At 37.9% G+C, this 49,951-nt stretch carries 45 protein-coding genes and 2 pseudogenes; 6 read left to right on the plus strand and 41 right to left on the minus strand.

Going from position 1 to position 49,951, the window contains the following annotated elements; genetic code table 11:
• Positions 1 to 108 precede the first annotated feature (108 nt).
• The 15 genes and pseudogenes from H9631_RS15605 to rpoN form a co-directional block, all read right to left on the minus strand.
• Positions 109 to 1,089 carry an MBL fold metallo-hydrolase gene (locus H9631_RS15605; protein WP_318246821.1) on the minus strand — a complete coding sequence of 327 codons (981 nt, stop codon included), beginning with the start codon at positions 1,087 to 1,089 and terminating at the stop codon, positions 109 to 111.
• 11 nt (positions 1,090 to 1,100) lie between these two features.
• Positions 1,101 to 1,802 (minus strand): annotated as a pseudogene (locus H9631_RS15610) (enoyl-CoA hydratase/isomerase family protein); the annotation flags it as partial.
• 68 nt (positions 1,803 to 1,870) lie between these two features.
• Positions 1,871 to 2,749 (minus strand): PaaX family transcriptional regulator, encoded by an 879-nt coding sequence (locus H9631_RS15615; protein WP_191814407.1) that lies wholly within the window; start codon positions 2,747 to 2,749, stop codon positions 1,871 to 1,873.
• 289 nt (positions 2,750 to 3,038) lie between these two features.
• Positions 3,039 to 3,185: a PaaD-like zinc ribbon domain-containing protein gene (locus H9631_RS22980; protein WP_449727657.1), complete on the minus strand. Its 147-nt coding sequence runs from the start codon at positions 3,183 to 3,185 to the stop codon at positions 3,039 to 3,041.
• A gap of 391 nt (positions 3,186 to 3,576) precedes the next feature.
• On the minus strand, positions 3,577 to 4,044 hold the full coding sequence (smpB, locus tag H9631_RS15620) for an SsrA-binding protein SmpB (protein ID WP_191814409.1): 468 nt from the start codon (positions 4,042 to 4,044) through the stop codon (positions 3,577 to 3,579).
• A gap of 84 nt (positions 4,045 to 4,128) precedes the next feature.
• Entirely contained in the window at positions 4,129 to 6,462 is a 2,334-nt protein-coding gene (gene rnr / locus H9631_RS15625; RefSeq protein ID WP_191814411.1) for a ribonuclease R, read from the minus strand.
• 17 nt (positions 6,463 to 6,479) lie between these two features.
• Entirely contained in the window at positions 6,480 to 7,226 is a 747-nt protein-coding gene (locus H9631_RS15630; protein ID WP_191814413.1) for an alpha/beta hydrolase, read from the minus strand.
• A 230-nt stretch (positions 7,227 to 7,456) separates the two neighbouring features.
• Positions 7,457 to 7,690, minus strand: coding sequence for a preprotein translocase subunit SecG (gene secG, locus H9631_RS15635; RefSeq protein ID WP_120115949.1), 234 nt, complete (start codon positions 7,688 to 7,690; stop codon positions 7,457 to 7,459).
• Between the two features lie 78 nt (positions 7,691 to 7,768).
• Entirely contained in the window at positions 7,769 to 9,058 is a 1,290-nt protein-coding gene (gene eno / locus H9631_RS15640) for a phosphopyruvate hydratase (protein ID WP_191814415.1), read from the minus strand.
• Between the two features lie 448 nt (positions 9,059 to 9,506).
• Positions 9,507 to 11,039: a 2,3-bisphosphoglycerate-independent phosphoglycerate mutase gene (gene gpmI, locus H9631_RS15645; RefSeq protein ID WP_191814417.1), complete on the minus strand. Its 1,533-nt coding sequence runs from the start codon at positions 11,037 to 11,039 to the stop codon at positions 9,507 to 9,509.
• Positions 11,032 to 11,793, minus strand: a complete 762-nt coding sequence (tpiA, locus tag H9631_RS15650) for a triose-phosphate isomerase (RefSeq protein ID WP_191814419.1) — start codon at positions 11,791 to 11,793, stop codon at positions 11,032 to 11,034. The genes gpmI and tpiA overlap by 8 nt, the downstream gene beginning before the upstream one ends.
• Positions 11,794 to 11,830: 37 nt before the next feature.
• Positions 11,831 to 13,015, minus strand: a complete 1,185-nt coding sequence (locus H9631_RS15655) for a phosphoglycerate kinase (protein ID WP_191814421.1) — start codon at positions 13,013 to 13,015, stop codon at positions 11,831 to 11,833.
• A gap of 125 nt (positions 13,016 to 13,140) precedes the next feature.
• Positions 13,141 to 14,148 (minus strand): type I glyceraldehyde-3-phosphate dehydrogenase, encoded by a 1,008-nt coding sequence (gene gap, locus H9631_RS15660; protein ID WP_191814423.1) that lies wholly within the window; start codon positions 14,146 to 14,148, stop codon positions 13,141 to 13,143.
• Positions 14,149 to 14,678: 530 nt separating this feature from the next.
• Positions 14,679 to 14,933 carry a glutaredoxin family protein gene (locus tag H9631_RS15665; RefSeq protein WP_191814425.1) on the minus strand — a complete coding sequence of 85 codons (255 nt, stop codon included), beginning with the start codon at positions 14,931 to 14,933 and terminating at the stop codon, positions 14,679 to 14,681.
• 15 nt (positions 14,934 to 14,948) lie between these two features.
• Positions 14,949 to 16,289 (minus strand): RNA polymerase factor sigma-54, encoded by a 1,341-nt coding sequence (rpoN, locus tag H9631_RS15670; RefSeq protein ID WP_191814428.1) that lies wholly within the window; start codon positions 16,287 to 16,289, stop codon positions 14,949 to 14,951.
• Positions 16,290 to 16,885: 596 nt separating this feature from the next.
• Between rpoN and H9631_RS15675 the strand changes: the two genes are divergently transcribed.
• Positions 16,886 to 17,203: a CotD family spore coat protein gene (locus H9631_RS15675; RefSeq protein ID WP_225221094.1), complete on the plus strand. Its 318-nt coding sequence runs from the start codon at positions 16,886 to 16,888 to the stop codon at positions 17,201 to 17,203.
• Positions 17,204 to 17,552: 349 nt separating this feature from the next.
• Here H9631_RS15675 and H9631_RS15680 read toward each other — a convergent pair whose 3' ends face one another.
• Positions 17,553 to 17,699: a hypothetical protein gene (locus H9631_RS15680; RefSeq protein WP_191814432.1), complete on the minus strand. Its 147-nt coding sequence runs from the start codon at positions 17,697 to 17,699 to the stop codon at positions 17,553 to 17,555.
• Positions 17,700 to 18,435: 736 nt separating this feature from the next.
• On the opposite strand from H9631_RS15680, the gene H9631_RS15685 reads away from it, so the two are divergent.
• A complete protein-coding gene (locus tag H9631_RS15685; RefSeq protein ID WP_191814434.1) occupies positions 18,436 to 18,789 on the plus strand; it encodes a helix-turn-helix domain-containing protein in 354 nt (117 codons plus the stop codon).
• A gap of 47 nt (positions 18,790 to 18,836) precedes the next feature.
• On the plus strand, positions 18,837 to 19,337 hold the full coding sequence (locus H9631_RS15690; RefSeq protein ID WP_191814436.1) for a DUF5067 domain-containing protein: 501 nt from the start codon (positions 18,837 to 18,839) through the stop codon (positions 19,335 to 19,337).
• A gap of 283 nt (positions 19,338 to 19,620) precedes the next feature.
• Here H9631_RS15690 and H9631_RS22905 read toward each other — a convergent pair whose 3' ends face one another.
• From H9631_RS22905 to H9631_RS15760, 14 genes are all read right to left on the minus strand, one after another.
• Complete coding sequence (locus H9631_RS22905) at positions 19,621 to 19,734, minus strand: transposase family protein (RefSeq protein ID WP_191814438.1); 114 nt, start codon at positions 19,732 to 19,734, stop codon at positions 19,621 to 19,623.
• A 499-nt stretch (positions 19,735 to 20,233) separates the two neighbouring features.
• Entirely contained in the window at positions 20,234 to 21,151 is a 918-nt protein-coding gene (locus H9631_RS22425) for a DUF3597 family protein (protein WP_225221087.1), read from the minus strand.
• Positions 21,152 to 21,193: 42 nt separating this feature from the next.
• Entirely contained in the window at positions 21,194 to 21,415 is a 222-nt protein-coding gene (locus tag H9631_RS15705) for a phage holin (protein ID WP_191814440.1), read from the minus strand.
• The gene (locus tag H9631_RS15710; protein ID WP_191814442.1) at positions 21,408 to 21,695 is read right to left on the minus strand and encodes a hypothetical protein; all 288 of its coding nucleotides are present in this window, start codon (positions 21,693 to 21,695) and stop codon (positions 21,408 to 21,410) included. The genes H9631_RS15705 and H9631_RS15710 overlap by 8 nt, the downstream gene beginning before the upstream one ends.
• Before the next feature lie 482 nt (positions 21,696 to 22,177).
• Entirely contained in the window at positions 22,178 to 22,600 is a 423-nt protein-coding gene (locus H9631_RS15715; protein WP_225221088.1) for a hypothetical protein, read from the minus strand.
• Positions 22,597 to 27,099 (minus strand): phage tail spike protein, encoded by a 4,503-nt coding sequence (locus tag H9631_RS15720; RefSeq protein WP_191814443.1) that lies wholly within the window; start codon positions 27,097 to 27,099, stop codon positions 22,597 to 22,599. The genes H9631_RS15715 and H9631_RS15720 overlap by 4 nt, the downstream gene beginning before the upstream one ends.
• 238 nt (positions 27,100 to 27,337) lie before the next feature.
• The gene (locus tag H9631_RS15725) at positions 27,338 to 28,123 is read right to left on the minus strand and encodes a distal tail protein Dit (RefSeq protein WP_191814444.1); all 786 of its coding nucleotides are present in this window, start codon (positions 28,121 to 28,123) and stop codon (positions 27,338 to 27,340) included.
• Between the two features lie 10 nt (positions 28,124 to 28,133).
• Positions 28,134 to 29,987: a phage tail protein gene (locus H9631_RS15730; RefSeq protein ID WP_191814446.1), complete on the minus strand. Its 1,854-nt coding sequence runs from the start codon at positions 29,985 to 29,987 to the stop codon at positions 28,134 to 28,136.
• Entirely contained in the window at positions 29,987 to 30,241 is a 255-nt protein-coding gene (locus tag H9631_RS15735) for a hypothetical protein (protein WP_191814448.1), read from the minus strand. Before H9631_RS15735 ends, H9631_RS15730 begins: the two co-directional genes overlap by 1 nt.
• Before the next feature lie 110 nt (positions 30,242 to 30,351).
• Complete coding sequence (locus tag H9631_RS15740) at positions 30,352 to 30,717, minus strand: tail assembly chaperone (RefSeq protein ID WP_225221089.1); 366 nt, start codon at positions 30,715 to 30,717, stop codon at positions 30,352 to 30,354.
• Positions 30,718 to 30,773: 56 nt separating this feature from the next.
• Positions 30,774 to 31,289: a phage major tail protein, TP901-1 family gene (locus tag H9631_RS15745; protein WP_191814451.1), complete on the minus strand. Its 516-nt coding sequence runs from the start codon at positions 31,287 to 31,289 to the stop codon at positions 30,774 to 30,776.
• Positions 31,290 to 31,767: 478 nt separating this feature from the next.
• Positions 31,768 to 32,256 carry a sigma factor-like helix-turn-helix DNA-binding protein gene (locus H9631_RS15750; RefSeq protein WP_191814452.1) on the minus strand — a complete coding sequence of 163 codons (489 nt, stop codon included), beginning with the start codon at positions 32,254 to 32,256 and terminating at the stop codon, positions 31,768 to 31,770.
• Positions 32,257 to 32,445: 189 nt separating this feature from the next.
• Positions 32,446 to 33,285 (minus strand): ATP-binding protein, encoded by an 840-nt coding sequence (locus H9631_RS15755; protein WP_191814454.1) that lies wholly within the window; start codon positions 33,283 to 33,285, stop codon positions 32,446 to 32,448.
• The gene (locus H9631_RS15760) at positions 33,230 to 34,003 is read right to left on the minus strand and encodes a phage replisome organizer N-terminal domain-containing protein (RefSeq protein WP_191814456.1); all 774 of its coding nucleotides are present in this window, start codon (positions 34,001 to 34,003) and stop codon (positions 33,230 to 33,232) included. Before H9631_RS15760 ends, H9631_RS15755 begins: the two co-directional genes overlap by 56 nt.
• Positions 34,004 to 34,531: 528 nt before the next feature.
• On the opposite strand from H9631_RS15760, the gene H9631_RS15765 reads away from it, so the two are divergent.
• From H9631_RS15765 to H9631_RS15775, 3 genes are all read left to right on the plus strand, one after another.
• Entirely contained in the window at positions 34,532 to 34,891 is a 360-nt protein-coding gene (locus tag H9631_RS15765) for a helix-turn-helix domain-containing protein (RefSeq protein ID WP_191814458.1), read from the plus strand.
• 1 nt (position 34,892) lies between these two features.
• On the plus strand, positions 34,893 to 35,351 hold the full coding sequence (locus H9631_RS15770; RefSeq protein ID WP_191814460.1) for an ImmA/IrrE family metallo-endopeptidase: 459 nt from the start codon (positions 34,893 to 34,895) through the stop codon (positions 35,349 to 35,351).
• A gap of 408 nt (positions 35,352 to 35,759) precedes the next feature.
• On the plus strand, positions 35,760 to 36,158 hold the full coding sequence (locus tag H9631_RS15775; RefSeq protein WP_404801750.1) for a tyrosine-type recombinase/integrase: 399 nt from the start codon (positions 35,760 to 35,762) through the stop codon (positions 36,156 to 36,158).
• Positions 36,159 to 36,439: 281 nt separating this feature from the next.
• On the opposite strand, the gene H9631_RS15780 is transcribed toward H9631_RS15775, so the two are convergent.
• The 11 genes and pseudogenes from H9631_RS15780 to H9631_RS15830 form a co-directional block, all read right to left on the minus strand.
• Positions 36,440 to 37,045: an Ig domain-containing protein gene (locus H9631_RS15780; protein ID WP_191814462.1), complete on the minus strand. Its 606-nt coding sequence runs from the start codon at positions 37,043 to 37,045 to the stop codon at positions 36,440 to 36,442.
• A 343-nt stretch (positions 37,046 to 37,388) separates the two neighbouring features.
• On the minus strand, positions 37,389 to 38,192 hold the full coding sequence (locus tag H9631_RS15785) for an FxLYD domain-containing protein (RefSeq protein WP_191814464.1): 804 nt from the start codon (positions 38,190 to 38,192) through the stop codon (positions 37,389 to 37,391).
• A gap of 84 nt (positions 38,193 to 38,276) precedes the next feature.
• Positions 38,277 to 38,528 (minus strand): hypothetical protein, encoded by a 252-nt coding sequence (locus H9631_RS15790; protein ID WP_191814466.1) that lies wholly within the window; start codon positions 38,526 to 38,528, stop codon positions 38,277 to 38,279.
• A 229-nt stretch (positions 38,529 to 38,757) separates the two neighbouring features.
• Complete coding sequence (locus tag H9631_RS22730) at positions 38,758 to 45,186, minus strand: phage tail tape measure protein (RefSeq protein WP_191814468.1); 6,429 nt, start codon at positions 45,184 to 45,186, stop codon at positions 38,758 to 38,760.
• 162 nt (positions 45,187 to 45,348) lie between these two features.
• Positions 45,349 to 45,678 (minus strand): hypothetical protein, encoded by a 330-nt coding sequence (locus tag H9631_RS15800; protein ID WP_191814470.1) that lies wholly within the window; start codon positions 45,676 to 45,678, stop codon positions 45,349 to 45,351.
• On the minus strand, positions 45,675 to 45,974 hold the full coding sequence (locus H9631_RS15805; RefSeq protein ID WP_191814472.1) for a phage head-tail connector protein: 300 nt from the start codon (positions 45,972 to 45,974) through the stop codon (positions 45,675 to 45,677). Before H9631_RS15805 ends, H9631_RS15800 begins: the two co-directional genes overlap by 4 nt.
• An 18-nt stretch (positions 45,975 to 45,992) precedes the next feature.
• A complete protein-coding gene (locus tag H9631_RS15810) occupies positions 45,993 to 46,160 on the minus strand; it encodes a hypothetical protein (RefSeq protein ID WP_191814474.1) in 168 nt (55 codons plus the stop codon).
• A gap of 73 nt (positions 46,161 to 46,233) precedes the next feature.
• On the minus strand, positions 46,234 to 47,046 hold the full coding sequence (locus H9631_RS15815; RefSeq protein WP_191814476.1) for a hypothetical protein: 813 nt from the start codon (positions 47,044 to 47,046) through the stop codon (positions 46,234 to 46,236).
• Between the two features lie 110 nt (positions 47,047 to 47,156).
• A complete protein-coding gene (locus H9631_RS15820) occupies positions 47,157 to 47,810 on the minus strand; it encodes a DUF4355 domain-containing protein (protein WP_191814478.1) in 654 nt (217 codons plus the stop codon).
• A gap of 147 nt (positions 47,811 to 47,957) precedes the next feature.
• Positions 47,958 to 48,731 (minus strand): minor capsid protein, encoded by a 774-nt coding sequence (locus H9631_RS15825; protein ID WP_191814480.1) that lies wholly within the window; start codon positions 48,729 to 48,731, stop codon positions 47,958 to 47,960.
• Positions 48,728 to 49,864 (minus strand): annotated as a pseudogene (locus H9631_RS15830) (phage portal protein); the annotation flags it as partial. The pseudogene H9631_RS15830 and the gene H9631_RS15825, both read right to left, overlap by 4 nt.
• Positions 49,865 to 49,951 lie beyond the last annotated feature (87 nt).

The following is a 49,951-nucleotide window of genomic DNA, read 5'->3' on the forward strand; positions in this document are numbered from 1 at the left end:
CCTCCTTCAGTTGATACATTGATCATACTAAGAGGGGCTGCATAAAAATATGCGTTGTTTGATTGGGGGCTTACTGTCATCAGCACCAAAAAAAACACATAACAAAAGTTATGCGTTTACAAATTGATTGGCATGATACTGTATTATTTTATCTTCAGATTTTATCAGCTTTCCGCATTTATGAAGGTATTCCAAATGCGCAAGAGTTTCGGCAAGTGCAAATCTCCATTGATGGGAATTTAACTCCCTGTGTTTAAACACTTCAACCGCTGTTTCATAGGCAGTCTTTCCATCCTTTGTCAGTTGAAACATTTCATTCAATCTTTCCTCATGATGAAAATTGATTTCCTTAATCCGTGCTGACAGGTCGTTGATTATTTTTCCGTGGGCAGGAAGTGCCATTTGCACCTCTAATGAACTTATTTTTTTTAAGGATTGTAAATAATCCTCAAGAGGATTTTGACTGCCGTATGGCCATAAACCGATATTAGGTGTGATTTTATCTAGTACATGATCTGCCGCCAAAAGTAGCTGTTTTTTAGGCTGGTAAAAACAAACCATGCCATCGCTATGTCCGGGAGTTGAAATAACATCCCAATCTTCTCCACTCAATCGCACTCTTCCATCTTCAAGGATAGTGAATTCCGGTAAGGGTAGGACATGATCTCCCATTTTTATAAATTGCCGCTCTACCTGCTCTGCAAGATTACGAGGCATCCCATGTTCAACACAAGCATCCGCAAACCCCTCGACCATCAATTTTGACTCCCTAAAAGCCCGGTGAAACGATTGAATGTCTATCCTACTCATATAGACAGATGCACCTGTCTGTGTCTGCATCCATCCTGCTAATCCCGAATGGTCTGGGTGATAATGGGTTAAATAAATAGAATGGATAGAGGTGGTTTTGATAGAAAGCTTAGAAAACACCATCTCCCATACTTTAATAGCTTCCGGATAATTGAACCCTGTATCAACAACAGCCCAACCGTCCTCATCCTTAAAAAGATAGCAGTAGACATACTTCATCGGAAAAGGAATAGGTATTGCTATCCTATAGATCTGATCTTCTATTTGTTGAATATACACATTTTTGCCTCCTATGCGTTTATCCAGATCGGTTCTCTCTTTTCTATAAAAGAGCTCAGACCTTCTTGGGCATCTTTAGAAGGAATCAAATCTCGAAAGTAAACTTGTTCCACTTTACCAATCGCCTCGGCAAAATGAACAGACAAAGCTTCTCTGATTGTCTTTCTCGTTAAAGAAAGAGCCAAAGCGCTCTTGCTTTTCAACTTTTGTAGAAGTTCTGAAAGAGCCCCTTCCAATTCATAAGAGGGAACTACTCGATTCACAAATCCCCATTCAAATGCTTTTTGAACATCGATCGTTTCACCGGTTAACAATAACTCCATCGTCCGGTTCAGTCCGGTGATCCAAGGAAATGCCACAACAGAAACTGGGGGAAATAGCCCTAAATTGATTTCAGGCTGTCCAAATTCTGCTTTTTCGGTTGCATACACAATATCACAGAAAGTTGCCAGCTCACATCCGCCACCCAACGCAGGTCCCTCCACCACTGCAACCGTTGGACAAGGGATTTCAATCAGAAGATGGAACATCTTATGAAAAGCATGAAGCATAGGTTCAGCTTTGTCACCCATATGATCTTCCACAGATGCCCCTGCAGAGAATGCTTTACCTTCCGCACGAATGACTAATGCATGCAAACCTTTTGCCTCCCGAATATTTAATAGAGCATCGGAGATTCCAATCATCATTTGAATATTTAAAATATTTATAGGTGGCCGTTTTAAGCAATTTTATCTGTCACATGGAATGTAATAAAACTCATCTTATTTCTGCCTCCTATCTATTCAATGCTACCTATGAATGGATCAATTGCACGATTGCGGTCAAAAACTGGATTTGTATCCGGAGCCTGCTCAAAATTAGACTCAAAATATCTGATAGCCGGAATGGCGATCAACTGATGTATATTAAAAAACAACTCTCTCGCTTTAAATCCGATCCAGTCTTTTGGGAGTAAATCTACCGGAAAATTCGGATCAAAAAATAGGAACTTTCGATATTCATGGACAACCTCAGTCCGGATGATAAAACATTGCTCATCCGTTAATGAGTTGTGCCAAGCGGATTCCTTAATCTTCTCATACTTTTCATCATACTTATTCATGAATTCTAGATGTTTACTTTCAATCTTTTTCATATCCCACCCTTTATTAATAATCTCTTGATTATCGTGTGAGACAAATGAACTTGAAGTAAACAGGATTCCATAATCATTTAAATGATGTTCATTGACCATTTCCATCACTTGCTTTTCAAGAGGATTCGGAGTTGCCCATACACTATTCGATATTGGTCCAAACCCTAACCACATCAATTCTTTGCGCAATTGATTCCTTACTTCTCTCATTTCCTCTGGAACAGAATAAGTATAGATGCGCCAAAAACCATCCCAATTATTGCTCGGTGTCGTGTAGACTCTTGAAACACCGTCTAGCATACTCCTTTTTCCTTTATTCGTTAATGAATAATAGCTTTTATTCCCAATTTTCCTTGATTGAAAAAATCCCTGCTGCACCATCCGCAAGGTTGCCCCTCTACAAGATGATTCAGAAAGACCGAAATGTGACATGAGCCGTATCATACTGCCGATCCAAATTTCTCCTCCATAATGTTGGATGTATTCGCCAAAAAGTGTAAACATTAGTCCCCTGGGCTTCATCTTTTCACCATCTTATTTCATATTTTTTCACTTCCTTAATTATAACATTTTAAATTAATCAAATTCTCCTTGGGGTATTTTGCGCCCAAATCTTATCGAGCTAAGCTCTGTGGCATCCACCAGAGGCCTTAACTTTATTGAGCCGGGGTTTGAACCCTCTTACAAAAGTAGGAGATTTCTGATGAAAAACAATACTGAAACTCTACTGCTACTACCGTTACATTTTCCTTTTTGACTTCTGGTTGCACTGTCATCCTTTCTTCCTTTCTGTAAAGCTGCATTATTATGTTCAATCTGCCTTTTGCCATCTAATAAACTCAAAGACACTGCGACAATTGTTGCAGTAATATTGGGATACGAGCTGCGCTGTGCCAAAGGACGCCATCCTACTTACATCTTCTGACTCGCAAAAAGAACAACGTGGACTGACAGACATTTTTTGACTGATCCATTTCAATTGTAAGATCCTCCATTCTTTTTATATTACCTTTATTTCACGAACGTATTATAAACATAATATTATTGTTTATATATTTATTTGTCAATATTTTTATTTTTCCATTTATTCACGATGTACTAGTGGATTGAAAAAAGAGGTCGCTCGATAATTTCATTTTTCGCACGATAAATCGAAAAATCGCACAATAATCTCGATTTTCGCACAATAAACCAGAAAATCGCACATTTCTTGGGTTTCGAAAGTAAATGTGTGTCTGTTTTCGAAAAAAAATGGAATACAGCTTAAAATTTCAAATAAAAAAACATTCCCATATATGTTTGAGAATGTTTTTTCATCAGGGGGTATCTTGATATTCGATTCAGTTGGATTACATTTTTTGGCGATCACGAAATGCTCTTTCGATATCACGTTTTGCTTCTTTCCTTTTTAAATCTTCACGTTTATCGTATTGCTTTTTCCCTTTTCCGAGACCAATCAGCATTTTTGCAAATCCGTTTTTCAAATAGATTTTTAGCGGTACAAGCGTATATCCTGATTCCTTCGTTTCGCCAATGAGCTTATTAATTTGTTTTCGGTGCAACAGCAATTTTCTTGTCCGGATTGGATCATGATTATATCGGTTGCCGTGTTCATACGGACTAATGTGCATATTGTGGATAAAAACTTCTCCGTTTTGGATACGGGCAAACGAATCCTTCAAATTGACTCTTCCCGCACGAATCGATTTGATTTCCGTTCCCTGTAAAACAATTCCAGCTTCATATGTATCCTCAATAAAATAATCATGGTTCGCCTTTCTGTTTTGCGCGACCAGCTTTCCTTCTTGCTTCGCCATTTGTACTTCCCCCCTTGTCACTCTTCATGATTAATCATTATAACATGTGAAAGAAAAAAAGGTTAGAAGCGTCATCTTCTAACCTTATCGCCTTTTTCCGCGCTTTCCGTTTCTTACATTTGCGGGTTTATTGTCGTAGGACTTTTTCTTTCGCGGCTTCCTGGTCGTCCATTCCTCATCATCGCTATTTCCCTGAGGTCCTTTTTGCTTTTTCCCGCCGCTGTCCTTCAATTTGACGATTTTCTTTTGATTAGTATCATCTGCACGATTTTTTCTACCCTTCATGCCGGCAATCTCAAAATCAATGGAGTGCTCGTCTTTGTTGACATTGATTACGCGGACTGTGACTTCATCACCGATTCGATACACATTCCCGGTCCGCTCACCAATTAAGGCAAATTGGCGTTCATCATAATGATAGTAATCATCCGTCATATAGCTGACATGGACAAGGCCCTCTATTGTATTCGGAAGTTCAATAAAGAGACCGAAGTTGGTCGCAGAACTGATGATTCCATCAAATTCTTCTCCAATCTTGTCTTCCATATACTCCGCCTTTTTCAGTTCGTCCGTATCCCTTTCAGCATCCACGGCACGGCGTTCCCTTTGGGATGTATGCTGAGCAATCTCATCAAGCTTTGCATTCCATTTTTCACGGGTCTGTGGATCCACTTTCCCTTCAAACAAATATTCTCTGATCAATCTATGGACAATGAGGTCCGGATAACGCCTGATCGGTGAAGTGAAATGTGTATAATATTTTGTTGATAAACCGAAATGCCCAATGCTTTCCGGAAAATATTTTGCTTGTTGCATTGAACGAAGCATGACAGTAGAAACGACTAGCTCTTCTGGCTTGCCGTGAACAGATTCCAAGATTTCCTGAAGCGCCCGCGGATGAACTGTATTAGCCGCCCCTCTTACAATGAGATTGAAATTCGTGATAAATTCGAAGAACCTCTGGAGCTTCTCCTCTTTGGGGTCTTCATGAATACGGTATAGGAACGGTACTTCCATCCAATGGAAATGTTCAGCAACCGTTTCATTCGCAGCCAACATGAATTCCTCAATAATTCTCTCACCAATCGATCTCTCGCGTATAATAACATCCACTGGCTTGCCATCTTCTTCTACGATTACTTTCGCTTCTTTAAAATCAAAATCAATAGCCCCGCGTTTCATCCGCTTTTTCTGAAGAATCCCTTGCAGTTCTTCCATCAATTCAAACATTGGAACGAGCGGCTCATATTTTTTTCTTAAAACCTGATCTTTATCGAGCAAAATTTTATTTACGTCCGAGTAGGTCATCCTTTCAGTCGTCTTAATAACGGACGGAAAAATTTCATGACTGACGACTTCACCGCGGGCACTCAATTCCATTTCACACGATAATGTAAAACGATCCACCTTGGGGTTAAGGGAACAAATTCCATTCGACAGTCTGTGAGGGATCATAGGAATCACCCGATCCACCAAATAGACGCTTGTCCCCCGATCAAAAGCTTCCCGGTCAATCGGTGATCCTTCTGTCACATAATGACTTACATCGGCAATATGGACTCCAAGCTTATAATTACCATTTTCCAATTTAGAAACTGTTACCGCATCATCTAGATCCTTAGCATCCGCACCATCAATTGTCACAATCGTTTCAGCACGCAGATCACGGCGGTCCCCAATATCATTTTCATCGATCGCTTCCGGCACATTATTAGCCTGTTCCATCACTTCATCAGGAAAAGCAAGCGGCAAATCATGCTTATAGATAATAGATAAAATATCCACACCCGGATCATTTTTATGCCCAAGTATTTGAACGACTTCACCCTCTGCATTTTTACGGTTCTCAGGATATGTGGTAATCTTAGCGATCACTTTATGTCCATCAACCGCTCCCATGCTGGCATTTTTCGGGATAAAAATATCATCTACTATTTTTTTATCATCTGGAATGACAAAACCAAAATATTTGCTTTCGCTATAGGTGCCAACGACCTGAACAGTGCTGCGCTCCAAAATCCTAATAACCGCTCCTTCTCGTCTTGCTCCCCCAGTTAATGGTGAAACCCTTACGAGAACCTTGTCTCCATTCATAGCTCCGTTGATTTCATGCGGCGGGATAAAAATATCATCCATTCCTGGCTCATCCGGCAAAAGGAAAGCAAAGCCTTTCGCATTCCCGGACAGAGATCCCCTAACAAGGTTCATTTTTTCCGGTACACCGTACCGATTGCTTCTTGTCCGGACAATCAGCCCTTTTTCCTCCATCATTACAAGCGCTTTGACAAAGTCCTTAAAGTTTTCTGACCCTTCAATTTTGAACTCTTCTTCTAGCTCTTTAACAGTAAGCGGCTTATACACTTCATCCTTCATATATGTTAAAATTTGATCGGTATAGCGCTGAATGTTTTCGTCCATTTTACTCCTCCTCTCTCCTATACTGTCCAATCAAGTCGTTCCAAAAAGTGCAGGATATCCTCATGGAGTTGTTCCTTTTCCTCTCCCAATGTGATGACATGACCGGAATGCTCGTACCACTTCAAATCCTTTTCAATGGATTCTGCTTGATTGTAAATAATATTGGCACTGTCCGGATTAATCATATGATCATGCCTTGCCTGCACAACAAAAAGCGGAGCATAAATCATATCCACTTGATCACAGACATCCGCAATCAGCTGTTGTAATGCTTTTAAAGTGTTCATCGGTGTTTTTTCAAATTCATGCATTTCCATATCTATCTGCTCTTTAGACTTTCCTTCGAACTGTTTAAATTCTCTTGCATAGTTCAGTATTCCCCGGTACATGACTTCCTCGCTTTTTATGTACATTGGTGCACACATTGGAACAATTCCTTTTACAGGAACAGTGTAGCCTAATTTAAGGGAAAATACTCCGCCTAGAGATAATCCTGCAACAGCAATTTCCTCATATCCCTGATTTTTTAGAAACTCATATCCATCCATGACATCTTTCCACCAGTCGCTCGGCCCAGTATGGACTAGCTCTTCAGGTGGAACCCCGTGCCCTTTATATTGCGGAGCATGGCATGTATACCCATTCTTTTCCAAAAATCTCCCCAATATCCTGACATCGGCTGTATTTCCTGTAAAACCGTGAAGCAATAGCACAGCTCTTTTTCCTGATCTAAAAATGAAAGGTTCAGGAGCTTTGATTCTCATCCCATCGATCTCCTTTTTGTCCATGCCTCTATAATCTGTTTACCCTATTCTAAGCAAACTATGTCCATCAATCCAATGATAAACACTGAGTAAACAAAGAATAAAAAACTGTTCATTTACATTCGAGCAGAAGATACTGAAGTTATGTGCTTATTTTCATTTTAAGTTCTAGCAGCTTTCAAAAAAAAAATAAAAAACCCGGCCCTCACGAACCAGGTTCTACATCCATATTAAACTTCAAAATAGGCGACAGCCAAAGTAAGAATAAAAAACAGTACGGATAAAATAATAGTGATTCGGTTCAGGACAAGGTCCATTCCGCGGGCTTTCTGCTTTCCGAAAAGCTGCTCCGCCCCACCGGAAATTGCTCCTGAAAGACCGGCGCTTTTTCCAGATTGCAATAAAACAATAATAATTAAAGCGATCGACACAATAATCAACAACGTAATAGCTAACGTATGCACTGAGTGACACACCTCCATGCCCTAACAATAATTTAAATGTAGCATAAACAGCCCCCCTGGACAAGAGGGGCTGAATAATTATTTCACATTATAAAAAGCATTCAATCCAGGATAGATAGCTGTATCTCCTAATGTATCTTCAATGCGAAGAAGCTGGTTGTACTTCGCCACACGGTCTGTTCTGGACGGAGCACCTGTTTTGATCTGACCAGCATTCGTAGCTACTGCGATATCAGCAATTGTGCTGTCTTCCGTCTCACCGGAACGGTGAGAGATAACCGCAGTATAGCCCGCACGCTTAGCCATTTCAATGGCATCAAAGGTTTCTGTCAAAGTACCGATTTGGTTTACTTTGATTAAAATGGAGTTGCCGACCCCCTGCTCGATTCCTTGAGCAAGCTTTTCAGTATTTGTAACAAAAAGGTCGTCACCTACAAGCTGAACTTTGGAACCGATCCGCTCAGTCAGCAATTTGTGGCCTTCCCAGTCATTTTCATCCAACCCATCTTCAATAGAAATAATTGGATACTTATTAACAAGCTCTTCGTACCAGTCAACCATTTCTTCAGATGTTCTCACTACACCTTCGCCGCTTAAATGGTACTTTCCATCTTCTTTCTTATAAAGCTCAGAAGAAGCGACATCCATTGCAAGTTTGATTTCTTCTCCAGGTTTATAGCCTGCCTTTTCAATCGCTGCCATCAAAGTTTCCAAAGCTTCTTCGTTGGATTTCAAGTTCGGTGCAAAGCCCCCCTCATCACCAACAGCCGTATTCAAGCCTTTTTCCTTCAATACTGCTTTCAAGTTATGGAAAATTTCCGCACCAATGCGAAGCGCTTCTTTAAAGCTTGGTGCTCCGACAGGCATAACCATGAACTCTTGGATATCCACATTATTATCAGCATGCTCTCCGCCATTTAAGATGTTCATCATTGGGACCGGAAGCTGTTTTGAATTGAATCCACCCAAGTATTGATAAAGCTCAAGACCAAGCAAATCAGCCGCCGCACGGGCAGTAGCCATGGAAATACCAAGGATAGCATTTGCACCAAGCTTTCCTTTATTACTAGTGCCGTCAAGCTCAATCATCGCTTTGTCAATGCCAACTTGGTCAGTGACGTCCATACCAATGATTTCTTCTGCGATCACTTCGTTTACATGCTCAACAGCTTTTTCCACACCTTTGCCAAGGTAACGGCTTGAATCCCCATCTCTCAGTTCTACTGCTTCATATTCTCCAGTAGATGCACCGCTCGGTACAAGTGCGCGACCAAATCCTCCTGATTCAGTGATAACCTCTACTTCCACTGTTGGATTTCCACGGGAATCCAGTACTTCTCTTGCATACACATTAGCTATGAATGGCATCGAAATCTCTCCTTGTTATTAAAATGATTTTGCTATAATCAAATGCGCTTTGACGTATTTACGCCCAGATTTTATCGAACTTCGCTCGATAAATATCCTCTGAAAATTCGTAGCATCCGCAAAGGCTTTAACTTTATTCAGCTGGGGTTTGAACCCCACTGAATGGAATACCAATAGGCTTTTAACTCACCACTTACAGAAGTGGGAGACTACTGCTGAATGAAGTTAAACTTAAATGGACAAAATCTGGTGCCCTGAGCCTGCGACGTACAAGGACGTACGAGTGCAAGCGAGGCGACAGGACGTCGCATTCTGAGCCTCCCACTACAGGACACGTCTTTTTACTGCCCACCAAGCTCCATAGAACTCAGAAGCAAATACTTTAAGACGACTTACGTCTCTATATGCGCTAGTATGCTTTTTCCCCATACACGAGTGCTTCATCTTTTTAATCAATCAAGCTAGTACCAGTCATTTCATCCGGCTTTTTAACATTAAGCAAATCGAGCATCGTTGGAGCAAGATCCGCAAGGATACCGCCGTCACGCAAATGAATTTCTTGCTTTGTCACAATCACAGGAACGGGATTTGTCGTATGAGCTGTCATTGGCGAGCCTTCAAGCGTAATTACCTCATCAGAGTTTCCATGATCCGCTGTGATAATAGCTGTACCGCCTTTTTGCAAAATCAAGTCCACTATCCGTCCAAGGCACTCATCCACTGCTTCGATGGCATCGATTGTCGGCTGAAGCATACCAGAATGTCCAACCATATCAGGGTTTGCAAAGTTCAAAATGATGGCATCAAAGCGGTCACCTTCAATCTCAGCACATAGAGCATCTGTTACTTCATATGCACTCATTTCTGGCTTCAAATCATAGGTTGCCACTTTGGGAGAATCAATTAGAATCCGCTTTTCCCCTGGAAATTCATCCTCTTTACCACCGCTCATGAAAAAGGTGACATGCGGATACTTCTCTGTTTCGGCAATCCGGAGCTGAGTTAAATCAGCATTGGAAATTACTTCGCCAATGGTCTTATCCAAATTAACAGTTTTAAATGCAACATATCCTTTGACCGTTTCAGAAAAATGCGTCATGCAAACAAAGTGTAAGTCCTTCGGTCTGTCTTCTCCGCGATCGAATCCGTGAAATTCCTCATTTGTAAAAACATTGGAAATCTGAATAGCACGATCCGGACGGAAATTATAAAAGATGACGGAGTCTCCACTTTCGATCGTAGCATTCGCTTTTCCATCTTCGTCTGTGATGATTGAAGGAATCATGAATTCATCATAGATTTCATGAGCATATGAGTCTTCGATCATTTCCAGAGGGTCGGAATATTGTGGTCCTTCTCCAAACGCCATTGCCCGATAAGCTTTCTCCACACGGTCCCAGCGTTTATCTCGGTCCATAGAATAGAATCTTCCAGATACAGTAGCAAATTTGCCGACTCCGAATTCAGCCATTTTTTCCTTAGCTGCTTTAATATATATTTCAGCCGTTTTCGGCCCAACATCGCGGCCGTCCAAAATGGCATGAACGTATACTTCTTTCACATCTTGATCAGCAGCAAGCTTCAGAAGGGCATACATATGCTCAATATGACTATGCACACCACCATCAGAAAGCAACCCCATCAAATGAAGCTTTTTCCCGTTCTCTTTTACATTCTTCACAGCCTCTAAAAATGTTTCGTTCTTTTCAAACTCACCGTCTCGGATTGCTAAATTCACCCTTGTCAAACTTTGGTAAACAATCCTTCCCGCACCGATGTTCAAATGTCCGACTTCAGAATTTCCCATCTGGCCTTCCGGAAGACCGACCGCTTCGCCACATGCAGTAAGCTCTGTATGCGGGTAAGTATTCCAGTAACGGTCAAAATTAGGCTTTTTCGCCTGAGCCACAGCATTTCCCTTTGTTTCTTCACGAAGGCCGAAGCCATCTAGGATAATCAAAGCTGTAGGTGATTTACTCATTGATGGACGCCTCCAGTAATGACAGGAACGAATTTGGATCCAGACTTGCCCCTCCGACAAGCGCTCCGTCAATATTTGACTGGATCATAAAATCACGAATATTATCCGGTTTTACACTACCACCATATTGAATGCGAACAGAATCAGCAGCCGCTTTTGAAAAATTGTTTTCTATCACTTGACGGATATGGCCACATACTTCATCCGCCCCTTCAGCTGTCGATGATTTTCCTGTTCCAATCGCCCAGATAGGTTCATAAGCAATGACAAGCTGCTTTACCTGCTCCTCTGTAAGCCCTTGAAGCGCCTTTGTAACCTGGCTTCCGACATGCTCACGCGTTTCTCCTTTTTCCCACTGTCCAAGGGATTCCCCAACGCAAACAATCGGAATCAACCCATATTGAAAAGCAGAAAGCACTTTTTTATTCACGGATTCATCCGTCTCATTATACAGTTCACGTCGCTCGGAATGGCCCAAAATCACATAAGAAACACCGATCCCTTTTAATGCGACCGGACTGACTTCACCGGTATAGGCGCCTTGTTCTTCAAAATGCATCGTTTGTGCGCCGACTTTCACATCATATTCTTCAACTTCCTTCACTAGGCGGTCAAGAAACAGAAAAGGGGCACAAATGATTGTATCAACCTGGTCCTGCGATGGAACGAATCCTTTTAACTTTTCGGTAAAATCCACCGCTTCTTCTATTGTTTTATGCATTTTCCAATTGCCCGCAATGATCGGTTTTCTCAAGTTGTTTCATCCTTTCAATCTGTACAGGTGAATGTTCTTATTCTTCATCGAGCGCCGCAATTCCCGGCAGATCTTTACCCTCCATAAATTCGAGGGAAGCTCCGCCACCTGTGGAAATATGATCCATTTGCTCAGAGAGTGAAAAATGCTCTACCGCTCTGGCAGAATCTCCTCCGCCGATAATAGAATATGTATTGTCAGCTTCAGCCAACGCTTCGGCTACAGCTTTCGTTCCTTGGGCAAATGGATCCATTTCAAATACGCCCATTGGCCCGTTCCAGATAACGAGCTTGGATTCTCGGATAACACGGCTATATAACTCTGACGTTTTCGGCCCAATATCTAGTGCAAGCCAGCCATCCGGGATGCTTTCTATGTCAACAACTTTATAATTCGCATTCTCAGAAAAAGCATCTGCTACGACTGCATCAATCGGCAAAAGAAATTTTACACCTTTACTCTCTGCTTTTTCCATGAAGTTTTTGGCAAGCTCAATTTTATCTTCTTCTAATAAGGAATCGCCGATCTCATAGCCCTGGGCTTTAACAAATGTGAATGCGAGTCCGCCACCAATAATTAAATTATCCACTTTATCAAGTAAATTATCAATAACACCAATCTTATCTTTTACTTTGGCACCGCCAATAATTGCTGTAAAAGGTCTCGCAGGGCTGGAAAGTGCATTTCCTAGCACCTCAAGCTCTTTTTCAATCAAAAACCCGGCAGCAGACGGCAAATGCTTTGCCACACCTTCTGTTGAGACATGTGCGCGATGCGCAGTACCAAAGGCATCATTCACATACAGATCAGCAAGCTCTGCAAAGGCTTTTGCCAACTCTTCATCGTTCTTTTCCTCACCAGGATGGAATCGTACATTTTCCAGAAGAAGAATGTCGCCTTCCTGCAGATCAGAAACTTGTTCTTTCACGTCTTCTCCAATGACTTCTTCGGAGTAACGGACATCCCTGCCCAGCAGTTCCGCTAGCTTTTTAGCAACAGGAGCTAATCTGAGCTCTTCCACTACTTGACCTTTTGGTCTTCCCATATGGCTGGCTAAAATAATAATTGCTCCATTGTCAGCCAAATGGCAGATGGTCGGCAGTGCCGCCTTAATTCTTGTATCATCAGCAATAGTTCCGTCATTCATTGGAACATTGAAATCCACTCGACAAAAAACTTTTTTCCCTTTTACATCCAGATCCCTAATTGATTTTTTCTTCACTGGGTAAGCCTCCTCCTAAACGCAGAAAATAAGAGAGTGGGTTTCTTTTCCCGCTCCCTCCTCTACACCCCTCTATATTATAGATGCCAAGAGGCGAATATCCAATACCAAATCTGATTTTTTGACTAGATTCCTCTTTTTTTGATGTAAACAGCCAAATCAACAAGCCGATGCGAATACCCTGTCTCATTGTCATACCAAGACAGAACCTTGACCAAATTATCTTCCAAAACCATTGTAGATAGTGCGTCAATTATGGAAGAATGCGGGTCCCCATTATAGTCTCGGGAAACAAGCGGCTTGTCACAGTATCCCAAAATGCCCTTCAGATTTCCTTCTGATGCTAACTTTAAGGCTTGGTTCACCTCATCGCTCGTTACATACTTTTCCAGTTCAACAACAAGATCCACAACTGAAACATTTGGAGTTGGAACACGCATCGCCATCCCATTCAATTTTCCCTTTAATTCCGGAAGAACCAGGGAAACGGCTTTAGCTGCACCTGTTGTTGTCGGTATAATTGATTCAGCTGCCGCTCGTGCCCTGCGGTAATCTTTGTGAGGCAAATCAAGAATTTGCTGGTCATTTGTATAAGAATGGACTGTTGTCATCATCCCGCGACGGATGCCGAAGCTCTCGTTCAACACTTTGGCAAACGGAGCAAGACAATTCGTTGTGCAGGAGGCATTTGAAATAATATGATCTTTGGACGGATTGTAGTTTTTCTCATTTACACCCATTACAATCGTAATATCCTCATCCTTTGCCGGAGCCGATACAATCACTTTCTTGGCCCCTGCCTCCAAATGCTTGACTGCCTTATTTCTTTCGGTAAAACGTCCGGTAGATTCGATCACGATATCGACTCCAAGTTCTTCCCAAGGAATGAGGGACGGGTCCCTTTCGGCGAATACCTTCAGTTCCTGTTCACCAACCATGATTTTATCTTCTTCCGCAACAACTTCTTCTCCAAGGCTTCCATGCACAGAATCATATGCGAGAAGGTGTGCGAGCATCTTTGCGTCCGTCAAATCATTCACTGCTACGATGTCCACTTCAGAGTGCTTCATTGCAGAACGAAAAACATTTCTTCCAATTCTTCCAAATCCATTGATTCCAATCTTGACAGACATGCTTTTGTCCCCCTTTAAAAAATCATCTATACCTCAATACAACAGCTTGTTATGTCTGAGGTGATTTTTTCAAATCCAAATTCCCTTATTAATCACAAGGACTTCAAGCTTATTTTCCACGGCTGACTCAATAATATCCGAATAGCCTTGTCTTATCTTATTCCTATCTGCTCCATAAGTATGCTGGGTCTAACCACTTCATTAAGATTGCATTAAGAAAAGCACGAGTTAAATTTTGGTGATGAAGCTCCTCAGTCATCACAGCAAAGCTGCTAATTTCATTACATTGTGAAAAAGCTGCCTTGAATATATTTCATATACTGTTCCGTAGAATCACTTTCTTCCTATATAAATTTCCGCGTAACTTGCCCTTGCTTAGGGGAGTATTTAACAGACTCAGATCGTGATGTCCTGTCGCTTCGCTTGCACTTGTACTTCCTGTACGTCGTAGCAGACACCTGAAATTTCAAACAAAATATTTCCCATCTAAATTTACGCATAGAAAAAGACACCTGTCGGTCAAGGTCGAGTCAGGTGTCTTTTCGATTCGTATAATCTTTGAGTTTGTCTTCTAAATCCAGCAAATCAATACGCCCATACTGAACGATCTCACCGCTAATTTCCACAACAGGAATCATCAGTCCAAACCTTTCAGTCAGCTCATCACTGTCATCAATATCTTTTTCAATGATTTTAAAAGGGTAATCTTCTTGGAGTAATTGTAAAAGCAGTTTCCCTTCATTACAAAGCTCACATTTGTTTCTCGTATAGTACAGTACTTCCATATGCCTCTCCATTTCCTACTCATACCGTTTACGTTTTGTTGATGATGGAATGCGCAACTGTTCCCGATATTTGGCAACCGTCCTCCTTGATAAGGTAAGGCCTTTATCTTTCAGCATGTTCGCTATCGCCTGATCGGACAATGGCTTGCTCTTGTCCTCTTTATCGATAAGCCCTTTGATCAAGGTTTTCGCCTGGCCCGCTGAGGCCTGTTCTCCGTCGCTAGCCGCATTTACCTGTAGTGCTTGGGAAAAGAATTTTTTAAGTTCATGCATGCCGCTAGGCGTTTGAATATATTTTCCCCTAATCGCCCGGCTCACAGTCGATTCATGCACTTCTATTTTTTCAGCAACATCCTTCAATGTCAACGGTTTAAGGTAGCGGGGACCTTTTAGGAAAAAGTCCTGTTGTTCTTCAATAATCGCCATGCCGACTTTCATCAGCGTCTGCTTTCTCTGTTCGATGCTGCGCATGATCCAGCGAAAATCCTGACGCTTGTCATTCAAGTATTGTTTCACCTTATCATCCGCGATGCTGGACATCTCGTTATAATAATCAGCCTGATAACGAATAGCCGGCAAATGTCTTTCAAATAATTGCAATTCTAATTTCCCATCAATGATCTCCAAAATTAAATCCGGAATAACATATTGAGGCCTCTCGTAATCAAAGTGAGTACCAGGGCGCGGATCAAGCGTCGTAATAAAATCAGCCGCCTGCTGAATTTCCTTCAAGCTGACATTTAGATTTTCAGATAAAACCTTCCACTTTTTCTCCGCGAATTCATTGAAATATTCAGTCAATAACTTGATAGCCAATTCAGGTGCATCACTTCTTCTCTCCACCTGCAATACAAGGCATTCCTGCAACGATCTCGCCGCTACCCCTGCAGGCTCAAGACTTTGGACAAGCTGCAAAATTTCTTCTGCTTCGTCGATCGAAGTCCCGCATATCGCAGCAGCTTCTTCAATCGTTATCGTCAAATATCCATTTGGATCTAAATTATATATGAATTGTTCCACCAGTTTTTCTTGAAAATCAGACAGCGCTTTCATCACCAGCTGAGAAAATAAATGATCTGCAAGCCCTTCAGTTTGCTCAGCGATTTGCTCAAGCCATTTTTTTTGATCATTTTCAGGATTGGTGACTTTTCTCTTCCTCACTCTGTCGTAGCGGGGATCTATAGATCGAACGATCGGTGACTCAAGTTGGATAAGCGGATTATCCATTTCTTTCGTTTCAAGAAAAGCTGTCAATTCATGGGCGGTGTACTGCAATATAGTAATCGCCTGTTGCAGCTCCTGCGTCATCGTCAGATTCAATGTTTGCTTTTGCAACAAAGCCGGTTCCAGTTTCATCGCTCTCTCCCCCTCCTGCTATTCTACTATATTATCATAAAACCGTACATATTTTTTAAGAATTTGTGACAGATATCCTCCCTCAGCCATCCTTTTTCTTCTTTTACTGAGCAAAACACACAAAAAACAGTTTATGCGAAAAAATATAGTGCCTATTTTGTCACTTTCTGGGTAGTTGTCCATTCGCTGGACGGTTGTCCTACATACTATTTACTATACGGACCTGAAAGCACAAGTGCCCGTTTTAGCGACGTACAAATATATGGAATGATGAAAGCGAAGGAATTCATGGAGCTTTGTAGCGAGCTGAACGAGAATTTTTCGAATAAGCCATAAAGCGGATTAGGAATTGCTTAACCTTTCATAGGGCTTTAGCCCAATTCCTACAAAAGAATGTAAAGTCTGTTAATTACTGGGCATCAAAGCTAGACATAGCAGGAGTTCCTTCAAATACCATCCCTAAAAAACTGATATGATCTTGATTATTAAAAAAGGAGGATTTTGTCATGAGAAACTACAAATCTTGTGGATGCTACAAAAAATGCACATGTGGATACCCACAGGCGAAGCCTGCACAACAATTACCCGACAAAACAATGCCTGCTCAGACCAGTCCTACGAAACAGCTGAATGAGTATGTGGGCCAGGATGTCTATATTCCGATGGTACACCCTTCCCATACAACACAGGTAAACCACACAACTTATAAATACATGCATTCTTACCCGCACACACAATCAGTGGTAAACTCCGTTTCAGAGAAACATTATTGTGTATGCCCGTCTAAAGTAAGTCCATCTAACGTAGGTCCATCTAATGTAGGTCCATCTAATGTAAGCCCCGCCAACGTTGGCCCGTCCAATGTAAGTCCATATAGCCAGAAATGGGGAAACAAACCTAAACGTTACTGGTAAATTGAATGCGTAAAGGCAGGACCAGCTGCTTTTACGCTTATTTACTTTTTAAATTAAAATTCCAGAAAATGGACCTTAGGACGCATTGTTTTTAACATTTTTTTGCATTAAAATGGAAAATAAGGTTGATTATCGACCTTATACCCCCTTTTATAATACAAAAGAAGCCCTTTCAAACGAAGGGTTTTCTTATTTCATCCCGGAAAAACCGGTTTTTTTAAAAAAATAAAAAACACCTCCATTGAGATGTTTACAATAATTCCTCATAATATATATAAATGCGTCATCAAAAGCAAAAAGATTATCCCTGATCGAAAGACCATATTTTCACCTTTCCATCTGTTATGATTTAATGCATGTAATACATATATTCGTAGTCAAACTCTTCTTCGGTTATTTCATAAAACTGATCCTCATCGAACTCGAAACTGTCCTCGTAGTAATCAGGATTCTGCTTGAATTTTCCATAAAAAAAACCAAAGAGTGTTTTTAACACTTTTCCACCTCCATTTATTTGTTACATATAACTTAACATCCGCTTGTTAATGGTGTGTTAAGGCAGTGTAAAGTTTCTGTTTAAGTAGTGGAATTTTATGGGGTTTCTCCGATTGAAACAGAGATATCATATAATAATAGAAGAAAGTGGAACAGGCCTTGCTCACTCAGTAAGAGCGGAGATACCTAAATACAGTGATTACTAGGGGCAATAGTATCAGTAGGTTTTGAAGCATGAACCCTCGTCTTAACAGCAAGAAATTTTGTGCGTTTGGGGGACAAGCCAAATTTACCCGCCGAAAGGAGCGTATTGATGAAGCATGCCTACTTCTCCCCCCTTAATAACCTTTGTAATTTTCCCGAAAAATCAACTACTTCTTTATTGCCTTTTAAAAGAAATTGCCCTTAATCAAATAATTAATCCTCATCTTGACATATCACCACAGGCCTAAATAAACTCTTTATCATTTTTTCGATTTACAAATTCTTTTCAGCCAAAAGATCTGCAACCTCACAGGAGTCTCAGCTGATAATTTACCACGGCCAACTTCTAGAAGATAATAACGCTTTGTACTCTCACACCCTAGTTTTTTGCCGTTTCGGCAACATTTTCATAGTATATTACATTAGGTTTTTAACAAAATTAACACTATTATTACCTTTTTGGCAAAAATATTTCATTACCATTTTGGTAAATGTTAGAATGATAACAAATATATAAAGGGGAAGAAAAAGAAATGGGTAGATTGGGGAATCGGATTAAATTATTAAGAGAGAAAAATGATTACTCTCAAAAGACAGTAGCTGACGCTATTGGCATTTCAAATGTTCAACTTTCCCGTTACGAATCAGGTGATAGAAAACCTGATCCTGAAACCATTTCTTTATTAGCTGATTTTTTAAATGTAACTACAGACTATTTGTTGGGACGTTCTGGCAATCCCAACGGTGACAATAGAAATGAAGAGGATTATCAAAAAATCATCATTGATCCTGAATTAAAGCGTTGGCATAGAGAATTACCTAAAACTCCTGAAAAAGATTTGAGGAAACTTCGTAAGTTATGGGAGATTATGATGAATGATGAGTAGCACTTAGGTGTTAATCATAAATAATAATACATAAGGAGAGAAATATTTTGAAGAAATACTTGTTTATTCTGTTGGCCTTTGGCCTTGCGGTTGGACTAGCCGCTTGCGATGAAGGGGGATCTTCATCAAGCAGCAGTGGAAAAGAAAAAGAAAGCGCTGAGAAGAAGGAAAAGAAAGAAGATAAAAAGTATGGACTCGGCGAAACAGCTGAAGTTGGCGATGTAAAGGTGACAATAACTAAGGTGTCTTTGACTGACGAAAGAAATGAATTTGAAGAATCAGAACCTAACAAAGTAGTTAAAATTGAATACGAAATGGAAAATAACAGAGATGAAGAAATACCTGTAGGAGCTGATTTCCAAGTTTATGACAGCTCTGGTAACCAAGTTGAGTTATATGCGTTGGACAACACACTGGGAAGCCTGAAACCAGGCAAAAAGCTTCAAGGTGTTGAGCATTATGGAATTGAAGACGGACCAATTGAAGTCTATTTCAAACCTATGTTCTCCCTTGATAAAGATGCGATATTCGAATTAGATGTAGAATAATAATAGCCTTTTTTAGGCTCTCAGCTTGTAGAGAAAGTAGTTTTTTCTCTACAAGTTTTTTTATTTCATACATAAGAAATTTCAGCTCTATGTCAAATGTTGAGGTGAGGTGAGGTGAAATCTCATTCTTCCCACATGACTTCCATTTTTTTATACTTATGTAGAAACAGTCTTTTCGCCCTTGATCAAAGGAAATATCTAAAACCAATGGCGGTCCTCTTCTTAACTTTTCTCAGATTATTAATCTCCCCCCTAAAAAGCATTTCAGTAATCAAATAAAAAGCTACCGGCGCTTTTTGTAGAAGAGGTATGTCAACCGTCCAAACCACTTTAAATGTTTAATCTTTTGAGCCCGGTAATCGTGAATTTTCCTGATTTCTCCCTGCAACATGGACATTTGTGGACCCTCACATCCATTTTTATATGAAGCTCCATGCGGTCTTCCACTTTTGTGATCAATACATCTTCAAGCCGGGGATTTTTATGTCGAATTTTGTGGTAACTAGTATAGAAAAATGATAACTTTAATGAAGATACCAGTAAATTCGCAAAAATAATGCATCCAATTGTCCTGCAAAGGTAAACCATTAACAGCAATCGTAGCATGATTGTGTCTTAATACATTACTTTTTTTACAGGAATAATTAGGAGTCATATTACAACAATTGCTTATTCGTGGGATTTCTTTGAAGTATAAGTAAACCAAAAAGGACTGACCCATTAGTTGAGCAAAACAACCCCACCCTCGGATAAACGTAGAGCGCCTCCGGTGAGGTATGGGGTAGTTTCCAGAAGCGAAATTATCCTAATACCCGTTATTGTTCTGATAAATGAAAGCCCCCGAATAAGCGTGCATTTATGGGTACTTTTTAATTTTTATACTTCGTATTTTTCTTTTATCCCCTTAATCTTTTAATTAACTGTATATTCTGTACAGACGTACCTTTATAATCTTTAATCCCGTGCTTGATAGCAAGATTTTTTCGGTTAGCAAAAGATGAATCAACACCAATCTCCTTGAGGTAGTCGACAATGCTGGTCGTCTGTTGATCGTTTTTTGGTTTTGTTGCACCTATCGAAGATTGCCCTGCCATTATTTTTTTCAGCAATTCAAGGTTTTGTTTTGCCGTGCCCTTGTAATCACGGATCCCGTATTGTTTGGAAAGTGTAGTCCGGTTGGCAAAACTGGAATCTTCCCCGATACTATTGAGGTAGTCGACAATGCTAGTTCCTGTGTAGGTGTCGATTGCTTTCCCCTGTACAGGCTTTGTCTCCTTATTTATCCCTCCTTCACTTTCCACATCTTTTTTAAATTGCTCTTTCGTAATTCCAAATTGAGCCAAATATCCATATGGATCTGTGTGGGTCGTGCCACCAAGAGTACGCCTGATCCAATCATGAGACTTGATTCCTCTTGTTGTTGCTGTTCCCTCATCTAATCGTTTAGGTATACCTATTTGATCAGCCAGATATCTCAAGAGCCAAATATAAGCTGCATAATCTTTTTTGAATGTTTCCTGGTCCACCGTGCGGGCCAGTTCCACATGAGCGTAACTATAAAGGTTAGCTTTCGGTCCTGCACCATACTGCATTCTGCCTACGGGAGCAATTTGTACGATGCGTCCTCCACCACCTACCCAATGGGAAGTAAAGGCATTGCGCCAATTTCTGGTCATAAAATTGATTTCAGCCTCAAGAGAGTTTGGTCCTGCGTTGTTTGGATTCCCCGATTCATGAGCCACAATAAATCGAATCGCTGTCAGTGGAACATCTGGTAAACCTGGAATAATTCTTTTTTCAATTTTATAAGCCATTTATACCCTCTTCTTTTTTATTTTTACAAGAGCAAGCAAGACTCAGTTAAGCCCGGCTTGCTCCAATTGTTTTTTCTGCTTCTGTCCTTTTTTGCTGAGATAATTATTTTTCCAAGCTGCCCAAATGAACCAGGCACAGGATAATATAGCCACCAAGTCATTGACAAATTCGTCAGGGATAGTTTGGTAGCCTACGAGATTCAGTACTGCGTTAATAACAGCAGCTATCAAGACGGCAAACCTTCTAACACTTGTTTTATCCAATTTGTTTACCTCCTTCAAGATAATCAATTCGTTTATGAGTCTGTTTTAATGATTCTTCAACCCTTGTAACGCGCTCTGCAATATGAGCTATGTTCCTTTCATTTCCTTTAAGGTCAATTCTGATAGAATCAACTCCCTGGACAATAGCATCAAGTTTTGTGCGAACAACTGCTGATTCTGTGGCGTCTGTTCGGGTATCCTTGTCACGATTTCGGATAAACGTTAGATAGGCTACTATAAAGCCGCCTGTAGTACAGATAATTCCGATTATTACGTCCATTCCCTCTCTCCTTTTAACTACTGTTCAAAAACAATGCCTCCAACGTCTCCACTCCTAAACTTTATATATTTTTTTGAGATGGAAGAAAACTATGGCCAAACTAAGCATAGATGAAACAAATTGACTTTATTGCAAAAACTAATTTTCTTTACAAATCTATTTTAGCGATACAACCTCTTTGAAGTTTCTACTCTAGCTGGAACATATGCCTCCTTGCATGAAAGGTGACAACTGAAATAACAGTTCCTCAAAAAGTAGAAAGCCCTACACTGTAGGACTCTCTCCATTCAAAATTCTATCCACTAAATTCTAACGAACAGTAAATTCAATCGACTGTTCATCAAAAAACGATTAGAACTCTACTCCTTCAGTATTGCACAGCCATTTAAGTTACTGGAATAATTGTCGAGCTTTTTAAGTAAAATACACTTACGAACATTTTCCACATGTCAAATACGATGAAATGTTTGTAATTTTTATATTCATTTAGCTTCCTCTTCATCTACTTTAAATTGATCACACAGGTAATCATAAATTTCGCTGTCTTGGCCCTCATATTCTTCCTCTTCTAGCTTTTCCAACACCATTTTAACAGTCCGAATCATTTCGCGGTTATCGCCCCCATCGATGACGAATTTTTCTTTATTAAGTTCCTTCATATCATTAGAAAAAGCGACCATATCTTTAACGTCGTATTGCCCGTCTTCTACGATCGCTTTTCCTTCTCCATCTTTATGAGAATGTTCTTCTAACAAAGCTTTCCTGTCTTCTTCAACCTGTTTCAGCCTGTCATTCATTTGTTGAATAAAATGTCGGCGGAATCTTGATTGCTTCCTCGCCAGTTTTAATCCATACATAAAATTAATGCTCACACCTAATTTGCCGTTTTCTATTTCCACTTTCATGCTACCTTATCCTCCAATTGTTTTATTTTCTGTTTTAGATATTGGTTTTCGATTTTAAGCCGTTCAACATCATCGGCTATATTAGTTACTTTTGTATCAACTTGCTTTACACCTCTCCACAGGTAGGTTCCTAAAGCATACATTTCAATGCTATCACCAGTTTCTCCGTGGAGTACTCTCGGTGTTTCGTCAACCATTAGGCCCAGCTGTTTCTGTTCTTTATATTCATCACCTTTGATTCTATACAGATACGGGTTGGCATTCCTGATTACCGACAATACATCGTCGTTGAATACCTCAATATCCTCCTTATTTTCCCTGAGTGATGTTCCAGTCGGAAAAGAACTTGCCCGGATTGGTCGATAACTATCTATACCTGTACGACCTGTAATTCTTACCTCTCCATTTAAAGCTGGCCTAACATAGAAGTGAATGCCGCTGGCTGATGCTCTTAAGCTTAGGGTTGTTCCCTTAAATCCAGATGCAACAACATCTTGATATGTTCCATCTAAGTTTTTATCAATCACCCTTAGCTCTGAATCTGTTCCAATATAAGCGTTAGTCGTCCTTGTTATAAAAGCGTCACCATATATACTGCTTGCTCTAAGATTTCTGTAAATAACAGACCCATCATTTTGCGTAAAGCCCAGTGAAGTGATACGAACTTCCTTATCTGTGCCAATGTATCCGTTCGCTGCTGGACCAAACCTGTAGCCTAAGGCTCGAATAGGTCTGTATCTGTAGCTCTCCGCAGACCCGTTCGATGGTATTTCATTTATATCTACCACGCGAGCCTCATTAGTCGCATCCGCCGCAAGATAAATGTTTGAATTACTTGTACCTAGTGCTGCGCTAGTTACCAATGACTGATCAGCCTGAAATCTGATGCTTCCCCCTGCATTCCTGCCGTAAAATCCAGTCGGACTAATCTCCATGTATCTCCCGTTCGATTGCTCCAGACGAACATTACCACCCACAATTTCCATCCAATCAGTACCTGCTGATGACCTGAATTTAGCACCGTAGATGTCAATACCTCGAATGGCGCCGGCAGTCAGCTTATCTGCACTTAAACTTGCTATTTTGGCATCGGTTATCGCTGCATTAGCAATCTGACCCGTACCCACCGCAAGATTAGCAATTTTAGCACTAGTAATGGCAGCATTGGCTATAGCAGCTGTACCGATAGCTAAACTTTGTATCTTTGCACTTGTGATGGCCGCATCTGCGATCTTAGCCGTAGACACTGCTAAATTAGCTATCATAGCGTTCGTGATAGCAGCATTAGCGATAACACCGCTGGTCGCTACAATTGTATTTGTAGCAAGCTTATCAGCGGAAATTGTTTTTGCACCAATCCTGTCGGCAGCCAATAGACCTGTTGTAATTTTCCCAGCATCTAGGTCTTTGATTTTTGCATTTGTGATGGACGCATTGGCTATAGCGGCCGTGCCTATTGCTGCATTAGCAATTGCTGCAGCTCCAATAATCCCGTTATCAATCAATGTCTGACCTGTCAGATGGATTTTGTTACCGTTGATACGGACGCCCTCGGTCGTTACGTTAATCCCTGTAATTACTCCATTTTTATTAACCTTTAAATCTATCTCATTCGATAATAGATTAATAGACGATTCAGCGTTAGACATACGACCAGTGAGGCTATCAACGCTGGTTTGACTTGCTTTGAATTCAATTTGTCCTGCTAGTGTTGTGATAGATGCTTCGGCAGATGTGATTCGAGCATCTGTGTCTTCAATGGCTGGGCCATAAGCGGTAGCACGGTTGCCTTTTTCCAGTTGCGCTTCTTTATACTTAACTTGATAATTACTAACCCAGTTTACAGGCATCAGTCTCACTTTGACTCGATTATATGAACTATCATTTGGAATTTTGCTGGCAAAGCTGTACCTTCCATTTTTATCAAAACGTTCATTGCTGCTTACATTGCTATAAGTACCATCAGGCCTATACCAATCAATTCGTAAATATACTTTCTCACCACTCGGAATGTCTTTTACATAAACACTGAATGTTACAAAATTATCATGAGAGATTTTTTCCCCATCAATAGGGACTTCTAGAATTCCTGAATACCCATATTCTCCTATAGTGACTGTTTTAAACTCGCTACTAGTTCCTAGTGCTAGATTCCTTCCACTAATTTCAAGCCCATCCAGGTCTGCCCTAACCAAAGACACACGCAAATCAATTTGATTAGCTTTTACATCGAGATTAGCAATCTGGCTCGTAGCATTGGCCAACTCTCCGGTTAAACTGTTAATATTAGTTTCTGTATTGGTCGCTCGCATATTAAGCCCATCAATGCTGATGTCCAACGAAGCTATTTTGTTGTTATAAGCTGTATAGTCTACCTTATTACCAAGCAATCCATCTGTCTCGGTCCTAGTATAAACCTCACCCTTTTCAGCCTTAGCAGATATTAATCCAGCATGTTGTTGTAGAGTTGTCGTATGCTCACTAACAACTCCGTCTATGTTAGTTAGTTGGGTAATTGTAGTAGATAGCCTTCCCTCAATGTCATCGACTTCTTGGGTAATACTTGTAAAAGTACCCTCGATGCCTGATGTACGAGCAAATAGATCATTTATAGAAATATTGACTTCACCAATCTGCGTATTGAGTTGATCGAACAACCTATTTTCAGTCTCCTGTATTTCAGCTTGCGTATATTGAATTTCTAGCATCGGGCCTTCATTAATATAATCAATTGTCCCTTCTGCCAACTTATCTGCTGTTATGGCTAAATTGGCAAGCTTTTCGTTTGTAATAGTACCATGGCCAATTTTCTCAGAAACGATAGCTTCATCAGCAATTTTTGAAGCTTCTATTGCAGCATCAGCGATTTTTTCAGTGATGACAGCCCCATCGACTAATTTATCTTGACCAACAGACAATTCGGCAAGTTTGCTTGCATCAATCGCCAAATCAGCAATATGGTCCTTGATGATCGAACCAAACAAAATATCATCGGTAACAATCCTCACTGTTGTCGCACTCACCTGTGAACTAAAATCCCCTGGTGTCCCTCTTGTGTTGAGCGCACGGACACGGTAATACCAAACTTTGTCTGTTTCTACTTCATGGACAAAGGAAGAAGTTCTACCACGCCAAAGGAAATGCTGTGAATCTGGTGTAAAATCTTTCACTTCCGACCCATAGACCTCGTAATGGCTGATGTAAACTTTCGAGTCGTAATCCCAAAAAAGCTGAATTGTTTGGAAAGCCCCATATGCTTCAACATTCATAGGAGTTCCGGGTTTAGTATCCGGAAAGCTATCGTTTGTAATTAATCTTTCTTTTGGGTTCCTGATCGCTTCTTTCAAATTGTCGATTTCTCGATAAAGGTCGTTGTCATGAGCTGACAGAAACTGGCCCATCTCAACAACCGCAGTACCATCAATGTCCAAAAGATCATACTCAATTGCAATGACCCTTGTTTGGATTTCGATGGGCCGAGCAAATTGCCGGTCGATTGCGACAGAGGTATCTCCCAAGCTTATATTCTTATCAAGTAGATCTATGGACAATTTGTAATGTACTTCGGGTTTTTTAGCTTGTTCAAGAGCTTTCCAAGTTGCTAGTAATAGTTCCGCAGGATCCTCATAGTCTTGGTTACTAAACTCACCATATCGATGCAATAACTGACTGTTATGCTCACGGCCATATTTAAGCAACGCATCTGAATCACCGACCCATTTTTGTCCTTTTGGCTTGTCTGTAGGATCCCCCTTTGCTTTTGACCAAACGACATTACCAAAATCAATATACCGCGTATGTCCACCTGTTTGATTTCCTTCACCATCTGTGACTTCAAGACTTGCGCCCCAGCCGTACAAAGCAGTTTTGGGATAAGACAAAACAGTTCGCTGAATTTCTTCGATGTTATGATCGATTTCAAAACGGGCACCTCTGTCTGTACCTAAACGTTGTTCAATGATAATTTTACGGACGGTTATGTTATTCCCAACAAATTCGATGCTATCTCTAAACTCACCACCCCACATTTCAAGAATTTTCCATATACAATCAACGCTTGATAAGAGATTAAAGCTTGTAGATGCCAAACCCAAGCTTACCTTTACCTCTCCTTCATAGCGTGTTCCTGCTAAAGCATCATCTAAAGCCAATTGTGCTTCTTTGTTTGTATATTGCTTCTCTAGGACAATGTTATCGTTTAGTTCATCCAGCCATGCAGGAATACATGTTGCCGTGGTTTGCGGCCCGTCATCATTGTCAATGTCATCAAGCTCCTTGACAACCATTTCACGGAAATAACCATCCTTGTCCTTGAAAACCACACGATTTTCTTCTTTTACATGTTTGGCACTTTGAACATCAGCATCCACAGTAAATACAAAAGGCTCACTAGCAACACTGTTTATTTCATCCCGGAATAGCGCGCTAACCAGCCCTGATGATTCTGTTAAAGTTGTAAGTAAAACACCTTCCTGGCTGAATAAATAAATCTCTGACATGATATCCTCCTTTCATGCAGGTTAAATGACCTACTTATCGAATACTAACTATAGGTAGAGGGCGCAGCGAGATAGAATAGGCTCAAGTATTGATTTTTCTTGAGTCGATTCTTTTAAAAATTCGTTTCGCCCCAAAAACGAAATCTTGATAAAAAGAAGTGGAAAGGCTCTATTCACAAGATCCTACCCACTTCTTTTCACTTCTCATTATGTCGTTCTTATCCCTAATATTATTGTTTTAATAAAATCTTTCTGCATAATTCAATGCGGTCTCGTGACTCGCTCTCATACTAACTAATCCTGGATTCAATTCAAACCACTCAGTCTCAAGTGCAATGGATACGGCTACATCCTTACCGTTTAGAAAAACGTTGCGCGTTTCATAATTGATTTCCAGAACATCGCCATCTATAAAATCATAATGCAAGATAATCTTTCCACCATTATCAGTCTCCAACCTAAATGATGATTGGGGAGCAGTGAATCGGGTCTGACTAGTCCACGGAGTAGATTCCATGCCGCCAATTGTAAATGCTTGTGTGGTGGTCGTGATATTCAAGGTTTGTTCGTTCCTATTCTTAGCTGGATTAGTACAAATAAAAACAAGCGTTCCAACAATGTCATTAGAATCCTCTTCTGGCGTGTCTCCGCTTTGCAATGTTGCTAAAAAGTACGCATCCTCATCAGTAAATTGCAGTCTTTTCTTGCTTCCAAGCAGCAAGCCGTTTAACCGATTGAAACGCTCCCGGAAGCCTTCATTGCTACGATCAGTTAGTTTATACTTAACAGTAATCTCTCTAACGTCATATGTGTATCTTTTTTCTCTGGCCCCGTGACTCCCCGACATTTCGGTCATATGAATATTTCTAGGTAGGATTCCCCTGCCACTAACCGCTATTGTTGTAAAGCTGCCACTTTTATCTGTTAAAGACTCATCAAGATTCACGCCATTAAACACAGTATTCAACGACAAGTGAGGAGTTGATAATCCACTTCCTGCCACTGTATCAGCAAACTTGTACATAATCCCCCTCCTATCTTGGTGAACGTTTTGATCTAGATAATTTGCGGTTTTGTGAATTGGAAATATCGTCAACAAATGTGTTAAAGTCTGAATTACCAATCCGCACATGAATATAGGCGGGTTCTTTGCCAATATTCCATTCCCCGGTCACTGTACTATGCATCTGTGCACTTGCCATTTTATTAATGCTTGCCATCTGTCCTCCAATACCAACAGGCTCAATATCCGGTATTGCAACAAGGCTGCTCATTTGCCTTTGTACTATTGGAACAGCTCTTTTGATACTTTGCGCTATTGTGCCTCCGAAGTTTAGTCTATGAATATCACGCAGCGGCCCTTCTTTTGCGGGTGAAAACGGCAAGAAATCGCGCACTTTTGATGCGACATTACCAATTGCGTCAGTGACTACACCAACTGCTGATTTGATTCCATCTGCTATGGAAGTGACGATATTTCTTCCAGCATTAAAAAATTTACTGACCAAGTCGGTAACAATGGTTAACGCACCTGTAATGCCATTTGATATGGCTGATTTTACCTTTGACAAAGCACCTTGTACAATGCCACTCAAAGCATTGAACACAATGGATATGACACTTTTAATTTTGTTTACAACAGTTGATATCACGGAGCTTATATTATTCCAAACAGCTGAAATAACAGTTATAACAGCGGCCATTATGTTGGAAATAATAGAGGATATGAAATTAAAACCTGTACTGACTGCGTTTTTCACTAAATTTACACCAGTTTGAAAAATACTTTTGATAAAATTCCACATAATTTGAAGAATGTTTTTCAAACCTTGAGCAAAAAATGAGCCAATTTTTAGGATTTTCCCGATAAAATAGAGGTTTATTAATCCCCATACCAGCTGTAACGCACCACTAAATATCTGTTTAATAGCTTCCCACATAGCTGACCAATTGCCAGTAAATAACGCACTGAAAAACTGGATAATACCTAAAATCACATCAATAGCACCTTGTATTACCCCTTTTATTGCCTCCCAAGTAGATACAATTAACACTTGGATGACTGGCCATAGTGCTTGCATAATAGTCCAAATCACGTTCATTACCGTTCCAATAACAGTACTTATAACATCCCACACATTCTGTGCAGCTTGTAATATCATTTGGTTATTTTGCTGCCACCACTCAACCAATTGTCCCCATATGTTCATAATAAATGCATATACAGTTGTTATAACCGTTTGAATGATTTCGGATATAAAAGCCCAGGCTGTTTGTATTGCTGCTCTTACCGTCTCATTCGTATTGTACAGATAAATTAATACTCCTACTAATGCCCCAATGGCAAGCACTATTAAAGTTATAGGTGACGCCATAAATGCTCCAATAGCTTGAAAAGCTGCCATTGCATTAGTCAGTATGTTTGTTGATATAAATGCACTTATAGCCGCCGATTTATATGCAATAATTGCTGCCGTTAATGTAGCCAAGGCAACACCTATCAGAATGATAGTAGTTTGATTTTCTTTCGAAAGTGTATCGAAATTTCGCAATGTTTCAGCAGCATCATTGATTAAACCAGTTACAGAATTAAGTGTATCCATTATTGGATCAAGAACTGGCTCCATAATCGTTTGGGCAAAATTAAAAAAGGCTTCTTCAGCATCGCCTAATGCAGTTTGAAATAACTCGCTTTCTATTATTGCAGAGGTGGCAAACCCTGCTATTCCTTTTGGAATTTTCGCCATTATGCTTTTAAAACCATCCGTAAATTCTTTTGATGTTTTTCCTAATTGACCTATACTGCCGGTTTCTTTTTCTAATGCTGATGAAAAAGCACCAGCACCACTGGATTTTAGATATGCTTCAATGGAATAACTTTCAGCCATCAGCGATCCCCCCTTCCTAAGTTTATTTTTGCAGCCACAGAAGCCATCCGCTGCAATTTAGGGGATAGCTTACTTCTTTCGGGTCTTTCTACTTTTTTAAGCTCTTCTTCATAATTGTAGAAGTCCTCAAACCTTTTAAATACAGGAACTTGTTTCTTTCCTTGTTCTTTCGTTGAACCCGCAATGTGATTTAACCATGCTTGCATATGCATTTCATGTTGTTTATCTATTCTTTTTAATTGATAAGCTCTCATTCTATATAGATACTCTTTTAACGACATTGTATTTATTTCGTACAGGTTCTTGCATTCGAGAAATCTAAGACAATTGATTACGATTGCATCATAAGTTTCTGGCGATGTTTTTATTGTTGTACTTTTGCTTTCTCCTCGAAATCCTCGATCTTCTGCTTCAAAAAAACTGATTCCCTCATTTCATGCTCCAGTGTTTCGAACAATCCGTTTAATTGACTCTCGGAAGCAATTTTTTCTAATTCTTCTTCGATGTCATTATTAGAGGGCTTAGAATTAAGGTGATCCGTTGCAGCTTTAATGACATTGAAAAGTACGGTTGGATTTTTTGTTTTAAAATAAAACATGGATTGTTCAATACCCATACCGAATTCTACTCCATTCATACTGGCAGGATAAATTTGATCCAATTTTTTAATAAAACCAATCCCAAACTTCATTTCATATTCTTTACCGTTAATCATTAATTTCATTTTCATTATCCCCGCTTTCCTTTTCGTTAGGTAGAAGGGGAGTAAACTCCCCCTTCTACAATCTATTCTGAATCAGTTACCGTTGTTGTATCTTTAAATGCATACTGTACAGCTTGTTCCTGTTCAGCTGTTAAAGTTGCTCGTCCGAATTGAGGCTCCAATTCCACTGTAAATGTGCTTGAAATAGTTACATTTTCTTCTGCATTGGCTGGATCTTCCCATTCAGATAGATACCCCTGTGCATATACAGCAGGATACTTACCTTCTGAATCTTTTAGATCCTCATCTACTGTCACTTCCCATAATTCTAGTTTCTCACCTTTAATAACAGCTTCTTGCAACATTTTTCCTAGTGAATCATCTTTAGCTTGAATAGCATTGACCTCCACTTCAGCTTCAAGCCCTCCAACTTGAATGACTCGTCCATCTTTTGTGACGAGTGCTTCTAGTTCTCGGGAATAAGTAAATGTATGCTCTGTTTGGAAGGCTAGTTTTGCAGCTTCCATATTTTGATCCTCTAACTTTCTAAATAACAAAATCTTATTTTTACCATGTTGCATCTGTTTTTCTTCTGACATGTAAATCCCTCCTATTGGAATTGAAATTCTACTATTATGATGCCGTTCATTTCTCCGAGACGTCTTTCAGCTTTTTATTAGACTCGCTTTTTTTTGCAGTTACTTCAAAGAAATGTATGCTTCTTTTTATAATCCATCTTTTCCCCCTCTCCCTCAGATGCTTCCTTTCAACTAATAGAGAACTAATAAAGAAGAATCTAATAAAGGTCTTTTGATGTTCTTTACACATATCTCATTAATTGTTTTGAAGCCTCTGAACAATTGACATAATAAATAAGCCTTTTAATGACTTGCCTAGGTCAATCCTTATTAAGAAGGGAAGGATATTTTTTTCTTACTCTCAATCGTGTGAATTGCTTCCATACTACAATAATCCATCTTTTTCCATATTCCGTCTCCAACCTTTTTACTGGTCAAAAGATTTTTTATTAAGAAAAAGTCCCTTCACTAATAGAGACTTTATACGTCAAGCCGTACGTCATGAAACTATTTGTTCAACTTTCATTCTTGCTCGTTCAATATACTGTTGGACTGTTCTTTTTTGAATACTAAGCATTTCTGCAATTTGAGACATGCTCATTCCTTGAGCAACATGCAGAATATAGCATTGCCTTTCTCTAAAAGAAAAAGAAGAAAATATGTCCAGCAAAATTTTCTTTTCCTTTTCGTTTAAACTTAATGGTTTATCATTTGTCTCCAGCTGCTCTGTTATATCCGGGATAAATTCCATGCTTTCTAACGATCGTTTTTGATATACATGTTTGACATCAATTCCACGCATTACGCCTGGTTGGCGCCCAGTTTCAAGCCACTCAATCACAAAATCCATATCCCCAATCATACTGTTAATGTTTTTTTTATCTGCTTGATGTAAAGGGTCCGTTTCATCAAAGCTTTCACGCAATTTATGAAGCTGTCTTTTTCCTTCTGAATATTCTTCAATTAATTTATCTACCCAGCTTTCCATAAAAAATCCTCCTAATCTTTATCTATATTGACTATTGTTTCTCCCGTTTAAGTTCTATTTCAATTCGTTGCTTTGTTTTTATAATTGCTGGTTTTTCTCCCATCCTCCTACTCTTTCGGAAGGTCACACTCACTATTTTCATAGCCAATCCAGCCCTTTTCTGCTTTTTAATTACCATCTAGTCATTCATTAAAAAGGGATGTTCTCCATCCGTTTATCCTTGGTTTCCTTGAATACAACAAACTTAGGATTTCTAAAAAGTCGTGATACCAGTTTTTTATCATACATCCGAAACAATGTTTCGCTGGAAAGATTTGTCGTAATTAAAGTCGTTCTATCCTGCCTGGTGGTCGTAATAGCATATAAAATTCTTTGAACAAAATCTGTGGCCATTTTGTCTGTACCAATTGCACCTGTTTCTGCCCCAATATCGTCCAGTGCAAGATAATCAACCTCAGACATCAGCTCTACAAAATAACTTTCAGTATATTTGCTCCTCTTATTACCAAATGAATCCCTGATCAGCCGCATCATACTTTCCACATTTACGAATAAACATGATTTATCTAATCCACTTTCATTTAATTCACGTAAAGCGGCATAAGCTAAATGACTTTTTCCTGCACCTTGATTACCTTGAAGGATTACATTGAACACTTGACCGTCTTTAAACCTTGCTAATGATTCCAGGACTGTTTGTTTATTCTCCCTTTCTTCTTGGTGTTCGACTTGATAGTTCTCTAATTTAGCCGCCAAGATAGTGTTATCAGACAAAATACTCGAATTATAAAAGATATTGTATTTTTTTCGTTTGAACAATTCATCGTATTTTCTTTGTATTGCCTCCTGTAATTCAAGATCTTTTTGCTCTAATTCACAGCGAGGACAAACCAATTCACCATCTACCATCATTTTTTGAATCGGCTTAACTATCTCAAAGCCATTTTTAACAAAGAAGTGACGTTCACAGTTCTCAGAATGGTATGTTATATTCTTGTGCAACCTTTCTGGAGTCGTTATCTTTTTCACTTATTTCACCGCCAATTTGATTAAGATAAGATTCAAACTTTGTTCCGAACAATGTTTCTGGCCGAAGAAACTTATTCATATTTTCATTAAAAAGCCATTCTTTGCATTTGATATTTATGACAGTTTTAAAATCCTCCAGCCTAAAGCCTTCATTCCAGAGAGCTTTTATTAATTCCTTAGTTTTCTTGGTTGTATGTCGATAATTTGTATTAACAGCATTATTGAGATAATGAACTATCTCGACATAAGGTATATTATCTATATCTTTATCTGCATCATCACGTGACGTCACGCTAACATCGTCATTTATATCCCCATTTAATGTTGCTAGTTTTTTTCGTTCCCTATACCTTTTATTTCTTTCTGCATTCAATCTTCGAACGCGTTCCATTCCCTCAATGTTTTGATGTTTTTCCCAATTAGTAATAATGACTAAATGTTCATTTGATATACCAATCATCCCAAACTCCTGTAATGTTTTAAGAGCCATTCTTACAACATTAAGTGGCCTATTAAAAATAGTTGCCAACATCTCTTCTGTGTATGGAATATTTTCACTCAAGTAGATATACCCACTCGCATTTGTCTTTCCAGCTTGTGCCAAAAGCTTGATCCAAATAATCAAAATGGTGTCAGCCTCCGGCATACTTTCAATAAGACGAATCTTCTCATCTTCAAACATTTGTGTGCTCAATTTGATCCACTTTACACTCATCATTTCACTTCCTGTTTAAAATTTATTAGGATCGTGATATACATCAGTACTGCCTACTAAAAGAAATCATCGCTGCTGTTTATTCAAACCATGTCAGGCCGTGCACAACGATTCTGAAACTGAATAGAAGTCCTTCTTAGGATTAATGATCATCATCACGCACATTTATTTAGGATTTGGCAATACGCTCTTGACTCTTCTCCTCCACAACCGCAATTATTCCTAAACAGGAACAAAAAAATCAAAAAAAATTCTATTAAAATAAATTTCTTCTCGTTGTTCCTTTTGTTAATCTAATTGAAATCACCTCATTTTCATCTTATTTTTTTCAAAAGTTCATAATAAACTTGTTTTTGCTTAATTAAATATCAACCTTTCGTTCCATTTAAGGAACACCCTCACTATAAAACACATATTTATCACTGTCAATCAATAAAATTCCTTAAAAGGAAAAAAATAATGAATTGTTGCATTTCAGGAATCTACATTGTACTATATTCCTAAATCAGGAATACCAAAGGGAGATTGAAAATGAAAGTATTTGGTAGACGGATAAAAGAACTGAGGGGCAACCAAAGTATTGAAGAGTTGGCGAAGAAATTAAATGAAAAATATGCAACAACAATAAGCAAAAGTATGATATCTCGCTACGAAAATGGACAATCTGACCCCAAAATGGAAATCGTTAGGATATTTGCTGATCATTTTCAAGTATCTGCTGATTATTTAGCTGGGTTAAGCGAAGATGCTAGACCACGCGGCACCTCTAAAGGAGGCTTATATACGATTGCTGCCCATCATGATGGAGAAAATTGGACAGAAGATGAATTAGAAGAAATTGAAAAGTTTATGGAATTCGTAAAATCAAAAAGGAAACAAAAGGGGGAATAAAATGTATGAAAGACTTCTGAAAGAGGCTTCTGATCAAGGGGTTGACATCTATGAAATGCCTATGAAACCAACCATCAAGGGATTATACAGCGACAACAATATTTGGATTAACAAGCACATTTCAACTACTTCTGAAAAAGCTTGCATCTTAGCTGAAGAACTAGGCCATTACTATACAACTGCCGGAAACATCCTAGATCAATCAAAAATTGAGAATCGAAAACAAGAATTAAAAGCCCGTTCATGGGCTTTTGAAAAACTGTTCCCTCTCCAAAAGATTGTAACAGCACATCAATCAAGAGTAAGAAACCGTTATGAGCTGGCTGAATATCTCGGAGTATCAGAAGAATTTTTAAAGGAGGCTATTGAACGCTACCGGGAAAAATACGGCCCTTTCACCACAATTGACAATTATACTATTTGTTTTGATCCTTTGGGAGTCCTAGAACTGTTTGATTAACTAAAAACTTATAGTGGTGATTTATAGAAATGGTAAATACCCTAGGCAAATAATAATCACATTCTTGGAGTCTATATTACGAGTATGTAGAAGCTCGAACTATCTTATTTTCAAATAAGTACTGACAGTTATTACTTCTTTACAAAGAAAAAAATATTTTTCTGTGACTAAAACTGGTCATAGATACCTTGAGAAGGCAAAAAATAAAATGTAAATGTTAGAGAGTCCCTCAGTATTCAGATATCACTATTTAGCAGGAACAGGGGATAAAACAGATGAAATTAGCGCTTTGTTACTTTCTAACTTCAATTAAGACAATTTGTCCATTAACTTAGATAAAATCTTGTAAGGGAAAATAAACAGTAGATCAAGGAAACAACAAAGACAGGTGAAACCGGGGAAAGAATCATCGGTCTTGATGACTTTACAGTTGAAAAATTGAAAGAATGGCTTCATATTAGAAATACATGGATTGTAGGCATCAAAGAAAGACCAGTTTTTCTATTTATCAATCCAATTGGTGAGTTTATTAAGATACCGAACTATGCAGGGGCATTGAAAACGTTGTGCAACAGGAATAAGATCACTCACACTACACCTCACATGTTCAGGCACACCCATGAGACCATTATGTGGGAAGCTGGTATTTCGGATTTGAATTACATTGGTGGAAGATTAGGTGACGTAGATAAAACCATTTTGTTAGAAACATATGGTCATATGTCTAACCGATCTGCTCAATTAAACAATGAAAAAATAAATGAGTTTATGAAGAACTGGTCACGTAAATTAGAGGGAATAAATTAGTTGGTCGGACTAAAATCGGACTTTTACAAAAAAAAGCACCAACAAATGTTGATGCTTCAAGGTTTTAGCGCCCTCGACAGGAATCGAACCCATATTTCAAGAACCGGAATCTTGCGTGTTATCCGTTACACTAAATTAATGGGTTAGATACCTCTAAGCGTTGGCATTACTAGGCTCATGAGGATTTAAGGTGCTTCCATATTCATATTATTAGACATAATAACGTACCTTGCAATTACCCCTATGTTAGCAAAGATTCCTAAGATTGACAAGCCTTATTTTTAAACAACCCTCTCACATGTCAAAATCAACAATCCGACTTTCGTTAAATCATCCTGTAATACTTTCCATTCTTTCCCCATCAATTCAAATCGTTTATTTACTTCAAACTTACTCCGATTCAACTCATTATCCTGTACAACAACCATAATTTGATTATCAGCAACTCTCATCTGAAACTGGTTATTGACTTGAAAATATTTATCATCAACTATAGCAGGAATAAAATAAGGATCGCCTTCTCTTTCCTCAAATATAGGTCTGCCATGATTATCAAGTATTGGATTGCCGTTCTCATCTAGTACTGGTACACGTTCAATTTCTCCAGGAAACCCTATTGTAAAATTACAATGTCTCATAATGGCTCTATACTTAGCATGGCGTTTACCGTTACTCTCCGTAATGATTATGTATTGATGATCATTAAACGATACCAAATCGCCCATACGAATAGGATTAAGTGTATTTATGTAACGTTCATCATTTTCACTGTTAAACCCTGAATTAGTTATGATTGCTTTATGTGCCTGATCGTTTATTAATACTTCTGTTCCTGCTGATTCAAACAAGTAAAGAATATCCTGTTCATTTATTGCAAATGGATTCACCTTAAAACCTCCTTTATTTTTAAATTTGGAAAGTATATAATATTAATGAGTAGGAAGGAAAGAGTTTCCCCTTTCTCCTTCCTAGGTGATATTGAAAGTTACTTTTTCCGCTTATGTTTACGCTTGCCCGAGCGTTTGGAATGAGTAACTTTCTTTTTCTTTTTAGGCTTAATTAGAAAACTGTATGAAGAAATTAGATGGGTTGTATTATGTACCCATCTTTAGTGTCCGTATCTTTCTCTTCATTTGATCAATACGATTCATCAAGTTTTCATGAAAATCTGATACATTTCTTTCTATAATTTTAGGAATAAAAAACTACCACTCAAATTTGAGTAGTAGTTTATCGATAATCAATTATTTTATATGAGCATCTCTTTATGGATTCGTTATTCCTAGTCATAATACTAAACGATTTTCTGCCATTTGGCGTTAATCCTTCACTTCCAACCGCATATGCAAAGTCAGTATCAACAATATTACCTAATGAATCAAAGTATTCTGCTTGAACTTTTATGAATGAATATGTTGTCTCACTATTATTTTTAACATATCCATTTACATTCATATAATCGCCATCTTTTGAACAGGATGTTTCTTCAATGGCTAAAGTTCCGCTACTCTTAGGTGTATTGGTTGACGGTTCTTTTGTTTTAGGAGCGTTGCCATCAAATCGTCCATATACTTCCATACCGTTAATAAATAAAGAATAGGTGTCGTCTAAGCCCCGTAATTCATACGTGTTCTCAGCATCCTTAAAAACCAAACTTTTCAAAATGCAATTTTCCTTCTCATTTTCACAATTGAAAGATAAAAAATCCCCATGTTCAGTTTCTCTTTTTAATACATCAATAACATCTAAAAAGACATCATACTTATCTGCATTGCTTAACTCTGCAAACTTTTCATTTACATCTGCTAAAACCCCATAATCAGAATTGGTTGCATCTGCCGTTATCTCATTTAGAAGTGCTATATGGGCATCTCCTTTAAAATAAGAGTTAATGCTTTCTTCACTATTTATTGCGCCCTCATATTTTTTAATATCTGATTCACCAATATCTGATTTATCAGTGTCTGATTTACTCTGACAACCAAACAGAATAAAGATGAAAGAAAATATTATCACACTTTTTTTATATTTCATTAATTTAACCCACTCCTAACTCTTACATTTCTTTCTCTTTTGCTTTATATAGTTCCATTGCTTCTTTACGAGTATATCGTTCTTTTACTCCTGATCCCCATCTGTGTCCTTTGTATTTTCTTCTGTACCAAGTTTTTCATTGATCTTATGTAATAATTCGATCACTTGAGCAAATCCTATAACAAAGATACCTGATAAAGTTCCTATGCCAGCCCATAATAAGAATACAGGCCATTCAAAATAAAAATCATAAGCCATTTTAAAACCAATAAGTAAACCAATAAAAATTTCAAAGCAACCAATAATCATTAAAAGAGAAGCAACTTTATTTTGCATACAACTAACCCCCTTCTTTATATCTCTATCTAGGCAATTCGACATAAGAAGGGAAAATCCTTTAATATTCGCTTCAACCTTTAATTCGTATATATCAGATATCACTTTTTCCATTACTTACTAGTCCAAAGAGTCTGTATCATAATGGAAATATGAAAAGACAAAAAAGCCTTTCAACCAGGAACTTGTCCCAATTGAAAGGCTAATAATTATTGTGCCGTAAAATACTTTATCTTCCACCTCTTGCTTTGACGCCATTAAAAATTTCTTCCAAAAGAATCTCTGCATCATTTTTATTGCCTTTTAAGTTGTCAACTCTTAAACTGATGCCGCCATAGTCAAAGTGGTTTGTTATATTAGTTTGTTCTCCACCAATAGTTGGAGATTTAATTTGAGGCAATTTAGGAAGTTTACTAGTTAATAGATCTTTAGGAAGATTGCCAGTAAATATATCCTTAGACACCTTCATTGCTTCTAGGAAATTAGATGTATCAGGTTTACTCAAGATCATCTCATCTTCATGAACAATCATGGCTTTCCCTTCAGGCCCCCAAGATGGCAATAGTCCACCTGTTTTGGCTTGAGCAATCTTTATAGGCTTATTCTTTTTATTCCCCATATAGGAATTTGCTTGGTTTATTAAATCAATTAGATTATTGGATATTGATTTTCCTAAAATCTTAGTATTCGCTTTAATGTTTGCATAAAACTTATCCAATTCTTTTCTAATTTCTTTTGTGTTTGCATTGATAATATCTGAACGCATTTTATTAAATTTACGCTCATCGTTTAGGAGATCATCATATTTATTTTCAATTTCCTCTTTCTGTTCCTCTAGGTTTGCAATTCGCTCTTCTCTGGCTCTGTCTTCTTGCATCTCGAACAAAGACTCTTCTTGTTCCTGGAGTTGTTTTTGAAGCTCTGATATTCTTTTCTTTGCTGCATCAGAGTCATCCAAGGATAGGCTTGCAATTTCATCTAGAATTTCTTGTCTGTCTTTTTGAGCTTTTTCTAATTTCTTTTTATAGGATTCATCGTCAGCCGCTTTGTTTATTCCTTTAATAATCTCATCAATTGCATCTAAAGCAGCCTTCTTTTGAGCTTCCAATCCCTTTTTGTATGTATCAATAATGGTCTCTGCCATTGATATACGTTCGTCAAGAAGAGTGCTTTCCAATGAAGATAATGTTTTATATCTATCAACCAACTGATCTTGAAGGAGCGCTTTTTGTGCCTTATTCAAGTCTTTATTTGACTTAATTTGCTTTTTAATGAAATCAATTGCTTTCTTTTCTTGATCAATTTGCTTTTTTAGTATTTCTTCTTTTTTGGCTTGTTGATTTAACCATTGTTTAGAAGTGGATACTTCACGTTTTTGTATTAGATCAATCTTAGCTAAGTCATCTTCATAAGACTCTTTGATTCTATCGAATTCTGCTAATTGACTCTCAATTATATCCATGTATAATTGCTGGAGTTGTTTTTGTATCTCTAAAGAGTCTTGTTCTAATTGAATCAGCGTTGATTTAGCATCATCCACATCTTTAGCTTGTTGAGCAACATCTTTAGATTGTTTTGATTGAAGTTCTTTTAAATATGGAAGTGGGTCAATTGCTTTTCCACCTTGCTCAATTTGCAAATGCAAGTGTGCACCAGTTGAATGTCCAGTGTTGCCAACTTTGCCAAGTTGTTGTCCAGCCTTAATAGTTTGTCCTGCTTTAACATTAAGACCTTTCTGCATGTGCATATATTTTGCAACAGTGCCATCGTCTTGTTGGACGACAACCCAATATCCGGCAGAATTGCTGTATGTGGCTGTTATTACCTTACCACCACGCAAAGCCTTAACTGGATCACCTTGTCTACCATTAGCAAAATCTAATCCTTTGTGTGCAGATGAACGTCCTGCTGTATCGCCAAATTTAGATGTTTGTCTGAAATTATTTAAGTAATAACTAGCAACATTTTGAGTGGCAGATTTAACTACTGTAGAGGTTGAATTAGCGATTTTTGAATTATAGTCACTTACGACTTTTTTTACGTAATTCTGAGTTTCTCTAAAAGGAGGAATACCGCCATATTTTCTAACATTCCCAGGGCCAGCGTTATAAGCAGCCAATGCTTTTTCTAAATTGCCTCCAAATGCTTTGAGTTGTTGTGCAATATATTTTGTTCCACCCATAATATTTTCAGCAGGATTGTAAGCATTTTTAACACCAAGACCACGAGCTGTAGCTGGCATCAATTGCATTAAACCTTGTGCGCCTACATGTGATCGAGCATTTGGATTAAAGTTAGATTCCTGCTTTATAATAGCTGCAATCAAGTGTGGGTCTACACCATACTTCTTAGCCGCAGCATTGATTTCTTTTGAGTACTGCCCTGAGTATCCAGACACTTTTGTTGATTTAACTGAAACAGGAGTTACTCCAGAAGAAGGAACTTGAACAATTCCTTTTTGTTGAATCTTACCCGACTTGATTTGTTTATTTATGGATTTGTGTTCTTCTTGGATGAGTTTATTTTTCTCTTTTAATAAATTAATTTCTTTTTGTAGTGCTTCACGATATTTTTTAGAATGCTTAGGAAGTGACTCCTGTAAAGCACGTTGTTTCTCTAGTTGGAGATTTAGTTTTTCTAAAGCTTGTTTGAACTTATCTGATACATAAATAGAATGTTCGTATTCTTTATTTGCATCTTTTTGAGATTTTTTAGCTTTATCTGTTGCTTTTGAGGCTTTTTCTGCACTAGTTCCGACATTTTTAAGCCCTGCACTTGCGAGACTAGATAGACTATCAAGCACTTTTTCTGCTTCAAATATGGGAGCCAAGTTTTGATGAATTTCTCTGTTAACTGCTCCAAAAGCACCTGATTGTATTAAGAAACTCATGTTTCCGTCTGTTGCTTCTAGCATTTGCTTCGTTGCTCTAGCCCTTGCTTCAGCGAGAGTTTTAACACCTTGAAGGTCTACTTTGTAAAGCTTTAATTTTTGTTGAACAGCTAATTTTTCAGCCTCAAGTTCTGCTTGTTTTGCTTTTATCATGTCTTGATATGATGCTAATTTAGCATCTCTTAGTTCAAGAACAGCCTGTTGATTTACTTTTACTATCCCATTTTCAATCTTGATTGCATTTGCTAAGTCTTTTTCCTTAGAAATTAATTGTATTGCCTCATGCGCAGATATTCTTTTCCCTTCTGCCATGTCTTCTAGAAGTTTATTTATGGGGGAGAGCTGATTAGCAAATTCGTTATATATATCTGTTCCTAATAAAGTTGCTGCTTGATCATGTTGTTTAGCATTATTTAATTCATAATATGTATCAATTAATTTTTCAAGTTCAGTTCGAAGATCCTCTGCTTTGTCTGCTGCCTCCGTAGCGCCTGACGTTTCTCCTAGTTCATCATTCAAGAAGCCTAATTCAATCTTTAGTTCTTCAACTGTTTTTCCTGTAGACTTTGCAATACTTTCGAAATCAAGATTAGAGAGAATAAAATTTTTAAAGACCATATCAAGGTCACTATAAATACCTTTTAATTCTGCCCCATCAATTCCGTTATCTTTTGCAATTTTTACAAGTGATGATTTTACTTTATTAAAAGCTTCTTCTACCTTTTTGGAGTATTCATTGAGATCATCGCCTCTTAGGCCCTCTTCTACTTTCTTTTCATACTCTTCTATTGCATCCCCTAATTCAATAAAAGGCTTTTTAAAATCCTTATTATCTAAATTGTTCTTGAAGCTTTGAAAGACTTCATTTATCTTATCTTCTGATGCTCCACTTGTAGCAACGATAGAAACAAATCCGTCAATAACTGATGCAGTGGACTTCGAGATACTATCATCCATTGTCATGGCATTTTTAATATATTCTTTCGCTGCATCCTGGAATGTAAGAGAAGCTCCCGTTATTACATTGTCTAGATTTTCATATTCTTGTATTTTTCTTTGTATGTAATCATAAGAATCCTTTTGTAAAAAATCTAAGTCCTTGCCTTCTTTTAACTTCTTTTGTCTTTGTTCCTCTAGACTATCGAATTGCTTATATAGTTTTTCAGCAGAATTATACTGTGCTTGCATTCCATCAAAAAAGTTCGATTTATTATCTTTTTGCTTATCTAATTCTTTTTTTGCTGTAGAATAATTATCTTCAACTTCTTCTTTTCTTTTAATGGCGTCTAGTTTCTCTTGGAGTTCAATCTGCTTTTCTAATGATTGAATCTGTGTGTTAATTTGATCACTTGTTTTTAATATTTTATTTCCGTATTGATCTTCTCCAATTACCATATTAGGTAATACTTCTGCAATTTCATTGCGAATTCTGTTGAACTCGTTTAAGTCGTCAAGGTTATAGTTACCACTAGAAATCTTTTTCTCATACACTTCATAGCTTTTGGTTAACTCGTCTAAACTTTTTTTGCCATTTTCAAACGAAGACAATGCATCTCTTTGCCTTTGTTCCATTTCCTCTTGAGCTTCCCTTGCTCTCCCCATAGAAGCAAGCATTTGTTCCAATGCCCATCCAATACCAAGAAATGCTAAGCCCACTCCCGTACTGGCAACAATAGATTTAAATGAAATGCTTAATGCTTTTGTTGCTATTGAAGCTCGATCGGCTCCTTCTTTAAGAAAAATAAAATCAGTCGTTAAAGTTCTTAAGCTTTTACTAAAAATTACTGCTGCTATTCCGGCTGCACTAAAAATCGTGGGTAATCCGCCAATTGCCCCTGATGTTTTTGTAATAGCTTCAAATAAAGCACCAAACCCTTGATAAGCTTGAATCATTGTTTCTGATAAGAATGCTTCTCCAAATGAAAGAGACATCTTTTCAAATTCAACTCTTGCAAGTTGTGCCCTGGCTGTAATTGACTCCATATAAACTTCATTTTCTTGCAATGCTGAACCCTGTGAGTTCATACTTGAATCTAACATTTGCCTATACATAGAATCTGCACTGCCTAAATCATCCAAAAAAGCAGCCATACGTGTACCATGATACTTACCTGCTAATCCCTCAATTACTATGGATTGATTATATTTGTCCATAGTTTTCAATTTGTCAGCAACTTCCTGGTAAATGTCAATTACATGTCTCATTTCCCCAGTGTTAACATCTAACAAGTCTACTCCGACCATACTTAAAGCATCTTCAGCAGGCTGGCTGGTGAGTCTTGGAAGGACATTTTTTAGGAAGTTTCCTATTTCATTTCCTGACTGTTTAGTTGCAGCAGTTACCGTTCCTAAAATTGCATTTGTTTCATCAAATGTCAAATTCATCAATTTAGCCGTTGCACCAGCACGTGAATGCCCCTGAGCTAATTTTTCTGAGGTGGTGGCATAGTTGTTTGAAATCTGATTCCAAGAATCAACTATTCCCATTGCTTCAGATGTTTCTTTTTTCCACTGTATCAAAGAAGAAGTGAGATATTCTGAAGCCTGTTGACTTGTTAGTTCGGCTACGTTCGCTGCAACAAGTCCAGCTTCAGTTAAATCCCTTAATTCTGATTCTACATAACCTTGTTTTGCGAACTCCTCCATTGCATCTAGGGATTCGCCTATGGATCTTGCAAACTTTTCACTAGAGTCAATGGCTGTTTGCAAAAGTTTGGCAAAGTTAGTGTCTTCATCCATAACTTTCTTTAGAGAAACTAAGCGATCGTCAACCTCACGTATAACGCCTGTCATTTCTTTGAAAAGCCGAATTGTACCGAAAATTGCTGTTGAAGCTCCCAACCAAATGGGAAATTTTAACATTGCTTGTTCTAGGGCCTGTCCTAATGTCATAGATGATCTTGCAGCTTCGCTTGCTTCAGCTCTAAATTGTTTCATTCCCAATTTAGCATCTTGGATGTGCTTACTCACATTAGGCATAGATACATTAAGCTTTTCAACATCATACATTAACTTTCTAAGGCCATCACCATCAACAGTTTTTGCATGAGTCTTAAGTAACTTATTAGCATCAATCGCAAAATTCTTCTTAAATAGCTCTAATTTCTCTTTTTCTTGTTGCAATAATTCTCTGTTTAAGTTAATAGCCTTTGCTTGGTTTTCTGCTAATTTTCTATCGTCTGCAAGTTTTCTGGCTGTGGACTGTTCCCTAGCTCTAGCCATCTGCTCAATTAAATCTAATTCTTTTTTATGATCCTGTGTAATGTTATATCCACTTACATCACCATTATGATCTGTGCTAATTTTAATCTTTTTATTTCCTAAATCATCCTGAGCCTGAATAGTACCGGATATTTTTTGGCGAGAAGCATTAAACCTTTCGCTTTCTCTTATTAGCTTGGTAAATCCTTCACGTAATTGATCAACAGTAGTTTTAGCATTACCAAAAGAGTCTGTCATGGTTTTACCCATGTTTTTTGCCTTTGTAGTTGTCTCGGCAAACTCTTTATCTAAGCCATCAAAAAATGTTCTCTTTACTTTAGTTCCATCAGGCATAATTGCTTCTTCAATGACTTTGCCACTATTCTTTGCAACTTTTTCAAGCTGCTTAAATCCATCATTGAACTCTTTGATTATCGACAAAGCTTTATTGTCAATCTTTAATTCAATAGCTGTATCTTTAATTTTCTTTAATTGTTGTTGGATTTTTTGTTGAGTGGCATTGGCATCTAAACTACCGACAACTTTTATTTGTAATTCTTCACTCAAATTTATTAACTCCCCTTTCAAATAGAAATAAAAAAAGAGCGCCATTTTATATGGCGCTCTCTAGGTATTATTTATTTTATGTATGTTAATGAAATATTAAAGGACATCCCTACTTGCATCGGATGTCCTTGTCGCCCTTTGGCTAGCAATTAATTAACTATATTAGTAGTTGGGCTTATACTCACCATTGTCTTTAACTAAAACTTCATAGTGCTTCTCATAATCCATAACTTGAGTTATTTTGTATATTGTTTCTTTGAAAACAAACTGGTTGTTTAATTCTAATTTCGGATTTGGATAAGTAAAAAGCCTATATCTAACTTCAACAAAAGCACCATATTGTGTCTCTGCTAATTTTGGACTAAATGGCTCTATCTCCATTTTAAACGGTATATCTGGCTTAGGATCACCGTATATTGGTTTACCATATTTGTCTGTACCCAGGTATTCACCTTTTTCACCAAATAGATAGGCTGTCTTAGTTAACCTCATATAAATTTCATCCTTCTATGTTCATTTAACTTTTTATAAATTTCCGAAGGCAATCCATCTCGATATGATTCAGACAAATTCCCTTTTCTCTCTGAAGACATATTCTCTACACCTCTATTACGATAGTGAAAAATGGCAATATCCTCCACCGTTTCTTCAAGTGAGAGATTTAATTCATCAATATTGCAATAATCTTTTACAAAGTTCTCTGCCCTATCAAGATATAGGTATAAAATTGCATCCTTAGAGTTGTCATCAATATCTAAGATGAGTTTAATATTTTCAATGAAAGGCAAGTTAATCACCTACCCTATTCAATTTTTCTTTGAAGAAGATTTTTTCTTTTCAACTTGCTTCGGCTCAACCTTTACCTTTGCACCCTGTTTCACTTCTTCATAATTATTATCATTTTGACATCGTTTAATATGGTCAGGATGAGTCACTTCCCAAACTAAACCAGTTGTTTTATTTTTAAAAAACATTTTGTTACATCAACTCCTTAAATAAAAAGGGATAGAGCATTTCGCCCTATCCCTAATTTACGTATGTATTAAATTAACCGATTGTAGCTGTTAGAACTGCAAGTGCTTCAGGACGAATTACTTCAGAACCATAAACAAACAAGCCACGTACACCATCACTAAATGCACTTTCTAAACGCATAGCTTCTGTTTTATCGATTTGTTTACCGAAACCGATAGCAGATTTATGCATTGCCATGATTTTATACTTGCCTGAAACATTAGCAATTTCTTCAGACACAACAACTTGTAATCCATTAATCTTTTGTCCTTCCACTACACCATTTTCAAGAACAACTGGATTACGAGTAAAGCGATCATCTTTAGAAAGAAGTCCAAGAACTTCAGCATTAACCACTACAAAACGATTAGCTACTGGAACTTTCTTTTTGGAAAGTGCAGTCCCTAGGTCAACAATGTAATCATATACATTAGACTTATCCAATGGGATTGGCTCTGTATCTGTACCAATTACATTATCCGCATGTGCACCTGTATAAAGGCCGAATACAAAACCATCCATTTTTTCTTTAGCATTCGCTGCTTCATCTTCAGTGTAAGCATCTAAAATATCTCCTGCTGCTTGAACTGCATCAACATCGTCAACTGCAATAGCAAAATATTTCTTTTGATCCATATTTAACTCAATTGGAGTAGTAGTTGCTGCATCCCACTCAACTTCACCATTGTAATCTTTAAGTTGAGAAGCTCCAATACGATTGAAAATAATTTTATTTCCTTCAATTTTTGTTGGAGGAGTCGTTACCAGCTCTGCTGCTGAGAACTTACGGTATGCTGTTAATAATTTCGCTTCCCATACGCTAGGAATAAATGTTTGTACTGACATATTAAAATCACCTTAACCTTTTCTAATTTTTATGTAATAGTGCTTTCCTCTTTAAACGTCTAAAAGCTTAACAAGACAAAATAAATAGACATGAATTAACATGTCCGTAGTTAACTATTCTTTAATGCCTCATTGACCAAGCTCTGATCCATCTTAGAAATCTCATCTGGGGACATTCCTGCTAATTGCTCTCTAGTCAATGTATTTGGTTTCACATCTCCATCTTTTGGAGTGAATCCGTTTGATTTCATGCGCTCACTCACAGATTCCTGCAAATGATTTGTCCATACATCTTTTAATTTGTTAATGTTGGACATTGTTGCTTCTTTACTTTTTGTACCTTCCTCATCGTCTTCAGATTGAATAGAGATGAAGAAATCAATCAAGTCAGATGGGAGTTTATGCTCTGTAGCAATTTTAAATGCTTCATTTTTCAGGGACTCACGTAATTTATCACGCTTGATCTTTTCAATTTCGGCCTTTAAAGAATCTAACTGTAAATCCTTTTCATCTTTGCCGGATGTTCTCTTTTTGAGTTCATCCTCAATTAGCTTAGGCATTGTCTTTTCTTTAAAAGTAGACAATCCCTTGGAAAAATGCTTATCCTTTTCGGATTCAAGCCATTTCTTTAAACTTTCATCAGATTCAAATTTTCCTAGAATCTCATCAACGCTCGGTTCTTTAACAAAGCCCTGAAGATATTCTTTCACTTCATCTGATTCCATATTTGCTTCAATAAACTCTTTCACATCTTTAAACTCCATTTAAATAACCTCCTATGCCCTTCTAACGCTAATGAAGCCCTAGAAACGCAATTATATTTTGTTTTTTCATGCTGTTCTTTTACGTCTACACCATGAAAAAAGACAATTTAAAATCACCTTCTCATTTGAAAAAGTGATTGTTAAAACTTAATATAGTGAATAGATACATCTACAATTTGGATGCCTTGGAATTTTTGGTCTAGACGGATCATCAATGTCAAATATACTTCCATCTAAATCAGCACATTCAGCACATGTATTTTTTTCAAGAGCAGATACCCACTCTACTTTTGTTCGATTAGTATCTCTGTACAATTCTTCATGTGACTTAGCTATAACTCTTGCTGTTTCTGTATGAAGTAATCTCTCAGATTGATAGGCATTACTATTAAAGTGAGTTTTAAACTTATTCGAAATTTTATCTAAAGTCTCACCATCTTGAATTGATTTTACAAAGGTTGTTTTTAACGAGTTTTTTAGAGCTTGCTGATTCATCCATATGCGATCGGAAAAAGGAATTCCTGACCAATTGAAGTTTACAATTTCATTTATTGAATATGGATTCATTTGCAAAGAGGTAATATTCAATTTAAGATACCTTTCCATCAGGGAGGCTGTTTTGAGATACGTATGATGAGTAACAGTTCCCAAAATACTAAGTAAAATAGCTATTTCCAATGAGCCAATTTCTTTTAACTCATCTTCAATCTTAGTATCGAATTCTTTAATTACCCCTTTTCTATCCAATTGGATATAGTCTAAAAGACCATCATTACCATGCTGAATAAATACTTCAGCAAGAAATTGAATAATATTATCACGACTAGCTTTATATTTTAATAAAACCTGATTAAATTCATTATCTGATAAATTGTATATTTCTTTAACAACCTTCAATAGACTTTTCTCGAAATCATTCATTTATTTTCACTCACATGTTGAATATTATCTAAATCCATTGAATCAGATTGTTCCTTAAGTCGCTTCAATACTAAATCAACATCTGCAATATCTGGATGCATGGATAACAATGTTTTCATGTCAACATATGGTGCAAGTTTAACGATTTCGTCTGATATTTCGGCTTTGTTCTGTGGAATATTTCTCACAAAATTGAATCGGATATCATAAGGATCATACTCTTTACCCTGTTTATTTAATATGGTACAAATAAAACGAATACGTTTCCTCAATGCCTTTTCCATTTTACGTTCTTTGGTTGCTGCCTTAGAACTAAGTCCAAAAAGTTTGTACTCAAGAGCAACTCCACTCAAATTACTAGAAAAATTTTGTGATGTTAGATCGGGAATCGTAGAAAATTTATGTATAAGCTTATCAACAGTTTCAAAGAAGTTCTTTTGAAATTCTGGATTAACCTCTTTCGTTAAAAACTTTACTTGGTCAACATCATCAGCAAGAATTGCACCTTCCTGTTTCATTTTTTCTAGGTCTTCCTTTTTTGTCCCCTTCATTTTACCTAAAATGAGGTATGAATTTACCCATGCCTCAAGCTCATTACTACTATCCGAAAGCATAACCTCAACTGAATCTATCATTGGAATGAGTTGTTCAAAATCACCAATTTCTTCTTCATTGTTAACGTGGATACATACAGGAGTCTCCCCAAAATAATGTTCTCTTTTACTTTCTAAGGTGTAATTATCACCAGTGTAGTTGTATATACCTTCAGAATCATAAACTTCTACCTTTTGAATTTTTGATTTATCCGATAATGTTTCTTCCCAAGGGCGAACTGCAAATTTAACGTTTCCACTACTATCCTTTTCAACATACATTTCTAGGGGAGAATAATGTTTAAATCGAATATTGCCCAATTCATCAATGTAATGGAGTTCATATGTCTTTCCGTAAATTGAGAAGTTTTTTGCAATTTCCGCGTCAACATCTTCAGAATCATTAAGATAAAAAATATGTTTTAAATCATTCAAAAAATCCTCATTATTAGAAACACTGAGATATGATAAAGGCTTAGATGCAAAATAACCTGTAATCGTATCGATTATGACTGTCGGATAGGATAATAGCATCTTATTGTTAGGCTTATGTGACCGTCAAGTAGAATTGAACACTTTTTGCTAATTAATTTTGAACACTTTCGCTTCCAAAAATGGAAGTTCGAT

The organism is Bacillus norwichensis (assembly GCF_014836955.1).
In the GTDB taxonomy this organism is placed as follows: Bacteria; Bacillota; Bacilli; order Bacillales; family Bacillaceae_C; genus Siminovitchia; species Siminovitchia norwichensis.

What these genes read in the sequence shown, in the direction of transcription:
- H9631_RS22905 (WP_191814438.1), bottom strand. Translation starts at nt 19,734, where the DNA reads ATGTCCATGTTGCAGGGAGAAATCAGGAAAATTCACGATTACCGGGCT.
- smpB (WP_191814409.1), bottom strand. Translation starts at nt 4,044, where the DNA reads ATGGCGAAGCAAGAAGGAAAGCTGGTCGCGCAAAACAGAAAGGCGAAC.
- gap (WP_191814423.1), bottom strand. Translation starts at nt 14,148, where the DNA reads ATGTCTGTCAAGATTGGAATCAATGGATTTGGAAGAATTGGAAGAAAT.
- H9631_RS22980 (WP_449727657.1), bottom strand. Translation starts at nt 3,185, where the DNA reads ATGTCTGTCAGTCCACGTTGTTCTTTTTGCGAGTCAGAAGATGTAAGT.
- H9631_RS15725 (WP_191814444.1), bottom strand. Translation starts at nt 28,123, where the DNA reads ATGTACAAGTTTGCTGATACAGTGGCAGGAAGTGGATTATCAACTCCT.
- gpmI (WP_191814417.1), bottom strand. Translation starts at nt 11,039, where the DNA reads ATGAGTAAATCACCTACAGCTTTGATTATCCTAGATGGCTTCGGCCTT.
- H9631_RS15685 (WP_191814434.1), top strand. Translation starts at nt 18,436, where the DNA reads ATGGGTAGATTGGGGAATCGGATTAAATTATTAAGAGAGAAAAATGAT.
- H9631_RS15785 (WP_191814464.1), bottom strand. Translation starts at nt 38,192, where the DNA reads ATGAAATATAAAAAAAGTGTGATAATATTTTCTTTCATCTTTATTCTG.
- rpoN (WP_191814428.1), bottom strand. Translation starts at nt 16,289, where the DNA reads ATGAAACTGGAACCGGCTTTGTTGCAAAAGCAAACATTGAATCTGACG.
- H9631_RS15760 (WP_191814456.1), bottom strand. Translation starts at nt 34,003, where the DNA reads ATGATGAGTGTAAAGTGGATCAAATTGAGCACACAAATGTTTGAAGAT.
- H9631_RS15765 (WP_191814458.1), top strand. Translation starts at nt 34,532, where the DNA reads ATGAAAGTATTTGGTAGACGGATAAAAGAACTGAGGGGCAACCAAAGT.
- H9631_RS15615 (WP_191814407.1), bottom strand. Translation starts at nt 2,749, where the DNA reads ATGAAGCCCAGGGGACTAATGTTTACACTTTTTGGCGAATACATCCAA.
- H9631_RS15800 (WP_191814470.1), bottom strand. Translation starts at nt 45,678, where the DNA reads ATGAGGTTAACTAAGACAGCCTATCTATTTGGTGAAAAAGGTGAATAC.
- H9631_RS15810 (WP_191814474.1), bottom strand. Translation starts at nt 46,160, where the DNA reads ATGTTTTTTAAAAATAAAACAACTGGTTTAGTTTGGGAAGTGACTCAT.
- H9631_RS15730 (WP_191814446.1), bottom strand. Translation starts at nt 29,987, where the DNA reads ATGGCTGAAAGTTATTCCATTGAAGCATATCTAAAATCCAGTGGTGCT.
- H9631_RS15720 (WP_191814443.1), bottom strand. Translation starts at nt 27,099, where the DNA reads ATGTCAGAGATTTATTTATTCAGCCAGGAAGGTGTTTTACTTACAACT.
- eno (WP_191814415.1), bottom strand. Translation starts at nt 9,058, where the DNA reads ATGCCATTCATAGCTAATGTGTATGCAAGAGAAGTACTGGATTCCCGT.
- H9631_RS15770 (WP_191814460.1), top strand. Translation starts at nt 34,893, where the DNA reads ATGTATGAAAGACTTCTGAAAGAGGCTTCTGATCAAGGGGTTGACATC.
- H9631_RS15825 (WP_191814480.1), bottom strand. Translation starts at nt 48,731, where the DNA reads ATGAATGATTTCGAGAAAAGTCTATTGAAGGTTGTTAAAGAAATATAC.
- H9631_RS15710 (WP_191814442.1), bottom strand. Translation starts at nt 21,695, where the DNA reads ATGGACGTAATAATCGGAATTATCTGTACTACAGGCGGCTTTATAGTA.
- H9631_RS15820 (WP_191814478.1), bottom strand. Translation starts at nt 47,810, where the DNA reads ATGGAGTTTAAAGATGTGAAAGAGTTTATTGAAGCAAATATGGAATCA.
- rnr (WP_191814411.1), bottom strand. Translation starts at nt 6,462, where the DNA reads ATGGACGAAAACATTCAGCGCTATACCGATCAAATTTTAACATATATG.
- H9631_RS15675 (WP_225221094.1), top strand. Translation starts at nt 16,886, where the DNA reads ATGCCTGCTCAGACCAGTCCTACGAAACAGCTGAATGAGTATGTGGGC.
- H9631_RS22425 (WP_225221087.1), bottom strand. Translation starts at nt 21,151, where the DNA reads ATGGCTTATAAAATTGAAAAAAGAATTATTCCAGGTTTACCAGATGTT.
- H9631_RS15745 (WP_191814451.1), bottom strand. Translation starts at nt 31,289, where the DNA reads ATGTCAGAAGAAAAACAGATGCAACATGGTAAAAATAAGATTTTGTTA.
- H9631_RS15790 (WP_191814466.1), bottom strand. Translation starts at nt 38,528, where the DNA reads ATGCAAAATAAAGTTGCTTCTCTTTTAATGATTATTGGTTGCTTTGAA.
- H9631_RS15815 (WP_191814476.1), bottom strand. Translation starts at nt 47,046, where the DNA reads ATGTCAGTACAAACATTTATTCCTAGCGTATGGGAAGCGAAATTATTA.
- H9631_RS15715 (WP_225221088.1), bottom strand. Translation starts at nt 22,600, where the DNA reads ATGAAAGTGGAAATAGAAAACGGCAAATTAGGTGTGAGCATTAATTTT.
- H9631_RS15750 (WP_191814452.1), bottom strand. Translation starts at nt 32,256, where the DNA reads ATGGAAAGCTGGGTAGATAAATTAATTGAAGAATATTCAGAAGGAAAA.
- H9631_RS15740 (WP_225221089.1), bottom strand. Translation starts at nt 30,717, where the DNA reads ATGAAAATGAAATTAATGATTAACGGTAAAGAATATGAAATGAAGTTT.
- H9631_RS15630 (WP_191814413.1), bottom strand. Translation starts at nt 7,226, where the DNA reads ATGAGAATCAAAGCTCCTGAACCTTTCATTTTTAGATCAGGAAAAAGA.
- H9631_RS15665 (WP_191814425.1), bottom strand. Translation starts at nt 14,933, where the DNA reads ATGGAAGTACTGTACTATACGAGAAACAAATGTGAGCTTTGTAATGAA.
- H9631_RS15735 (WP_191814448.1), bottom strand. Translation starts at nt 30,241, where the DNA reads ATGAGAGCTTATCAATTAAAAAGAATAGATAAACAACATGAAATGCAT.